We start from the raw sequence: 56,211 nt of genomic DNA, 5'->3' as shown, positions 1-56,211 counted from the left end.
TGCTGACGCCCGGCCAGACGGAAAAGGCCGCAATCTTCATCGATATCCACCGGCAGCGTGTCGTCGCCGGTCAGGAGCCGAACGTCCCTTTGGGCGCCGTGATGGACGCGATCATGGCCTTGCGCGAGGGACGGAAGGACGAAGCGGTCGAGGTGCTCGCCCTCTACATCGCGATGCGCCACGAGATACCTGTCGCGGTTCTGTCGGATGCGACGGCCGCCCTGCTGCTCTTCCTCGTCGGGCAGGCGGAGGAGGCGCGCCGGCTGATCACGCTGGTCGTCGGGCTCTACCCCCGCAACACCCTTGCGCTGGTCTATCGTCTGGCGATGGAGGCGGCCATCGACTCGCCTTCCACGACCGAGGCGCGCATGCAACTGCGCCGGACCAGTCCGGAACTGGGCGTCGAGCGGATTCTGGCCACGCATGGTTTTCTCCCTGACGCCGATCTGGCCTGGCTTTCGGCCTCGTTGCGCAAGGCGGGGCTGCCGGACAAGGCGGAGGCAGGTCTCGTCGGGGCCGGCATCGTGGCGACGGGGCCGCTTGGCGGGGCCGGTGCGTCGGGATATGTAGGCTGATGCGCAAGGCGGCTTCGTGCCAGTCGCCCTTTCCGTCATCCGGCCCCGGCCGCCCTTGAAGGGTCATCATGTCGCTCATGCTTCGTTCGACCGTCTTCTCTACGTCTTTGGGCAGCGCAGCCCGTCCTGCCATGCGCGGAGGGGCGGCCTTCGCCGCGCTCCTGGCGCTTGCGGGATGCGGCACCGCCCGGAATCCAGGCGGGCTGGCCGCGCCGCGCAACCATCTGGCCGAATTCGATCGCGGCGCGACGGGCGGGGACGACCAGTTGCAGGGCGGGGTGAACGCCTATCTCTGGCGCGGGGCGATCGACACGCTTTCCTTCATGCCGCTCGCCTCGGCGGATGCGGTCGGCGGCGTGATCCTCACCGACTGGTATCAGCCGCCCGCGACGAACGGGGAGCGCTTCAAGATCGTGGCGTATGTGCTTGACCGCCGCCTGCGCTCGGACGCGCTTCGGATCTCCGTGTTCCGGCAGGTGAAGCAGGATGGCGAATGGGTGGATACGCCGGTCGCGACGAATACGGTCTCCGACATCACGGCGCGGATTCTGAGCCGCGCGCGGCAGCTTCGCGCCGATAACGGCGATCGCGACTGAGGCCGGGACACACGCCGGAGCCACGGTGAATCCGACAAGCCTCGCCGTCGCGGGCGGGGCGTTTTTCTGCAGAAGGTTGGGCCGCGTGGCGGGCGCGGCGCATGATGGATGACATGAACGAGAACGAGACGGCTGCCGTCGATTCCAGATTGAGCTTCGATTTCGCGGAGGCCGAGCCGCGCTGGCAGCAGGCATGGGCGCGGGCGCGCTCTTTCGCGGCGGCGGACCATCCGCCCGCGGACAGGCCGAAATACTACGTGCTGGAGATGTTTCCCTACCCCTCCGGCCAGCTTCACATGGGCCATGTGCGCAATTACGCCCTGGGCGACGTGGTGGCGCGCTACAAGCGGGCGAAAGGCTTCTCGGTGCTGCATCCGATGGGCTGGGACGCTTTCGGCCTGCCCGCAGAGAACGCCGCCCGGGAGCGCGGCGTGCATCCCGGGGCCTGGACGATGGACAATATCGCCGCCATGCGCGGTACGTTGCAGCGTCTTGGCTTTTCGCTGGACTGGGACCGCGAGATCGCGACCTGCCTGCCGGACTATTACGGCAGGCAGCAGAAGCTGTTCCTCGACATGTGGCGCGCGGGGCTGGTCGAGCGCAAGGAATCGGCGGTCAACTGGGACCCGGTGGACCAGACCGTTCTGGCCAACGAGCAGGTCGTGGACGGGCGCGGCTGGCGGTCCGGAGCGCTGATCGAGAAGAAGCGCCTGTCGCAGTGGTTCCTGAAGATCACGGATTTCGCTGGGCCGCTGCTCGAAGGGCTCGAAACGCTCGATCGCTGGCCCGCGCGCGTTCGCGTGATGCAGGAACGCTGGATCGGACGGTCAGAGGGCGCGCGGCTGCGTTTCCCGCTCGAAGCGCCGCCGGACGGGTTCGATGGCGATCTCGATGCGGTGGAGGTGTTCACCACGCGGCCGGACACACTGTTCGGCATGAGCTTCGTGGCGATCGCGGCCGATCATCCGCTGGCCGCGAAAGTCGGGCGGCGCGACGCGGGCGCGCGGGCGTTCATCGAGGAATGCCAGCGTCTCGGCACGTCGGAAGAGGCGATCGAGATGGCGGAGAAGCGCGGCTACGACACCGGGCTGCGCGTCGCCAATCCGTTCCGGCCCGATCAGACCGTGCCCGTCTGGATCGCGAATTTCGTGCTGATGGAATACGGCACCGGCGCGGTGTTCGGCTGCCCGTGCGGCGACCAGCGCGATCTCGATTTCGCGCGCATATACGGCCTGCCGGTGGTGCCGGTCATCCTGCCGCCCGGCGAGGATGCGGAGAGCTTCACCATCGGCGCGACGGCGGTGACGGGCGAGGGCACGCTGATCCATTCCGGCTTCCTCGACGGGCTGAGCACGACTGAAGGCAAGCGCCGCGCCATCGAGCGTCTGGAGGCCATGGGCGTCGGGCATGGTGTGGTGAACTGGCGTCTGCGCGACTGGGGCATTTCCCGCCAGCGCTACTGGGGTTGCCCGATCCCGGTCATCCACTGCGAGACCTGCGGCGCGGTGCCCGTGCCGGACGACCAGCTTCCGGTGGTGCTGCCGGAAGACGTGACCTTCGACCGGCCGGGCAATCCGCTCGACCACCACCCGACATGGAAGCATGTCGCGTGCCCGAAATGCGGTCGCCCCGCGACGCGCGAGACCGACACCTGCGACACGTTCGTCGACAGTTCCTGGTATTTCGCGCGCTTCACCGCGCCGCATGCCGGGACGCCGACCGATGTGGCGGCGGCGGATGCGTGGCTGCCGGTGGATCAGTATATCGGTGGCATCGAGCATGCGATCCTGCATCTGCTTTATGCCCGTTTCTTCACCCGCGCGATGCATGAGACGGGGCATCTCAACGTGGACGAGCCCTTCGCCGGGCTCTTCACCCAGGGCATGATCACCCATGAAAGTTATCGCGACGCTGGCGGCTGGCTGGCGCCGGAGGATGTCGAGAAGCGCGGCGACGGCATGGTGCGGCGCGACAACGGTCAGCCGGTCACGGTCGGCCGCTCGGAAAAAATGTCCAAGTCCAAGCGTAACACGGTGTCGCCCACGGCCATCGTCGAGCGTTTCGGTGCGGATACGGCGCGCTGGTTCGTGCTGTCCGACAGCCCGCCCGAGCGGGACATGGAATGGACGGAGGCGGGCGTCGCCGCCGCCGCGCGCTTCGGCCAGAGGCTGTTCCGTCTGGTTGCGGGCGTCGCGGCGCGGGACGGGGCCGCATCCGCGCACGGGCCGGGCGGCGAGGAACTGCGCCGCGCCACGCATCGGACCATCGCCGCCGTCACCGAGGCGCTGGAAAGTTTCACGCCGAACGTCGCCGTCGCGCGCATCCACGAACTGACCTCGGCGCTGGTGGAGGCGGAGAAATCCGACGCTCCCGGCGTCGCGGCGGCGCGACGCGAGGCGGCGACGGCGCTCTGCCTGCTCTGCGCGCCGATGCAGCCGCATCTGGCCGAGGAGATGATGGCGCTGCTGGAGCCGGGCGGCCCGATGGTGGTCGAACGGCCTTGGCCGGAGGCCGAGCCCGAACTGCTGACGGTGACGCGGATCACGCTGGGCGTGCAGGTGATGGGCAAGCTGCGCGGCACGATCGAGGTCGCGCCGGACGCGCCCGCCGCGGAGGTGTTGGCGCTCGCGGAGGCCGAGCCGAACGTGGCGCGCATGCTGGAGGGCAAGCGTATCGTCAAGCGGGTGCATGTGCCCAACCGAATCGTCAATTTCGTCGTGGCGGGCTGAGACGATGCGTCGCGCGCTTCCCCTTCTGCTGCTTCTGGGAGGTTGCGGCTTCCAGCCGCTCTATGGCCAGCAGGGGAGCGGCGTGGATGCCGCGCAACAGTTGCAGGATGTCTATGTCGCCAACATCCCCGGGCGCGCCGGGCAGGAACTCCGCCTCGCCTTGCAGGAGACGTTGGGAGGGGCGAGCCAGCAGGCGCCGGAAGGGTACACGTTGAGGGTCGCTCCCGGTTTCGGGGCGCAGTCGATCGACATTCACCCGGACAATACGTCCGGACGGATGCGCGAGACGGGCTCGGCGCACTGGCAGCTTTATACCGTCGCGGACATCCCCGTCCTGCTGGCGGAAGGCGACGCCTCGACGCTCGACGGCATCAACACCCAGTACGAACAATATTTCGCCCTGACGCTGAACCACGAGACGGCGCAAGGGCGTGTCGCCAAGACCCTTGCGACGGATATCGCCCAGCAGGTCGCCGTCTGGTTCCGTTCCCACGTGAAGCCTGCCCAGGCCAACATGCAGGATCGGGCAAGCTATTTCGATCCCAACGGCATGCCGACGGCGAACGGACAGCCGACGCAGAAGGCCGGACCTGACGGCGTTCCGGCGGCGGCGACGGGGCGGGACGGGTCTCCGCTCGGTCTCAGTGCACCGTAACGTGGCATGAAGATCGATGCGCGCGGAGCGGCGAAGGCGCTGGCCGAGGCGGGAAAGTGGCGCGTCATCCTGTTGCATGGCGAGGATACCGGGCTGATCCGCGAACGCGCGGCCCGGGCGGTCACGGTCGTAGCGGAGAGCCTCGACGATCCTTTCCGCGTTGCCGCACTCGACCGCGACGCGCATGACCGGCTGGAGGAGGAGACCGGCGCGCTCTCCCTGATCGGCGGGCGGCGTGCGGTCTGGGTACGCGAAGGGGGAGACTCGCTCCTGCCGGGGGTGCAGCGCGCGCTCGCGGTCGAGTCCGACACGCTGGTGGTGATCGAGGCGCCCGGCCTCGCCTCGCGCTCCAGGCTGCGCGCCGCCCTGGAAGCGGAGAAGCGCGCGGCGGTGATCGGCTGCTATCCGGAGGAGGGCCGCGCGCTGGCCGCGAGCGTCGGCGACATGCTGGCGGCGGAAAACGTGCGGATCGACCGTGACGCGCTGGTCTGGCTGACCGGCCATCTGGGCGCGGATCGCGCGGCGGTGCGTGGCGAGATCGCCAAGCTCGCGCTCTATGCCGGGCCGGGCGGGGCGCTGACTCTGGACGATGTGCAGGATTGCATCGGCGATGCGGGCGGGGCGACGCTGGAGGACGCGACCAGCGCCGCGCTGGCCGGAGACCGCGCGGCGGCGGATCTGGCGCTCGAACGCGCGCTGGCGGACGGGATCGCGCCGGTCGGCGTGGCGCGCGGCTGCCTGAGCGCGCTGACGCGGCTGCTGCGCGTGGTGCTTGCGGTCGAGAGCGGCGTCTCTCGCGCCGAGGCGGTCAAGGCGCTGCGGCCGCCGGTCTTCTTCAAGCGGGCCGAACGGTTCGACGTGGCGCTCGATCGCTGGAACGGCCCCGCCCTGCGGCGCGCTCTGGCCGAGACGCAGGCGCTCGAACTGGCCTGCAAACAGACGGGCAGCCCGGATCTCGTCCTGTGCCGCCGCCATGTCGCCATGCTGAGCGCCGGACCGCGCGCGCTGCCCGTCCGCTGAAGGCGTGCGACAAACGGGGCGCTCAGGCTGACGACCGCCGGGCGGCGACGAGGCCCAGCAGCAGCGCGTTCAGGATCAGGCCGGGAAAGGCCGGATTGACTCCGTACAACCCGATGGACGCCTCGCGCAGGACGAGCGACAGGGCGAGACCGCAGACTGCGCCCAGCAGGACGCCGCCTGAGGGCAGGCGACGATTCGCGAGGATGGCGGCCAGACCGGGCAGGAGTTGCACGAGTCCGAGATAGAACAGCGTGTTGAGATTGGCGATGAGCACGCTGTGCCACGCCGCCCCGGCGACCGAGAGCACCAGATAGCTCGCGGCGACGACGACCCCGACCGGACGTTGCCGCCGCGGCGGAAGGCCGGGGAGCAGGTCGCGCGTGACGATGGCGGAGAGCGCGAGGCAGACCGCCCCCAGCCAGACCAGCGCCGTGAGCGCCACGCCCGCCAGGACGACGCCCTGCGCCCAGTCGGGCAGGACGGTCGCCGCCACCGCCAGGAATACGCCGTCCGCCGGTTCGCGCGCGACGTCATGGGTGAGGGCGTAGCAGGCGACGGCGAAGAGCAGGGGAAAGAGCAGCATATAGAGCGGCAGCCAGAGCTGCGCCCGGCGGATCGTCTGCGGATCGCGCGCGGAAAAGACCGAGACGACGGTTTGCGGCGCGATGCAGAATCCGGCCGACTGGATGAGGATCGTGCTGAGCGCGAAGAGCGTCTCCCTGACCGGAGACACGTCCGCCTCGCCCTGAAAGGCGCGGGCCACCGGCATGAGCGCGTGATGCGGCCAGGCCAGCAGCGCCGCCGCCGCGACGCCGAGCACCGCCGTCAGCATCAGCACGTCCTTGAGCACCGACACGAAGGCCGCGCCCCGCAGCCCGGCCAGCGCCACGAACAGCAGCGCCAGCGCCGCGGCGAGGAGATTGAGTCCCGCCTTGCCCCCGTCCGGCAGAAGCCGCGTCAGCACGGCGTCCAGCCCCACGATCTGCATTGTTCCGAGCGGCAGCATCAGCAGGACGAGCAGTACGGCCACGCAGCGGCCCAGAGTCGCGCTCCCGAAATGCGTGCGGAACAGCGCGGGGAGGGTGATCGCCCCGCTGCGCTGCCCGGCGCGCCAGATGAGCGGATAGAGCAGGAAGCCGACCGGGGCCGCGAGCAGGATATACCCGACGAACCAGACGGCCAGCCCCGGCCCTTTCGCCACCACGCCACCGGGGAAACCGAGGACGGAGCCGATCGAATAGGTTTCGCCGACCGAGAGGAGGAAGAAGAGGATCGCGCCGAATTGTCCGCGCGCCGCGAAGAAGCTGCGCGGGTCCCGTGACGGGTGGCCGGTTCGGGCGCCGATCGCGAGGGCGAGCGCCAGCAGCAGCACCGGAACGAACCCGGCGATCATGGCGAACGGCTCATGAGGCGCGACTCATGGGGTGCGACTGGCGAGGAACAGGCAGAGCGCGGTCAGGGGCAGGCAGCCGAACAGCCAGAGCACGGCGGCGGGCAGCCCGAACCATTGCGCGCGGGTGAGCAGGAGCACCGTCACCGGGCCCAGGATTCCCGCCGCGGGAAGGCCGAGCGCGAGCAGCCCGCGCGCGAGCGGTCTCGGACCGTTCCGGCTCAAAGGGTCGTCCAGGCTTTCGCCCTCATCCCGGGCGGTGTCGTCGCGGAATAGACGCCGCGCGCGATGGCCCGCGCCAGCACATCCGCCGCCAGCGCCCCGATCCGCGCTACGGTAAGGTCGCGCGCCAGCAGCGTGCCCGAAGAGGGAATCGCCTTGCGGCCCGTCGAGAGGGCGAAGACGATGTCGCCGTCGAAGGGCGAGTGGACCGGCCGGATCGCGCGCGGCAGGCCGTCCTGCGCCATGATGGCCACGCGCTTGAGCTCGTCGGGGTCGAGAGTCATGTCGGTGGCGACGCAGGCGATGGTGGTGTTCGCACGCGGCTCCGGGTTGAGCTTGGCCAGCCCCCAGTCCTCGCCCTGAGCATGGGTGTCCGGCGGCCCGAGGCCGCCGAATTCCTTGCCGATCTCGAAAGCCCCCGCCCAGAACCGCTTGCCGCCGGGCGCGATGACGGAACCGAGGCTGTTGCAGGCGACGATCGCGCCGACTGTCATGCCGTCATGGGTCACGTAGGAGGCCGAGCCCAGCCCGCCCTTGAGACGCCCGGCCGTCGCGCCATAGCCGGCGCCATGGGTGCCGAGCGGGAAATCGAGGCCGGCTTCCAGAACGGCGGCGCGTCCGAGCGCGCGATAGGGCGGCGTCTCGCCCCAGTTCTTGTCGCCGCCGCTGGCGAGGTCGAAGAGAATGGCGGCGGGCACAACCGGGGAGGGCGGCACGCCGGGCTGGTGAACGAGCGCGAACCCCCGACCTTGCGCGCCGAGCCACGTTGCGACGCCGTCCGCGCTCGCCAGACCGTAGACCGAGCCGCCGGACAGGACGACGGCGTCCACGGAACGGACGAGATTCTGCCCCGCCAGCGCGTCCGTCTCCCGCGTGCCGGGGCCGCCGCCGCGCACATCCACCGCCGCCGCCGCGCGCGCCTCCGGCAGGATGACCGTGACGCCGGTGCAGGCGCGGGGATCGTCCGCCCAGCCGACGCGCAGCCCCGCGACATCCGTGATCAGGTTGCGCGGTCCGGGCTGGCCGTAAGGCCCCGCCGCGAGGGCGGGTGTCGCGATCAGCGCCGCGCCGCCGGTCAGAAAATCACGCCGTCTCATGATGCTTGCGCCCTTTGCATGGTTCCGCCGCGCCTCTCAATATTTCGCGGCGAACCGGAGGCCCCATGTCGCGGGCATGCCGGCCAGGGCGATATTGTCTCCGCTGAGGAAGAAATTGCGTGTGACGTCATACTGCCTGTCGAAAATATTGTTGCCGAAGGCGTTGAACGACCACCAGCCCTTGCGCGGGGCGATGGAGGCGGTCAGCCCCCAGAGCGTATAGCCTGCCACGTTGTACATCGGCCCGAAAAGCGAATAATAGATCGTGCGCAGGCTGTAATTGATCCCCAGCGAGGCGTCGTAGCGGCCCATCCGCCAGCGATAGGTCGCGGAGCCGTTGAAGGTCAGTTTCGGAGCGGGCAGGGCGACGCCCCTGCGGTTCTGATAGACTGCCTGATAGCTGTTGCCGACCTTTTCCGCGCTGTAGACGGCGTTGAACCGGTCGAACTGCCCGATCGCCCAGCTTCCGGATTGTCTCAGGGTCAGGCCGTCGAGCGGCGACCAGTCGATCTCGAACTCGCCGCCCGCGAGATGGGAGCGCGGCGCGTTGACGATCGCGCCGATCAGCCCCGTCTGCGCGTTGACGACGGCGGATTGCACCTGCTGGTCATGATAGTCGTAGTAAAAGGCCGCGACGTTCAGCCGCAGATGCGCCTCCGGAATGTCGAGTTTGTTGCCGATTTCATAGGCCAGCAGCTTTTCCGGCTGATACGGCGCGGAGGCGGCATGCGCGTTGCTGGTGTTATAGGTCGTGAACCCGCCGGAATTGATGCCGCGCGAAACGGAGGCGTAGAGCATGTCGTCGCGCGTCGGCGTGTACTGCAACTGCACTTTCCATGACGGGAGCGTATAGACCAGCGATCGCTTGGCGATCGCGTTCGACGGATTGAGCACGTTGCCGTCGGGAGCGAAAGAATAGGCGCGGAAATTATGCAGGTCGCGCGCCTCGTGTTCGACGCGCAGGCCACCGGTCAGGGAGAGATTGGAGCGAATCCTGTAGGTCGCCTGGCCGAAGCCGCTGAGCGTGTTCACCTTCTCGCTGTAGAACACGCCCTGCATGACGTGATACGAGTCGAGAAAGCCGGAGAAATACTGATCGGCCAGATATTCGTTGGCGTAATAGATGCCCGCGATCCAGTTCAGCCGATGATCGCCCCTGGAGACGAGGCGCAGCTCGTTCTGAAACACGTTGGCGCGGCTCCTGAAGGCGACATCCGCCACGTTCAGGGACGTGCCGTCGAAATTATCGTATTCGTGGCGGTCCGCCACGTTATAGCTGGCGAGATTGGTCAGGGTGGCGAAGGGCAGGCTCTGGTCGAGGCGGATATTCGCGCCGCCGGTGTCGATATGATGATAGGGCTTCTGGTCGGGCGTCACACCGATCAGCTTCGCGAAGGCGGTCGAAGTGCCCCAATGGGTGATGTCGCGGTCATGGTCCTGCGGCAGGACGGGGCCGCCGGGGTTGGTCGCCGCGATCGTGGTGAGCGGGGAGAAGAGATGCAGCCCCGCCGCGTCCGAGCGGTCGATGCTGCCGTGAAGGTCGATCTGCGCCTTGAGCGTGTCGGAGAGGCGCAGATCGGTGAGCCAGCGCAGGGCGGTGCGGTTCACATTGCCCAGATGCGCGCCCTGGTCGTCATATTGCCATGCGCCGCCCTGCTGGCTTTCCCCGGCCAGCCGCATCTTCACGCCGCGCGCGACGGGGCCGGAGAGATATCCGTCATATTTCGTCGCGCTGAAGGCGCCGAACTGCACGTCCGCCCCGGCGTGAAAGCTGTCCGTCGGCTGGTTCACGACGAAATTGATCGTGCCCGCCGTCGTGTTGCGCCTGTAGAGCGTGCCCTGCGGCCCGCGCAGCACCTCGACGCGGCTGACGTCGAAGATCAGCCCGTTCGTCGCCCATGTCACCGGGTTGGAGACTTCGTTGATATAAATGCCGACGGGCGAAACGTTCGAGGAGCCGTAATCATGATGGCCGACGCCGCGAAGCTCGAAATCCGGCTGGCCGCTGCCGAATTGCGGCGTCATTTGCAGCGAGGGCGTGAGATATTGCAGGTCGAACACATCATTCACGTTGCGGGCGGCCAATTCCCGTGCCGAAATGATGCTCAGCGACGTGCCGATCTTCTGCGGGTCCGCCTGACGCCGCTCCGCGGTCACGGTGATCTCCTCGAGGCGGCTGGCCGGCTGGGCGGGCACCTGCCGGTCTTTCGGCGTGAGCGGCTTCCTGTGCCCATGCGGCGAGGGTGCGGCGATCGCAATATCCGTCCAGGCCGCGGTGGCGAGCAGCGTCGTCGCGCAGAAGGCAAAACGCTGGGCGCGCTGGGAGGGGCATCTGGTCATCCCGGGTTTTTACCATAGGATGACTCAGGAAGGAAGTCCCGTCAGAAACGTTGTGAGATGCCCGTGAGAATAGTGCGCCGCAACCCATATTGTGGCGCGCCGACGCCTATTCCGGTGCCGGAACGCAACTCGTACCGCTTGTCGAAGAGGTTGGTGACGTCCAGGCGGAACTGGGTGCGTTTGAGGAACGGGACGTGGAACAGATCCCTGAAGCTCTGCACCAGCGCGAGGTTGAAGGTCTCGTATTGCGGAATGGACGCGCCGTTGGGGATGTCCGAATCCTGACGCAGGCCGGAGCCGTACACCATGGTGGCCGAAAGCATCAGCGGGTGGCCCGTCTTGTGCCAGAAGCGATAGCTCGCGCCCGCCGAGGCGGTCCAGCGCTGGTCATGGTCGAGATGAATCCAGTGCTGCTGGATATAGGCGAGGTCGGCGGGGCCGAAATTCCATTGGGCGGAGTCGATGTCCTTGCCGATGGCGCGCGACCAGGCGAAGTTGCCGTAGACGCTGAACGGCCCGCGCTCGTAATCGGTCGCGACCTCGTAGCCGTTCACCTGGCCGCGCCGGTAATTGAAGGCGGACAGGATGATGGGCGAGCCGAACTGCCCTTCGTCGATCAGATTCTTGGCGAGCTTCACATAGGCGTCGAACGAGGCGTGCCAGCCGGGAAGGATTTCCTGGGCGAAACCGGCGTCGAAATAATGGTCGCGCTCGGCCTTGACCGTCGTGTCCTGCAACGTTCCGGGAGCCGCCGAGGTGTTGGCGAATTTGTTGAGCTGCGTGCCGCCGACGAGTTCGAAGGGCGGCGGCGTGAAATAGCGCGAATAACCGGCGTGGAACGTTCCGCCGCGCCACGGGCGCCAGACGATATTGACGCGCGGGCTGACCTGCTTGGAATGGGTATATTCGTCCACCCCGTCGAAGCGCAGCCCGTAATTGACGGTCAGATTGCGCAGGGGCCGCCATTCGTCCTGCGCATAGAGCCCGTAGAGCCAGCCCGTGCGGCCGTTGCCGTCATGGATGTTGATCGTATTGCCGGAGTAGACGGGATTGCCTTCCGCATCCACGCCGGTCTGCGGATAGACGGTGGAGTCCGTCTTGGAGATGTTGCGTTCGACATAGATCTGATAGCCGAACCGCACCGTATGGGTCGGTGCCGCGCGCCAGGTGACGTCGGTCTGCGACCCTGAGGAAAAGACGGAGCGCTGGGCGCGTTGGGCGTTGCCGTTATAGATGAGGTCGCCCAGGGGGTCGGGCGAGTAGCCGAGCGAGGAATAGCGGGCGACCGCCGAGGTCTGGAGACTGATCGTGCGGCCGATGTCCTTCTGGAGCGAGAGGATGCCGAAATCGGTGATTTCCTTCTGCCGCTCGTTGAGGCTGGCGCTGTTCAGGCTGCCGTAGTTGCTTTGTTCGAGCGCGCTGCCGAGATAGTTCGGATTGGCGAACTGGCGTTGCTGTCCCGGATTGTTGGGCAACTGGTATTCGGCATTGGACACCCCGGTCGTCAGGCTGATCCGGGTGGTTTCGTTCGCCGTGTAGCGCAGATGGCCGAGATAGTGGTACTGGTTCGTCAGATCGTGCAGGGCGTTGAATTTCGGCGTCGGATTCTCGATGCCCACGCGGTTGTGCACGAAATCGCCGGTGGCGAAGTAGTCCCACTTGCCCGCATGGCCGCCATATTGAAGCGACGGAAAGAAATAGTCTCGCGCACCGCCATAGATCGAGGCGTTGCCGCCCGGGTCGGCGCTGCCGTTCTTCGTCGTGATGTCGATGACGCCCGCCTGAAGGAAGCCGTATTCGCTGGGCAGCGCGCCGGTGGTGAGCGACATGGAGTGCGCGAAGCGCGTCATGAGCGTCTGGCCGAACACGGCCATCCCCTCGGGGAGTTCGACGCCATCGAGGCGGAACTGGACCTCGTTATGGTCGCCGCGGATATGAATCTGCCCGTAACTGTCCTGCGCCACGCCCGGCGCTTGCAGGAGAACGTAGTTGAGCGGCGCGTTGTCGCCGCCGGGAATCGTTTCGATGTCCTTGCGGGACCAGCGATAGATCGTGGCGCCGGTCGAGGGCTGGAGAGCGGCGCGCTGCTGGTCGAGCTTCGCGTTGACGACGATATGTTCCTCGCCTGCCCTGACGCCTTCAGCGACCGTCTGGCGGGAGGAGCCGTTATCGAAGCTGGAGCGGCTGGCGACGAGAGGCGACGTGGCCTGCCGCGTGGGCGCCGGCGTCAGGGTGCGCGACGCCGGGGCCGCCGGAGTCTGGGCGCGTGTCGCCGGGGCTTCCTGTGCCTGGGCGAGCTCGGGCGTGACGAGGGCTGTGGCGGAAAGGAGGGCGAGAAGACGGGATGCAGCAGTCATGGGAAGAATGTATTTAGTATGATATAACATATCAACCATTTTCAAATCGTCTTCGAAAAAAAACCGGATGACCTCTGCATCGTTCTCAGGGCGACGCGGGTTCTTGCCGAAAGGAAATGCTTCGAAATGTCGTTGCGTGGGATTCATCATCGTATCGGGCGTTTGGGTATCGGGCGTCTGGCGGCTGTTTTCGCCCTGGCGGGGGGCGGCGCGCTGGCCCTGTCCGGCTGCGAGGGAACGGCGGCGGCCGGGCCCACTCCCGCCGGTATGCCGATCGCCGGATATGGCTATACCTGCAAGGCCGGGTTCTATACCTGCAAACTGCCGACTCGCGTGCCGCTGGGCGGTCCGTGCTCCTGCCCGGGAATCGGCGCGGCGTCCTATGGAAATGTCTTCCAGCCGTGATCTCTGTTTGTTCTTTCGTGGGCGGCCCTTTATACCGGAGTCCATGAGCCGGGCCAGACTCGGCCGGGATCGGGGAGGTTCGGGATGGACGGGTCGCTCGCCGGGATGATGCCGTGGATCGTCGCGTGTGTGGCGGTGCTCGTCGCGCTCGTGGGGTGGCTGCGCCCGCGCGCGGCGCAGGATGACGGCACGCGTGAGGCGCTGGTGCGGCTTGGCGCGGTGCAGGACCGGCTGATCGAGGATCGGCGGGCGGAGGCCGGGCGGGCGCAGCAGGCGCTGACGGATGTCGAGCGTGCGCTCTCGGGGCGGCTCGACCAGTTCCGGCTGGAGCTCACCGACCGTCTGGCCATGCTGTCGACCGGCCTCGGTCGCGATCAGGCCGAGGCGCGGGTGGCGCAGGCCGAGGCGCTGAAAGAGATGGCGCGCGTCAATGGCGAGCATCTCGAACGCATCCGCAAGACGGTGGACGAGCAGTTGCATCAGGCGGTCGAGAAGCAGATGCAATCCTCGTTCCAGCGTGTGGTCGAGCAGTTCACCCAGATGCAGAAGGCCATCGGCGAGGTCACGGCGGTCACGGCGCAGATCGGCGATCTCAAGCGGCTCTTTTCCAACGTCAAGACGCGCGGCGGGTGGGGAGAGGCGCAGTTGCGCGCCATTCTGGACGATGTCCTGCCGCCCGGCTCCTACGAGCACAACGCGCGGGTGGGGGAGGACGGGCAGGTGGTGGAGTTCGCCGTGCGGATGCCGGTGCGCGGCTCGGCGCCACCGGTGCTGGCGATCGACAGCAAGTTTCCGACCGAGGCGTACGAGCGTCTGCTGGAGGCGGTGGACCGCGCGGATGCCGAGGGCGAGCGCGCGGCGCGGCGCGGGCTGGACTCCGCCTTGCGGCTGGAGGCGCGCAAGATCGCCGAGAAATACATCCGCCCGCCGGTGACGGTGGAGTTCGCCGTCCTCTATCTGCCGACGGACGGACTCTATGCCGAGGTGGCGCGCGTGCCGGGGCTGATCGACGAGATCGGGCGCGTGCATCGGGTCATCGTCATGGGGCCGGCCCTGATTCCCGCCCTGCTGCGGACGGTGCATCTGGGCTACGTCACCCTGGCGCTGGAGGACCGGACGGAAACGATCTCCCGGCTGCTGGGCCTGACGCGGCAGGAGATGTTGAAGATGGACGCCGTGCTGGACCGGCTGGCGCGCAATGCAGGGGCGATGGGCAATACGATCGAGGAGGCGCGGCGGCGCACGCGTGTGCTCGGGCGCAAGTTGCGGGCCGTGGATGCGGTGCAGGAAGCCGAGGAAGACCTTCCGGAACTCGTCGAGACGACGGTGGAAGACTGAAGGAGGCACGACATGGCGTCCAGAACAGGTGCAAGCGCGTTGGGTGAAAGCGAATTTAGTGTCGTTTTGCGCCATGCTTCGTCATTCAGAGCAACATGATGAGCAAGGAGATCGCAGGGGAAGAGCGGCCCGATATCCAGGGGGATGTGCGGGGTGACGCGGCGGGCGCGCCGCGCTTGCTCTTCGTCGAGGATGACGACACGCTGGCCGCGGAGGTGGTCGAGGAACTGACCGCGCGGGGCTTCTCCGTCCGTCACGAGGGGACGGGGCAGGCGGCGCTGGAAGCGGCCATGCACGAGAATTTCGACGTCATGGTGCTGGACCGCATGTTGCCCGTGCTCGACGGTCTGGGCGTGATCGAGCGGCTGCGCGCGCAGAACATCAATGTGCCGGTTCTCGTTCTTTCCGCGCTCTCGGCGGTGGATGACAGGGTGAGCGGGCTGAAGGCGGGGGGCGACGACTATCTCACCAAGCCCTTCGCCATGGACGAGCTCGCCGCCCGGCTGGAAGCGCTGCTGCGCCGCCCGAACGACACGCGCGCGACCATGCTGCGCGTCGGGCCGCTGGAGATGGACCTGATCGACCGGATGGTGCGGCGGGACGGGCGCGAGATCGAATTGCTGCCGCGCGAATTCCGGCTGCTCGAATATCTGATGCGGCGGCCCGACCAGGTGTTGACGCGCACCATGCTGCTGGAAGATGTCTGGAATTATCGTTTCATCCCCCAGACCAATCTGGTGGATGTCCATATCGGCAAGTTGCGGCGCAAGATCGATCTGCCGGAGGAGGCTCCCTTGATCCACAGCATTCGCGGGGCGGGTTTTATGTTGCGTGTCCCGGACTGACCTTTTCCGCACGGCGACCTTTCGGCTCAGTCTGGCGGTGGCGGTGGCCATCATTGCCGGAATGGTGCTGCAATTCGCGCTGATCTTTGTGCAGCTCACCCATTTCGAGCGGCATCGCGCGGCGGAGGTGCTCACGCGCGCGGCGGGCGCGCTCAAGGCGGAGACGCCCGCCGAACTCGAATTCGACGTGCGGGAGCGCTCCAAGGCCGATCTGCGCGGCGTGCTGAGCGGCGCGGCGCTGTTCGATGCGCGTCGGGACTATATCGCCGGCGACATCAAGGAATGGCCTCAGGGCCTGGTTCCGGACGGCACGGTGCATCAGCTCCTGTTCCAGTCCGCCGGGGCGGATGCCTATGAGATGCGTTTTCTCGCCGTCCGCGTGCCGGGAGGCCGTTATCTCGTGCTGGCGCGTTCCCTGCATCTCCTGGGGGAATTGCGGTCGCTGACCCGCCGGGCCATGCTGATTTCCATCGTGCCGGTGGTCGTCTTCGCCCTCACCACTGGTGTGGTGCTCAGTCATCGCGCGCTGGCGCGGATCAAGAGGATGCACGAGGCGATCGACCGCATCATGGAAGGCGATCTGCACGAGCGGTTGCCGTGCCGGGGACGAAGCGACGATCTGGAGCGGCTCGCCGCCTCGGTGAACCGGATGCTGGACCGGCTGGAACATCTGCTGGACGAGATTCGCGACGTCGGCAACGATATCGCGCATGATCTCCGCACCCCGCTCTCCCGTGTGCGGGCGCGGCTGGAGCGCGCGGCGGCCCAGTCCCTCGACGCCGGACATCTGCGCGAGGTCATGGCGCAGGCGATGCAGGATCTGGACCAGTGCTTCGTCGTCATCACGGCGTTGCTGCGGATCGGCGAGATCGAGAACGGACGGCGGCGGGCCGGATTCGGACGGGTGGACATCGTGGCGCTGGTGGCCGATATCGTCGATCTCTACGAACCCATCGCCGAGGCGCGGGGACTCGAACTGGTCTCCGATTGTCCGTCCGGCGGCCTCGCGGTGACGGGAGATCGGGATCTGCTGATTGAGGTTCTGGCCAACCTCGTGGATAATGCGTTGAAATTCACGGGGGCCGGGGGGCGCGTCACGATCGCCGCAGGCTATGGCCCCCCGGAGAGGGATGGCGAGGAGCGTGATGTCCTGCTGAGCGTCGCCGATACCGGGATCGGAATCCCGCCCGCGGAAAGGGCGGCTGTGATGGGGCGGTTCTATCGCTCCGACAAGAGCCGTCACGTTCCGGGCAACGGGCTGGGCCTGAGTCTCGTCGGAGCCATTCTGCGTCTGCACGAGGCGCGGCTCTCCATAACGGCAATGTATGATCGGCAGGTCATGCCGGGGACGGTGTTCGAGATCGCCTTTTCGTCCTTGAAGGAGGGCGCGCCGGAACTCTCCGAAACGCCCGTCGCCGCCTCCCGGCCGGTGGCGCCCCCGATCATGGATCCGGTAACGGAATCGCTCGAAAACTGAAATTCCGTTGCTCTTTTTTTAAGGCAACGGAGATGGACAGCGGATGTCTCATCGCGCTTTGATCTGCGCGAGATGGAGAAAGGGATCGTAATGACTAATCGGACATGGAGCGGCGGGCGCGGGGGGCCGGCATGAATCAGGTCGTCGTCATTGCCCTCCGTCGCCCTTACACCTTCGTCGTTCTCTCCATCCTGATCCTGATCTTCGGTATCCGGGCAGCGATCACGACGCCGACCGACGTGTTTCCGAATATCAAGATTCCCGTCGTCGCGGTCGTCTGGACATATAGCGGGTTGATGCCGCTGGATATGTCCGGGCGCGTGGTCTATTATTACGAGCGTGCGCTGACCGCAACGGTCAACAATATCGAGCATATCGAATCCGGTTCGTATTACGGGCGCGGGATTGTGAAGGTGTTCTTCCAGCCGGGGACGAATACGTCGGTCGCCCAGACGCAGATCACCTCGGTCTCGCAGACGATCATCAAGCAGCTTCCCATCGGCGCGACGCCGCCGCTGATTCTGACCTATAACGCGTCCTCCGTGCCGGTGATGACGCTTCAGGTGCAGAACGCGTCGCTCAGCGGGTCTCGCCTCTACAATGTCGCGTCGAACTTCATCCGTCCGCAGCTCGTCTCCGTGGCGGGGGCCGCATTGCCGAACCCGTATGGCGGCCAGTCGAACTATGTCACGGTCGATATCGATCCCGCCAAGCTCATGGCGCACAACCTCTCCGCCGTCGACGTGGCGGACGCGCTCAACAAGCAGAATATCGTGCTGCCGGCGGGCGATCAGCGAATCGGTCCCTATGACTATATGGTCCGGACCAACGCCCAGCCGCGCGAGGTCGAGACATTCAACAACCTGCCGCTCAAGCAGGTCGGCAACGCGGTCGTCTATCTGAGGGACGTCGCTCACGTGCATTACGGCGGCGCGCCGCAGGCCAACGCCGTCCTCGTCGGCGGCCGGCAGGCGATCATGATGGTGGTCATGAAGACGGGCGACGCCTCCACTCTCTCCGTGGTCGCGGGGATCAAGGCGCTGCTTCCCCAGATCCAGCCGACTTTGCCCAGCGGCACGACCGTCAAGATCCTGACCGACGCCTCGGGTTTCGTGAAGGATTCCGTGCGCGACGTCGTGCGGGAAATGGTGATCGCGGCCTTGCTCACCAGCCTGGCGGTGCTGCTCTTCCTCGGTTCCTGGCGCTCCACCCTGATCGTGGCGACCTCGATCCCTCTGGCGATCCTGTGTTCCGTGGCGGGATTGCAGATCGCCGGGCAGTCGATCAACGTGATGACGCTCGGCGGCCTGGCGCTCGCCGTCGGCATCCTCGTCGACGACGCGACCGTCATGATCGAGAACATCGACACCCATCTGGAGATGGGCAAGGAACTCGAACTCGCCATCATCGACGCGGCCAACCAGATCGTCATCCCGACCTTCGTCTCGACGACGTGCATCTGCATCGTCTGGATGCCGCTCTTCGAGCTGACCGGCGTCGCGGGCTGGCTGTTCATGCCGATGGCGGAGGCGATCATCTTCGCCATGGTCGCCTCGTTCATCCTGTCGCGGACCCTCGTGCCGACCATGGCGAACTTCATGCTCGCGGCGCAGGTGGCGGAGCATCGCAATCCGGAGGCGCATCATCGCGCGCCCGGGCCGTTCAAGCGCTTCCAGCAAGGGTTCGAGCGGCGTTTCACGGCGTTCCGCACCAGCTATTACGAGCTTCTGGTCAGACTGGTGGCCATTCGCGGACGGTTCGTGCTCGGATTTCTTGTCTGCGCGGTGCTGTCGCTGGGGCTTTACCTGGTGGTGGGGCAGGAGTTCTTTCCCGAGATACGGTCCGGTTCCCTGCAATTGCACATGCGCGCGCCGATCGGCACGCGGCTGGGAGAATCCGGCAAGATTTCCACTCTGATGGAGAAGAGGATTCGCGGGTATCTGGGCGACAATGTCGAGACCGTGCTGAACAATTGCGGCCTGCCCTTCTCGCAGATGAATCAGGCCTTCATCCCCAGCCCGACGGTGGGGACGGAGGATTGCGACATCACCGTCTCGCTGAAGAATGACGCGAGTCCGACGGCGGAGTATCGCCGCGCCTTGCGGCGGATTCTGACCGACGCCTTCCCCGGCACGCAGGTCACGTTCCAGCCCGCCGATCTCACGGCGAAGATTCTGAATTTCGGCCTGCCTTCGCCGATCGACGTGCAGGTGATCGGGCGGGATCTTTACGGGAACTACGCCTTCGCCACCAGGCTGGCCCAGAAGCTGCGCCATATCCCCGGACTCACGGATGTCAGCGTGCAGGAGCCGATGACGATGCCCACCATCAGCATCACGACGCATCGCTCCTTCGCGCTGGGAACCGGCATCACGGAGCAGAACGTGGCGCGGAACGCCCTGACGGTTCTCTCGGGAAGTTCGCAGGTCGGTATCGTGTATTATCTCAGCAAGCAGGGCACGTCGCAGTTGATCGACGTGCAGACGCCCGCTTATAACCTCCAGACCCTCAACGATCTGAAGACGATCCCGATCGACCGGGGGGACGGCAATCCGCAGAATATGCAGCCCCAGCTTCTGGCGGCGCTGTCGAATATCACATTCACCGGCACGCCGGCGGAAGTGGCTCATTACAACATCCTGCCGGTTTTCGATATCTACGGCTCGAACGAGAATCTTGATCTGGGGCAGGTGTCGCGGGATGTGCGGAAGGTGATGGATTCGATGCGGAAGGAGTTGCCGCACGGCTCGCGGCTGACCCTGCGTGGGCAGGCGACGACGATGACGAGCGCCTATACGCAGCTCATCATCGGCCTCGTCATGTCGATCGTGCTCGTCTATCTCATCATCGTCGTGAACTTCCAGTCATGGCTCGATCCGTTCGTCATCATCACCGCGCTGCCGGGAGCGCTGGCGGGGATCGCATGGGCGCTGTTCCTGACCCATACGCCGCTCTCCGTCCCGGCGCTGACGGGGGCGATCATGTGCATGGGCACGGCGACGGCCAACGCCATCCTGGTCGTCTCCTTCGCGCGCGAACGGATGGACGTGCATGCCGACGCCCTGAAAGCCGCGGTCGAGGCGGGTTATGAGCGGATTCGCCCTGTCCTGATGACGGCGCTCGCCATGATCATCGGCATGGTGCCCATGTCGATCAGCAATTCGGAGAACGCGCCGCTGGGCAAGGCGGTGATCGGGGGGCTTCTCGTCGCGACCGTCGCCACGCTGCTCTTCGTGCCGTGCGTGTTCGCCATCGTTCATCACAGGAAATCAGGTTCAGGCCATCCGCCGCGCGGCTCGGCCCTTGAGGAAGGAGCGCGGGCATGAGCCAGGGCAATGCGGGGCAGAGTCTCTCTCTGCCGGATCGACCCTCCAGCAGTCGCGGGCGGCTGTTGGTGCTGCTCCTGATCGCGATCGCGGTGATCCTGGCGATCTGGGGTATCGTCGAGCGGGTGGCGCATCGGCATCATCTGGCCATGGATGCCGAGGATTGGGCGCGGCCGCGCGTGACGCTGATCTCGCCGCAAGCCGGTCCCGCGAAGCGGGAGTTCGACCTGCCCGCCAATCTCGCGGCCTGGTACCAGGCGCCGATCTACGCGCAGGTCTCCGGTTACGTGAAGATGTGGTACACGGATTACGGTGCCCATGTGAAGAAGGGCGATCTGCTCGCCGAGATCAATACGCCGAGTCTCGACGCCCTGTACCAGGCGTCGAAGGCGAATTACAACGTCGTGCTGGCGCGATACAAGCTCGCCGTCATCACCGCCAATCGCTGGGCCGCGCTGAGGGGGACTCAGGCGGTCTCGCGTCAGGACGTGGACGTCCAGGCCGCCAACGCCGCCGCGCAGAAGGCGCAGCTCGAACAGGCCGAGCATGAGGTGGACCGCTACGAGGCTCTGGAGAACTTCAAGAAGATCGTGGCCCCCTTTGACGGCGTCGTGACCTCGCGCATGGTGAATGTCGGCGATTACGTGAGCGCGGGCGGCGGCGATCTGAGTGCGCGCGGCAGCGTCTCGGAGCTTTTCACCGTTGCCGACATGCATGCGCTGCGTGTCTTCGTCTCCGTTCCGCAGGACTATGCGGCGGTGATTTCCAACAAGCTGGCGGCGAAGCTGACCGTGCCGCAATATCCGGACCGCGAATACACGGCGCATTATCTGACGACGGCGCAGGCGTTCAATGCCGCGACGCGTACGGTGACGACGGAGTTGACGGTGGCGAATCCGGATGCGTCGCTTTGGCCGGATTCCTACGCGACTGCGCATTTCACCGCTCCCGGCGATCCGAACGTGTTGATCGTGCCGCTCAACTCGCTGATCTTCCGCGCGCAGGGCACGCAGCTCGCGAAGGTCGTGGACAACCGGGTGCATCTGATCGACGTCACGGTCGGCATCAATTACGGCCTGACGATCCAGATTCTCAAGGGGCTGAAGGCGGAAGACCAGATCGTCGCCAACCCGCCGGCCGATCTGCTGGAGGGCGACGAGGTCAAGGTGGTCTCGGTCACGCGCGGCTACAACGATGCGCTGATGGCGCCGAAGAAGAATCGGCCGGCATCGCATGACGCCACGCCCGAAGACAGCTCTCCCGCTCCCGAGATGGGGGCCAAGCAGTGACGTGTGGCGTGCGGCGTCGCGTGGTGAGGCAGGCGAGGAAATGGCGGGTCGGTCTGGCGCTGGGAGCGATGGGGTGCCTTGCCGCGTGCGACCTCGCGCCGGCCTATCAGGAACCGAAATATCTCTATCCCGATGGCTGGAAAGGTCATGGCGTTCTGGTGGACGGCCACCCGGCGGACGCCGCGCCGCGCCGCGACTGGTGGACGTCGTTCCGCGATCCGGAGCTGAACGCGCTCGAAGGGCGGATGCTGGCGCGCAATCCTACTCTTCAGGCGGCGGCGGAAATCTTCACCCAGTCGCGTGACATCGCGCGCGAGACGGAGGCGCAGCTTTATCCGCAACTTTCCGCCATGGGCGCGATGAGCAACAATCAGGCGTCCAAAACGCGACTGTGGCGACCGTCCGGCTCTACCTCGCCCCTTTATGAATCGAGCGTGTATTACAGCGGCGCGGCGACCTGGGAGCCGGACTTCTGGGATCACATCCGCAACACCTCGCATATGCAGAAAAATCTCGCCCAGGCGGAGGCGGCGTCCTATGCGCTGACCCGGCTCGAACTGGAGGCGGAACTCGCGTCGGACTATATCGGCCTGCGCGGGCTGGATGCGCAGTTGGCCGTTTATGACGATTCCGTGCGGTATTTCCGGGCGGCCGTGCAGATCACCCAGCTTCGGCAGTTCGGAGCGATCGGGGCGGGGATGGACGTCTCCCGCGCGCAAGACGAGTTGTTCGCGACCATGGCCGCGCGCAGCAACACGCAGGCGCAGCGCGAAGTGATGGAACATGCGATCGCCACGCTGGTGAACGCCACGCCGGTCAGCCTCGACCTTCCCCGGAGCCACAGCCAGACGCTCGGCTTTGCCGACATTGTGTTCGGGGCGGGCATTCCGTCGGGCCTGTTGCAGCGGCGGCCGGACGTGGCGGAGGCGGAGCGGCGCATGGCGGCGTCGAGCCGGGCGATCGGCGTCGCCCGCGCGGCGTTCTATCCGAATGTGACGTTCTCGGCTACGGGCGGGTTCATGAACAATGGCTTCGACCTCGCCAATCTGGCCAACTCCATGTGGAGCTATGCCGTGCAGGCGGTCGAGCCGGCTTTCACCGGCGGGTTGCGGCGCGCGGCGCTGCAACGGGCGTGGTCCCAGTATCGCGAGGCGGCGGACAGCTATCGCGCGACGGTGCTGGGCGCCTTCCAGGATGTGGAGGACGGGCTGAGCCAGACCCGTCGCTTCCGCGAACAGCAGGAGCAGCAGGCCCAGGCGGTGGCTGCGGCGCTGCGCACGCAGAAGATGGTGATGGCGCTCTATACGGGCGGGCTGACGAATTATCTCGATGTGGTGGTCGCCCAGCAGGCGGCGCTGACGGCCAGGATCGGCGAGGTTCAGGCCGAAACCATCCAGCTTCAGGCCACGGTGCGGCTCGCGCGCGCGCTCGGCGGGGGGTGGAACCGGAACGAGCTGCCGCCCGTCAGCAAGATCGACCCGATTCATCCCCTGCAATATCAGGGATTGCATTGGCCCACTCCGGCGGGGGGCGTCACGAATTTCGGCGCGCCCGCCGATGCGAATCTCGGGGATGTCGGCGCGACTCGGGGGCCGGCGACGAAGTAGGGGTGTGATTCGCATCCCGGGTCTTGCCTGGACATCACTTTTTTCAAGGTCGGGATGTTCGAGGGGCGATGGGCCGTCGACGGTTTCGAGCCGGAACACTTGACAGCTCCCCCTTCGGGGCGGTAAGGGGCCGCCTCTCAATTCGGAACGCGGGAGAGAAGGCGCGGCGTGTCTGTCGCGCCTTTTCGCTGGAACCGCGGTTCGGGCAACCATGAGGAGACCCGGATATGGCCAAGAAAGTCGTTGGCTACATCAAGTTGCAGATTCCGGCGGGCAAGGCGAATCCGTCGCCGCCGGTCGGCCCGGCGCTCGGCCAGCGCGGCCTGAACATCATGCAGTTCTGCAAGGAGTTCAACGCCAAGACGCAGACGCTCGAGCCGGGGATGCCGATTCCGGTCGTCATCACCGCCTATGCGGACCGCACGTTCAGCTTCATCACCAAGACTCCGCCGAACACCTATTTCCTCCTGAAGGCCGCCAAGATTTCCAAGGGCAGCCAGACGGTCGGCAAGTCGGCGGCGGTCGGCAAGGTGACGCTGGCCCAGCTCCGCGAGATCGCCGAGGAGAAGGCCAAGGACATGAACGCCAACGATCTGGACGCGGCGGTGCGCATGCTCGCCGGTTCCGCCAAGTCGATGGGCATCGCGGTGGTGGAGGGCTGAGTCGATGGCCAAGAACAAGCGCATGATCGCGGCCCGGGCTGCGGTCGATCACGCCAAATCCTACAGCCTCGCCGAGGCGGTGGCGCTGGTGAAGACCAACGCCAAGGCGAAGTTCGACGAGACGGTCGAGCTGTCGCTGAATCTCGGCATCGACCCGCGTCATGCCGACCAGATGGTGCGCGGCCTGATCTCCCTGCCGAACGGCACGGGCAAGACCCTGCGCGTCGGCGTGTTCGCCCGCGGCCCGAAGGCCGAGGAAGCGAAGGCGGCGGGCGCCGAGGTCGTCGGTGCCGAGGATCTGGCCGAGCAGATCCAGAACGGCACGATCGAGTTCGACCGCTGCATCGCCACGCCGGACATGATGGGTCTGGTCGGACGCCTCGGCAAGATTCTCGGCCCGCGCGGCCTGATGCCGAATCCCCGGCTGGGCACGGTGACGATGGACGTCAAGGGCGCCGTCCTGGCCGCCAAGTCCGGCCAGGTCGAATACCGCGCCGAGAAGGCGGGCATCATCCATGCCGGAATCGGCAAGGCTTCCTTCGATGCGGCCAAGCTGGAAGAGAACATCAAGGCGCTGGTCGATGCCGTGCAGAAGGCGCGTCCCACGGGCGCCAAGGGCACCTATCTGAAGAAGGCCGCGTTGTCGTCCACGATGGGGCCGGGTGTCCGTCTCGACGTGGCCACGCTGGGCGCGTGAGTTCGAGGCGGCTCCGGGATCGTCCGGAACCGCCGGTGAGATGACGCCCTATTCCGGGGCTATCCTCGGGATAGGGCGGCGCAGGGGCGGGTTTTCCCGTTCCCGAACCTGTCCGAGACCGCTCGTGACGCCTTGCGGGGCGTCCTAAAGGGCCGAAAGGCCGCGCGCGTGAGACGGGGCGCCAGGGTTTCGGCGGGCTTCTTCGCCCGTCGTCGCGCTGGGTTCCGACACGAGGACAGGCGAGCGGTGTCCGCCTCCGCAACGGGGGCGGCGCCATGGGTAATCCAATTGCGGGGATGTTTTCATCCCTGCGGTTGACGAGGAGTATGGGATTTGGACCGTACGGAAAAGCGGGCCTTCGTCGAGTTCCTCGCCAATGTGTTCGGCAGCACGTCGATGGTGGTCGTCACCCATAACAAGGGTCTGACGGTCGCCGAAGTGACGGAGTTGCGTCGACGCGTTCGTGCGGCGGGAGCAACGTACAAGGTCGCGAAGAACCGGCTGGCCCTCCGCGCTCTGGATGGAACCCAATTCGACGGCATCGTGCCGCTGCTGAAGGGGCCGACCGCGCTTGCGTGGGCGGATGACCCGGTGGCCGTGGCGAAGACGATCGTCGAGTTCGCCAAGACGAATGACAAGCTGGTGGTGCTGGGCGGCGCCCTGGGCAAGCAGACGCTGAATGCGGATGGTGTCCGGGCGCTCGCCGAGCTGCCGTCGCTGGATGAACTGCGTGCGAGGTTGGTGGGCATGATCAGCACGCCCGCCACGCGCATCGCGGGCGTCATCCAGGCGCCGGCCGGCCAGCTTGCGCGCGTCTTCGGCGCCTATGCCAAGAGTGGCGAAGCCGCCTGAATCGCATTGGGGCCGGGCGGCGTGAGGCCGCCGGCCTTGTTTGTCAGAAACCAGTGTACATATAGGGACCATCAAAATGGCCGATCTGAACAAGATTGTTGACGAGCTTTCGGCTCTGACCGTTCTCGAGGCAGCCGAGCTGTCGAAGCTCCTCGAAGAGAAGTGGGGCGTGTCTGCCGCGGCTCCGGTCGCGGTGGCGGCGGCTCCTGCCGGCGGCGGCGCGGCGGCGGCTCCGGCTGAGGAGCAGACCGAGTTCACCGTCATCCTCGCGGATGCCGGCGACAAGAAGATCAACGTCATCAAGGAAGTCCGCGCCATCACGGGCCTGGGCCTGAAGGAAGCCAAGGACCTCGTCGAGGGTGCGCCGAAGACCGTCAAGGACGGCGTCAGCAAGGACGAGGCCGCCAAGATCAAGAAGCAGCTTGAAGAAGCCGGCGCGAAGGTCGAGGTCAAGTAAGGATCTCACGGGGCGGAACGGGCATCCCGCTTCGCCTCGCAGGATCAAGGCGGATCGGGGCGGGAATCGGAGTCGATTCCCGCCCGATTTGCCGTTGCGGGAGATTGGTCTATGATGGCCGATCGCTGAAACCGCAAAGAACATAACGTCGGGTTGGGCCGGTCGTTCCGGTCGGCCGGTGGCGTCCCTTGCGGGCGCTTTTCCGGCCGACCTGAAGGTCTGGTGCGAAGGGGCAGGGAAGAGATGAACGCGATCACCAAATCGTTCACGGGGCGGAAGCGTATTCGCAAGAGCTTCGGGCGCATCCCCGAAGTGGCGCCGATGCCGAACCTGATCGATGTGCAGCGTGCGAGTTACGAAACCTTTCTGCAGATGAACGTGCCGGCGGACAGCCGCCAGCAGACGGGGCTTCAGGAAGTCTTCAAATCCGTTTTCCCGATCAACGATTTCGCGGGGCGCGGCCGTCTCGAATTCGTCTCCTACGAACTCGAGGAGCCGAAATATGACGTCGAGGAATGCATCCAGCGCGGCCTGACCTTCGCCGCCCCGCTCAAGGTCATCCTGCGTCTGATCGTCTGGGACGTGGACGAGGATACCGGCTCGCGCTCGATCCGCGACATCAAGGAGCAGCCGGTCTATATGGGCGACATGCCGCTCATGACCGATAACGGCACCTTCATCATCAACGGCACCGAGCGCGTCATCGTCTCCCAGATGCATCGCTCGCCCGGCGTGTTCTTCGACCACGACAAGGGCAAGACCCATTCCTCGGGCAAGTATCTCTTCGCCGCCCGCGTCATTCCCTATCGCGGTTCCTGGCTGGATTTCGAGTTCGACGCCAAGGATCTGATCTACGTCCGTATCGATCGCAAGCGCAAGCTGCCGGTGACGACGCTGCTGTACGCGCTGGAGGGCGAGAACTCCATCGCGGCGCGCGCCGCCAAGGCAGCCGCCGGGGGCGATGTCGAATCCCTTCCCATCCGCGGCATGGATCAGGACGAGATCCTGGCCTATTTCTATGGCACCGTTCCCTTCACGCAGACGTCGAAGGGCTGGGCGCGCCCGTTCGATCCCGATGCGTTCCGCGGCCAGAAACTGCTGGAGCCGCTCTTCGACGCCGAGACGGGCGAGGTGGTCGCCGAGGCCGATGCGAAGCTGACGGCGCGCGCCTGCCGCAAGATCGCGGAGAAGACGAAGGACGTGCTGGTGGGCCGCGCCGATCTGCTCGGCCGTTTCATCGCGAACGATCTCGTCAATCCCGCGACCGGCGAGATTTATGCCGAGGCCGGCGAGGAACTGACCGAGGCGCGCCTCGTGGCGCTGGAAGAGTCCGGGATCACGGAACTGCCGATGCTGGCGGTCGATCCGGCGCATGGCCCGTGGATACGCAACACCCTCGCGGTGGACAAGAACGTGTCGCGCGACGACGCGCTCGTGGACATCTACCGCATCATGCGCCCCGGCGAGCCGCCGACCCCGGAGACGGCCGAGGCGATGTTCCAGGGCCTGTTCTTCGATCACGACCGCTACGATCTCTCCGCCGTCGGGCGCGTGAAGATGAACATGCGTCTCGAAGTCGACGTGCCGGACACGATGCGCGTGCTGCGCAAGGAAGACATCCTGCGCACCGTGAAGATCATGTGCGAGCTGAAGGACGGGCGCGGGCAGATCGACGACATCGACAATCTCGGCAATCGCCGCGTGCGCTCGGTCGGCGAGTTGATGGAGAACCAGTATCGCGTCGGCCTGCTCCGCATGGAGCGCGCCATCCGCGAGCGCATGGGCTCGGTGGATATCGACACGGTCATGCCGCATGACCTCATCAACGCGAAGCCGGCTGCGGCGGCGGTGCGCGAGTTCTTCGGCTCGTCGCAGCTCTCGCAGTTCATGGACCAGACCAACCCGCTCTCGGAAGTGACGCACAAGCGCCGTCTCTCCGCGCTCGGTCCGGGCGGTCTGACGCGCGAGCGCGCGGGCTTCGAGGTCCGCGACGTGCATCCGACGCATTACGGCCGCATCTGCCCGATCGAGACGCCGGAAGGGCCGAATATCGGCCTCATCAATTCGCTCTCGACCTATGCCAAGGTGAACAAATACGGCTTCATCGAGACGCCGTATCGCCTGGTGCAGGACGGCGTGTTGCAGGACGGCTGGAAATATCTTTCCGCCATGGAGGAGGAGAAGCTGGTCGTCGCGCAGGCCGACGCGAAGCAGGACAAGGCGACGGGACGCCTGACGGACGAGCTGGTGTCGGTCCGCAGGTCCGGCGATTTCCGCCTCGTGCCGCCCGAGCAGGTCACGGCCTGCGACGTCTCGCCCAAGCAGCTCGTCTCCGTGGCCGCCGCGCTGATCCCGTTCCTTGAGAACGACGACGCGAACCGCGCGCTCATGGGCTCGAACATGCAGCGTCAGGCCGTGCCGCTGGTGCGCTCCGACGCGCCGCTGGTCGGCACGGGGATGGAAGCCGCCGTGGCGCATGATTCTGGCGCCACCATCGTCGCGCGCCGGGACGGCGTGATCGACCAGATCGACGGTGCCCGCATCGTCGTGCGGGCGACGGATTCCTCCGGTTCCACCCAGGGCGTGGACATCTACCGTCTGCGCAAATACATGCGCTCGAACCAGAGCACCTGCATCAACCAGCGTCCGCTGGTGCGCGTGGGCGACATGGTGCATGCGGGCGACATCATCGCCGACGGTCCGTCCACCGAACTGGGCGAGCTGGCGCTGGGCCGCAACGTGCTCGTGGCGTTCATGCCGTGGAACGGGTACAATTTCGAGGACTCGATCCTCATCTCCGAGCGCATCGCGCGCGATGACGTCTTCACCTCGATCCATATCGAAGAATTCGAGGTCATGGCCCGCGACACCAAGCTGGGCCAGGAGGAGATCACGCGCGACATTCCGAATGTCGGCGAGGAAGCCCTGCGCAATCTCGACGAGGCGGGTATCGTCTATGTCGGCGCGGAGGTGAATCCGGGTGATATTCTGGTCGGCAAGGTGACGCCGAAGGGCGAGAGCCCGATGACGCCGGAAGAGAAGCTGCTGCGCGCGATCTTTGGCGAAAAGGCCTCCGACGTGCGGGACACCTCGCTGAAGCTGCCTCCCGGCACGACGGGGACGATCGTCGACGTGCGCATCTTCTCCCGTCGCGGCGTGGACAAGGACGAGCGCGCGATGGCGATCGAGCGCGCCGAGATCGAGCGTCTGACGAAGGATCGCGACGACGAGCGCGCCATTCAGGAGCGCGGCTTCCTGAACCGCCTGCGGGAACGCCTGCTCAACCAGACGGCGGGCGCCGGCTTCAAGGGCATCCGTTCCGGCTTGGTGATCACGGATGAGGTGTTGTCCGAGCATCCGCGCGGCGCGTGGCGCAATATCGTCGTCGCCGACGATTCGGTGATGTCGGAGATCGAGACCATTCGCCGCGAATATGACGCGTCGGTGGCCCGCATTCAGGCGCGTTTCGAGAGCAAGGTCGAGAAGCTCCAGCGTGGCGACGAACTGCCGCCGGGCGTGATGAAGATGGTCAAGGTCTTCGTCGCGGTGAAGCGCAAGCTCCAGCCGGGCGACAAGATGGCCGGTCGTCACGGCAACAAGGGCGTCGTCTCCCGCGTCGTGCCCGTCGAGGACATGCCGTTCCTCGAGGATGGCACGCCGGTCGATCTCGTGCTGAACCCGCTGGGCGTGCCGTCGCGCATGAATGTCGGGCAAATTCTCGAAACCCATCTGGGCTGGGCCTGCGCGAAGCTGGGACAGGATATCGGGCGTCTGGCCGATCAGTATCAGCGCGACGGCGAGAAGAAGACCGAGCTGCTGGGGCGCCTCAAGGAGGTGTATGGCGACGAGGTTTACACCTTCGACATCGCGACCCTGCCGAACGAGCAACTGCTCGAATTGACGAACAACCTCCGCAAGGGCGTGCCGATCGCCACGCCGGTCTTCGACGGTGCGTCGATCCCGGATATCGAGGCGATGCTGGAAAAGGCCGGCGTGGACAAATCGGGCCAGTCGCAGCTCATCGACGGCCGCACGGGCGAGCCCTTCGAGCGGCGCACGACGGTCGGCTACATCTATATGCTGAAGCTGCACCATCTTGTGGACGACAAGATCCATGCACGCTCCATCGGCCCTTACTCGCTCGTCACCCAGCAGCCGCTGGGCGGCAAGGCGCAGTTCGGCGGCCAGCGCTTCGGCGAGATGGAGGTGTGGGCGCTCGAGGCGTATGGCGCGGCCTATACGTTGCAGGAGATGCTGACGGTGAAATCCGACGACGTGTCGGGCCGCACCAAGGTCTACGAGGCCATCGTCCGCGAGCAGGACGATTTCGAGTCGGGCATCCCCGAGAGCTTCAACGTTCTCATCAAGGAACTGAAGTCCCTCGGCCTCAATGTCGATCTGGAGCAGGGCGGCGCGTGACGCCTCCCTCCCGCTTTTTGTCCAGCCCCTTTTTCAAGGCGGGTGGGAGAGCGCAAGCCTCCCGCTCCTCTCACTGGAGTTTCGGCGCATGAACGAACTCATGAAGATCCTCGGGCAGGCCGGCCAGAGCCTGTCCTTCGACCAGATCAAGATCCAGCTGGCCTCGTCGGAGCAGATCCGCTCCTGGTCCTACGGCGAGATCAAGAAGCCTGAGACGATCAACTACCGCACGTTCAAGCCGGAGCGGGACGGGCTGTTCTGCGCCCGCATCTTCGGCCCGATCAAGGACTACGAGTGCCTGTGCGGCAAGTACAAGCGCATGAAGTTCCGCGGCATCGTCTGCGAGAAATGCGGCGTCGAGGTCACGCTGGCGAAGGTGCGTCGCGAGCGCATGGGTCATATCGAGCTTGCCTCGCCGGTCGCGCATATCTGGTTGCTGAAGTCTCTGCCCAGCCGCATCGGGCTGATGGTGGACATGACGCTGAAGGACCTGGAAAAGGTTCTGTATTTCGAGAGCTATGTGGTGCTGGAGCCCGGCACCTCGCCGCTCAAGCAGTTCTCGCTGCTGACCGAGGACCAGTATCTCGACGCCATGGACGAGTACGGGGATGACGGTCTCGAGGTCGGCATCGGCGCGGAAGCGATCAAGAAGATCCTGTCCCGCATCGATTGCGACGCCGAGAAGGTGCATCTGCGCCAGGAGCTGAAGGACGCGACCTCCGAGGCGAAGCGCAAGAAGCTCGTCAAGCGGTTGAAGCTGATCGAGGCCTTCTCCGAGAGCGGCTCCAAGCCGGAATGGATGATCCTTGACCTCGTGCCGGTGATCCCGCCCGAGCTGCGCCCGCTGGTGCCGCTCGACGGCGGCCGCTTCGCGACCTCGGATCTGAACGATCTCTACCGCCGCGTCATCAACCGCAACAACCGGCTCAAGCGTCTCATCGAATTGCGCGCGCCGGACATCATCGTGCGCAACGAGAAGCGCATGTTGCAGGAGGCGGTGGACGCGCTGTTCGATAACGGACGGCGCGGACGGGCGATCACGGGTGCCAACAAGCGCCCGCTGAAATCGCTCTCCGACATGCTGAAGGGCAAGCAGGGCCGGTTCCGGCAGAACCTGCTCGGCAAGCGCGTCGATTATTCGGGCCGCTCGGTCATCGTGGTCGGGCCGGAACTCAAGCTGCACCAGTGCGGCCTTCCGAAAAAGATGGCGCTCGAACTCTTCAAGCCGTTCATCTATTCGAAGCTGGAGAAATACGGTCACGCCACGACCATCAAGGCCGCCAAGCGGATGGTGGAGAAGGAGCGTCCGGAGGTCTGGGACATTCTCGAGGAGGTCATCCGCGAGCATCCCGTCCTGCTGAACCGCGCGCCCACGCTGCACCGTCTCGGCATCCAGGCGTTCGAGCCGGTGCTGATCGAGGGCAAGGCGATCCAGCTTCATCCGCTGGTCTGCACCGCCTTCAACGCGGATTTCGACGGCGACCAGATGGCCGTGCATGTTCCGCTGTCGCTTGAGGCGCAGTTGGAAGCGCGCGTGCTGATGATGTCCACCAACAACATCCTCAGCCCCGCGAACGGCAAGCCGATCATCGTGCCGTCGCAGGACATCGTGCTGGGGCTGTATTATCTCAGCCTCGAGGTGCCGGAATATAATGCGACGCCGGACAAGGCGGAGTATGACGCCGCCGGCCGTCCGGTGAAGGCGGGGCCGCCGGCCTTCACCTCGGTCGCCGAGATCGAGCTGGCGATGACCGCTGGGGTGCTGAAGCTGCATGACAAGATCCGTCTGCGGCGCGAGATGATCGCGGCGGACGGCTCGACGCAGCGCGAAACGGTGCTGACGACGCCCGGCCGCGCGCTGATCGCGCAGATCCTGCCGAAGAGCGCCGCGATCCCCTTCGCGCTGGTCAACAAGCAGTTGACGAAGAAGAACGTGTCGGACGTGATCGACGCGGTCTATCGTCACTGCGGCCAGAAGGAAGCAGTGATCTTCTGCGACCGTCTGATGGGTCTCGGCTTCCGCCACGCCGCGAAGGCGGGGATCTCCTTCGGCAAGGATGACATGATCATCCCCAAGGAGAAGAAGGAGCTGGTCGAGCGCACCCAGGCCGAGATCAAGGAATTCGAGCAGCAATATCAGGACGGTCTGATCACGGCGGGCGAGCGCTACAACAAGGTGGTCGACGCCTGGTCGCGCTGCACGGACGAGGTGCAGGCCGCGATGATGAAGGAGATCTCCCGGCAGGAGATCGGCAAGCCGACGAACTCGGTCTGGATGATGAGCCATTCCGGCGCCCGTGGGTCGCCGGCGCAGATGAAGCAGCTCGCCGGCATGCGCGGCCTGATGGCCAAGCCGTCGGGCGAGATCATCGAGCAGCCGATCATCGCCAACTTCAAGGAAGGCCTGTCGGTTCTCGACTACTTCACCTCGACGCATGGCGCGCGCAAGGGTCTGGCGGACACGGCGCTCAAGACGGCGAATTCAGGCTATCTGACCCGCCGTCTGGTGGACGTGGCGCAGGACTGCATCATCGTCGAGGAGGATTGCGACACCGAACGCGGTCTGACCGTGCGTGCGGTGATGGATGGCGGCGAGGTGGTGTCCTCCCTGTCCGAGCGCATTCTCGGCCGCACGCTGGCGGCGGATGTCCTGCATCCGGCCACGGGCGCGGTGCTGCATCCGCGCAACACGCTGGTCGAGGAGGCCGAGGCCGAGGCGATCGAGAAGGCGGGGGTGGAGAGCGTGCTCATCCGCTCCGTGCTCACCTGCGACAGCCGCGTGGGCGTCTGCGGGCATTGCTACGGGCGGGATCTGGCGCGCGGCACGCCGGTCAATATCGGCGAGGCGGTCGGCGTCATCGCGGCGCAGTCCATCGGCGAGCCGGGCACACAGCTGACGATGCGCACCTTCCATATCGGCGGCGCGGCGACCCGTGGCGCCGAGCAGTCGATGGTCGAGGCGTCGCGCGACGGGCAGGTCACGATCCGCAACCGCAACGTGGTGCAGAACTCGCAGGGCGTCCCCATCGTGATGTCGCGCAACTGCGAGATCCTGCTCACCGACGACAAGGGCACGGAGCGCGCGCGCTATCGCGTCCCTTACGGCGCGCGGCTGATGGTGACGGAAGGGCAGGCGGTCACGCGGGGCCTGAAGATGGCCGAGTGGGATCCGTACACCCTGCCGATCATCACCGAGCAGGCGGGCAAGGTCGAATATCTCGACCTCATCGATTCCATCACGCTCGTCGAGCGCATGGACGAGGTGACGGGCCTGACCTCGAAGGTCGTCGTGGACTACAAGCAGGGCGGCAAGGGCGTCGATCTGCGGCCGCGCCTCCAGTTGAAGGACGAGGCCGGCAACGTGGTCAAGCTCGCCAACGGCAATGAGGCGCGCTACTTCCTGGCGCCGGACTCGCTGCTCTCGATCGAGAACGGAGCGGTCGTCCATGCCGGCGACGTGCTGGCGCGCATTCCGCGCGAGGGCAGCAAGACGCGCGACATCACCGGCGGTCTGCCGCGCGTGGCGGAGCTGTTCGAGGCGCGTCGTCCGAAGGATCATGCCATCATCGCCGAGACGGACGGCCGGATCGAGATCGGCAAGGACTACAAGTCCAAGCGCTGCATCATCGTGAAGAACGACGAGACCGGCGAGGAGACGCAGTATCTGATCCCCAAGGGCAAGCATGTCTCGGTGCAGGAAGGCGACTTCGTGCAGAAGGGCGATCCGCTGGTCGACGGTCCGCGCGTGCCGCATGATATCCTGAAGGTCATGGGCGTCGAGGCGCTGTCCGATTATCTCGTGAACGAGATCCAGGACGTGTACCGTTTGCAGGGCGTGAAGATCAACGACAAGCATATCGAGGTGATCGTCCGTCAGATGCTGCAGAAGATGGAGGTGCTCGATCCGGGCGATACCACCTATCTGATCGGCGAGACGGTGGACCGCATCGAGTTCGAGACGGAGAACGCCAAGCGGCTCGCGGCGGACGAGCGTCCGGCGCTCGGCATGCCGGTGCTCCAGGGCATCACCAAGGCCTCGTTGCAGACGCAGTCCTTCATCTCGGCCGCCTCCTTCCAGGAGACGACCCGCGTGCTGACCGAGGCCGCCACGGCGGGCAAGATCGATACGCTGAACGGCCTGAAGGAGAACGTGATCGTCGGGCGTCTGATCCCGGCCGGCACGGGCTCGGTGATGAACAAGCTGCGCGCCGTGGCCGCTTCGCAGGACCGGCAGCGCGTCGCGCGGTCACGTCCGGAAGTGCCGTCGGATGTGAGCGACGCGGCGGAGTAAGGCGCGGCCCGCAGGATCGGGACGATTCGAGGAAGGGCGGGAGGCGACTCCCGCCCTTTTTCGCATCTGGCGGAACGGTTTCTGCGTCGAATCGTCGAATCGGCGAGTTCTGCTTGACTTGGGCAAAATCCCGCCGTAGGTTCCGCGCCCTCGGCTACCCCCGTCTTACAGGACGGTGCAGGCCGTTCGATAGACACCATGCGCGCATGTGGTGCCGCTCTCCCGTTCGGGACGATGCTTAGGCCATACGCGAATAAGACTGTCAGTGGCGGGCGATATCTGTCGCGCGCCGAATTCTGTTGAGGTGAGCGTCCGGGATTCCTGTCCCGGCGCTGTGGATGAGCAAGGATCGGGAAGGGCGTATGCCGACCATCAACCAGTTGATCGCCAAGGGCCGCGAGCCTGCCGCCAAGCGGAACAAGGTGCCGGCCCTGCAGGGCTGCCCGCAGAAGCGCGGCGTTTGCACGCGCGTCTATACGGTTACTCCGAAGAAGCCGAACTCGGCCCTCCGCAAGGTGGCGAAGGTGCGCCTGACCAACGGGCATGAGGTCGTGAGCTACATCCCCGGCGAGGGGCACAATCTCCAGGAGCACTCGGTGGTGCTGATCCGCGGCGGTCGTGTGAAGGACCTTCCCGGCGTGCGCTATCACATCCTGCGCGGCGTGCTCGACACGCAGGGGATCGCCAAGCGTCGTCAGCGCCGCTCGCTGTATGGCGCGAAGCGTCCGAAGTAAGAGGAATACAGGGTATGAGTCGCCGTCATCGCGCCGTGAAGCGCGAGATCCTTCCCGATCCGAAGTTCGGAGACATCGTCATCACGCGTTTCATGAACGCGCTGATGTTCGATGGCAAGAAATCCACTGCCGAAGGCATCGTCTATGGCGCGCTGGAGACGATGCGCCGTCGCGGCGGTGCGCAGGCTGACGAGGTCGCCATGTTCCATGCGGCCCTCGACAATGTGAAGCCCGCCATTGAGGTCCGGTCCCGCCGTGTCGGCGGCGCGACCTACCAGGTGCCGGTCGAGGTTCGCGTCGAGCGTCGTCAGGCCTTGGCGATCCGCTGGCTCATCGACGCCTCGCGCAAGCGCGGCGAGAGCACGATGCAGGAGCGTCTCTCGAACGAACTGCTGGACGCGATCAACAATCGCGGCACGGCCGTCAAGAAGCGCGAGGACACGCACCGCATGGCCGAGGCGAATAAAGCATTCAGCCACTATCGCTGGTGAGAAAAACCGGCTAGCGGGCTTCCCGGCGGGCGCGCCTGACGTGCCTCGGGTCTGCCGGCCGAAAGAAGTATGAGAAATCTTCCCCGCCGTCCGGCGGCGGATTCTGGAGAGAAACGATGGCAAAGGCTAAATTCGAGCGGACGAAGCCGCACTGCAATATCGGCACCATCGGTCACGTCGACCATGGCAAGACGTCGCTGACGGCCGCGATCACCAAGGTGCTGGCGAAGGCCGGCGGCGCGGAGTTCAAGGCGTATGACCAGATCGACGCGGCCCCGGAAGAGCGCGCGCGCGGCATCACGATCTCGACGGCCCATGTCGAATACGAGACCAAGAACCGCCACTACGCGCATGTCGACTGCCCCGGCCACGCCGACTACGTGAAGAACATGATCACGGGCGCGGCGCAGATGGACGGCGCGATCCTCGTCGTCTCCGCCGCTGACGGCCCGATGCCGCAGACGCGCGAGCACATCCTGCTCGCCCGTCAGGTCGGCGTGCCGGCCCTCGTCGTGTTCCTGAACAAGGTCGACATGGTCGACGATCCGGAACTGCTCGAGCTGGTCGAGATGGAAGTCCGCGAGCTTCTCTCGTCCTATCAGTTCCCCGGCGACGATATCCCCATCGTCAAGGGCTCGGCGCTCGTGACGCTGGAAGACGGCGACGGCACGATCGGCGAGGACCGCGTCCTCGAGCTGATGGAGGCGGTTGACACCTACATCCCGCAGCCGGAGCGCCCGATCGACCGTCCGTTCCTGATGCCGATCGAGGACGTGTTCTCGATCTCCGGTCGCGGCACTGTGGTGACGGGTCGTGTCGAGCGCGGCGTCGTCAAGGTTGGTGAGGAAGTCGAGATCGTCGGCCTGAAGGACACCGTCAAGACGACCGTCACCGGCGTCGAGATGTTCCGCAAGCTGCTCGATTCGGGAGAGGCCGGCGACAACATCGGCGCGCTGCTCCGCGGCACGAAGCGTGAGGACGTCGAGCGCGGCCAGGTTCTGGCCAAGCCCGGCTCGATCACGCCGCACAAGAAGTTCAAGGCCGAGGCTTATATCCTCACGAAGGAGGAGGGTGGCCGTCACACGCCGTTCTTCACCAACTACCGCCCGCAGTTCTACTTCCGCACGACCGACGTCACCGGCGTCGTCCAGTTGCCGGAAGGCACCGAGATGGTGATGCCGGGCGACAACGTTTCCATGGATGTCGAGCTGATCGCTCCGATCGCCATGGACGAAGGCCTGCGCTTCGCCATCCGCGAGGGTGGCCGCACGGTCGGCGCGGGTGTCGTGGCGTCGATCACCGCGTAAGGCACTGAATAAGTCCCGAACTGACGGGCCCCGGCTGGAGCGATCCGGCCGGGGCCGTCTTTCGGGGTCAAACAAGGATGGCAGGGTAAGACCCGAACCTTTTTGAGTTGGACGATTGGTAAGATGGACAACCAGAACATCCGCATTCGCCTGAAGGCGTATGATCACCGTGTGCTTGACAACAGCACCAAGGAGATCGTCAACACGGCGAAGCGTACGGGTGCGCGGGTTCGGGGTCCTATCCCGCTGCCGACGCATATTGAACGGTTCACCGTGAACCGCTCCCCGCATGTGGACAAGAAGAGCCGCGAACAGTTCGAGATTCGGACTCATCGCCGGCTGCTCGACATTGTCGAGCCGACACCGCAGACCGTGGACGCCCTCATGAAGCTCGACCTCGCCGCTGGCGTGGATGTCGAGATCAAACTGTAAGGTCCAGACGATGCGTACCGGATTGATCGCAAGAAAGCTGGGCATGACCCGGCTGTTCAAGGACGATGGCACCCATGTGCCCGTCACCGTGCTGCACTTCGACGATGTCGAGGTGGTGGATGCGCGCACAAAGGAGCGCGACGGCTACACGGCCGTCCAGCTCGGCATCGGCAAGGCCAAGATGAAGAATGTCACCAAGCCGATGCGTGGCCATTTCGCCGCCGCGAAGGTCGAGCCGAAGCAGCATCTCGCGGAATTCCGCGTGGCGGAAGACGCCCTGCTCGAGGCCGGCACCAAGCTGTCCGCTGCTCATTTCGTCGTCGGCCAGAAGGTCGATGTCACGGGCACCAGCAAGGGCAAGGGCTTCGCCGGCGTCATGAAGCGCTGGAACTTCCGCGGCCTTGAAGCCACGCACGGCGTGTCCATCTCCCACCGCTCGCACGGTTCGACCGGCCAGCGACAGGACCCCGGCAAGGTCTTCAAGGGCAAGAAGATGGCGGGGCATATGGGTGACGAGCGGATCACCACACTGAATCTGGAAATCGCCGCGGTGGATGCCGAGCGGAATCTGGTGATGGTGCGCGGGTCCATTCCGGGCGCGAAAAACGGCTTCGTGCTGATTCGCGATGCGATCAAGAAGGACCGTCACGCGGACGCGCCATATCCGGCGGCGACCGCGGCGGCCGCCGGTTGAGGACTGAGGGTGATGGAATACGAAATCAAGACCCTCGATAACGGCAGCGCCGGTTCGGTGACGCTACCCGAGGAGATTTTCGCGGTGGAGCCGCGCGCCGACATCATGGCGCGCGTCGTTCACTGGCAGCTGGCCAAGCGCCGCGCCGGAACCCACGCCGTCAAGGGCATGGGTCAGGTGTCGGGCACGACCAAGAAGCCTTACAAGCAGAAGGGCACGGGTTCGGCGCGCCAGGGCTCGCTCCGCGCGCCGCAGTTCCGCACCGGCGGCGTGGTTCACGGTCCGGTCGTGCGCGATCACGGCTACGACCTGCCCAAAAAGGTCCGCAGGCTCGGCCTGATCTCCGCCCTGTCCCAGAAGGCGAAGGCCGGCAAGCTGGTCGTGATCGAGACGGCGGCGGGCGTGTCCAGGACCCGCGACGCGGCGGCCAAGCTGCGCGCGCTGGGCTGGAGCTCGGCGCTGATCGTGGACGGGCAGGTCGATGTGGCGTTCGGCCGCGCGGTCCGCAACATCGCGAAGATCGACGTGCTGCCGACCATCGGCGCGAACGTCTACGACATTCTCAACCACGACGTCCTCGTGCTGACGCGCGCGGGCCTCGAAGGCCTCAAGGAGCGCCTGTCATGACGACGGAAAACGTGCTCGCGCGCCGCGTCAAGGCGGAGCGCATGTCGCGCGAGGAGATGTTCGACATCCTCCGCGCGCCGGTGATCACGGAGAAGGCGACGCTGCTCTCCGAGCGCAACCAGGTGGTCTTCAAGGTCGCGATCGACGCGGCCAAGCCCGAGATCAAGGTTGCGGTCGAGACGCTGTTCGGCGTCAAGGTCAAGGCCGTGAACACGCTGGTTCAGAAGGGCAAGAACAAGGTGGTCAAGGGCCGCCGCGGTCGCCGCTCTGACGTGAAGAAGGCGTATGTCCAGCTTGCCGAAGGTCAGTCCATCGACCTCACCGCCAAGCTGGCCTGACGCGGGATCGGAATACAATGGCACTCAAGCACTTTAATCCCACGACGCCGAGCACGCGCGGCACGGTGCTGATCGACCGGAGCGAGCTCCACAAGGGCAAGCCGGTCAAGGCGCTGACGGAAGGCAAGAACAAGACGGGCGGCCGGAACAATCACGGCCGTACGACGTCTCGTTTCCGTGGCGGCGGGCACAAGCAATCCTATCGCTACGTCGATTTCAAGCGCCGCAAGTTCGATGTCGGCGCCACGGTCGAGCGTCTGGAATATGACCCGAACCGCACGGCGTTCATCGCGCTCATCAAATATGATGACGGCGAGCTGGCCTATATTCTGGCGCCGCAGCGTCTCCAGGCCGGTGACCGCGTCATTGCGGGCGAGCGCGCCGACGTGAAGCCGGGCAACGCGATGCCGATGGGCAACATGCCGGTCGGCACGATCATCCACAACATCGAGCTGAAGCAGGGCGCGGGCGGGAAGCTGGCGCGTTCGGCGGGCACCTATGCCCAGCTCGTCGGCAAGGATGCGGGCTACGCGCAGATCAAGCTGCAATCCGGCGAGCTTCGCCTCGTGCGTGGCGAATGCATGGCGACGGTCGGCGCGGTCTCGAACCCCGACAACATGAACCAGCATTTCGGCAAGGCCGGGCGCAAGCGCTGGATGGGTCGCCGTCCGCATAACCGCGGTGTCGTCATGAACCCGGTCGATCATCCGCATGGCGGCGGCGAGGGCCGCACCTCGGGTGGCCGTCACCCGGTCACGCCGTGGGGCGTCCCGACCAAGGGCTACAAGACCCGCGTCAACAAGAAGACGGACAGCCTGATCATCCGTCGCCGCAAGAGCGGCAAGTAAGAGGGGGCAAAGAAGATGGCACGTTCCGTCTGGAAGGGCCCGTTCGTCGACGGGTATCTGTTCGGCAAGGCCGAGGCCGTGCGCGCCTCGGGGCGTAACGAGGTGATCAAGATCTGGTCGCGTCGTTCCACGATCCTGCCGCAGTTCGTCGGGCTGACGTTCGGCGTCTATAACGGTCACAAGTTCCTGCCGGTGCAGGTGACGGAGAACATGGTGGGTCACAAGTTCGGCGAATTCTCGCCGACGCGCACCTTCCATGGTCACGGCGCCGACAAGAAGTCGAAGCGAGGCTGATCATGAGCAAGCCGAAGCATATCCGCACGCTTGCGGACACCGAGGCGCAGGCGATCGCCCGCAATCTCCGCGTCAGCCCCCGCAAGCTGAACGTCGTTGCCGCGATGATCCGCAACCAGCCCGCCGATAAGGCGATCGCCGCGCTGACCTTTTCGCGTCGCCGCATTGCGCAGCAGGTTCGCAAGACCCTGGAAAGCGCCGTGGCCAATGCCGAGAACAACCATCAGCTCGATGTCGACCAGCTCGTCGTCAAGACGGCCGAAGTCGGCAAATCGATCGTCATGAAGCGTTTCCACGCCCGTGGCCGCGGCCGTTCCTCGCGCATCGAGAAGTTCTTCAGCCATCTGAAGATCGTCGTGGCCGAGCGTGCGGCGGACGAGGGCCCCGCGCCGAAGGGCCGCGCGGACGCAGAGCAGAAGGCAGCCTGATTATGGGACATAAAGTCAATCCGATCGGGCTTCGGCTCGGCGTCAACCGCACCTGGGACAGCCGCTGGTTCGCGGGCAACGATTATTCGAACCTGCTGCACGAGGACCTGAAACTGCGCGCCTATCTGCGTCGCAAGCTGGCCGGAGCGGGCGTGTCCCGCGTCGTGATCGAGCGCCCGGCGAAGAAGCCGCGCGTGACGATCTACGCGGCGCGTCCAGGCGTCGTCATCGGCAAGAAAGGCCAGGACATCGACGCGCTGCGTAAGGATCTGAGCCGTATGGCGAAGGCCGACGTGGCGCTGAACATCGTCGAGATCCGCAAGCCCGAGATCGACGCCACGCTGGTGGCGGAGAGCATCGCGCAGCAGCTCGAGCGTCGCGTTGCGTTCCGTCGCGCCATGAAGCGCGCGGTGCAGTCCGCGATGCGTCTTGGCGCGCAGGGCATCCGGATCAACTGCTCCGGCCGTCTGGGCGGCGCGGAGATCGCGCGCGTCGAGTGGTATCGCGAGGGCCGGGTGCCGCTGCACACGTTGCGCGCGGACATCGATTACGGTACAGCGACCGCCAAAACGACGTATGGCACGTGTGGCGTCAAGGTCTGGATCTTCAAGGGCGAGATTCTCGCTCATGATCCGTTGGCCCAAGACCGTCGTGCCGCCGAGCAGGCGCCGCAGCGCTGATTTGCCCCGGCGCTGATTTGAAAGATGAAGCGCCGCGAGGCGCGTGAGGATAGAGACCATGCTTTCCCCGAAGCGGACGAAGTTTCGCAAGGCTCACAAGGGCCGCATCCATGGGTTGGCCAAGGGCGGGACGACGCTGAACTTCGGCGCGTTCGGCCTGAAGGCGCTTGAGCCCGAGCGTGTCACCGCGCGTCAGATCGAGGCCTCGCGGCGCGCGATCACGCGTGCGATGAAGCGCGCGGGCCGCGTCTGGATCCGGATTTTCCCGGATCTGCCGGTTTCGACGAAACCTGCCGAAGTCCGCATGGGGTCCGGCAAGGGATCGCCCGAATACTGGGTGGCGCGCGTCAAGCCCGGCCGCATCCTCTTCGAGATCGAGGGCGTGCCCCCCGAGGTCGCGCGTGAAGCGCTGGCCCTCGGCGCGGCGAAGCTGCCGATCAAGACGAAGTTCATCACCCGTATCGGGGAGGCGTGAGATGGCCGACGTTTACAAGGTTGCCGATCTGCGCGCCAAGAGTGCGGACGAACTGAAGACGCTGCTTGAGGATCTCAAGCGCGAGCAGTTCAATCTGCGCTTTCAGGCCGCGACGGGCCAGTCCGAAGGCCAGGGGCGCGTGCGTCTCCTGCGCCGCGCCATTGCCCGGATCAAGACGGTGGCGCACCAATCCAAGAATAGTGCGGGCGCAAAAACGTCCGCCGCGAAGTCCTGAGGAGACACGGACGATGCCGAAGCGCGTCCTGACAGGGCGGGTGACGAGTGACAAGATGGACAAGACGGTGACCGTCCTTGTCGATCGTCGCGTCATGCATCCGCTCTACAAGAAGTTCATCCGCCGTTCGAAGAAATACGCGGCGCATGACGAGCTGAACGAGTGCAAGATCGGGGATACGGTGCGCATCGAAGAATGCATGCCGATCTCCAAGCGCAAGACCTGGACGGTGATCACGCGCAACGGAGCCCCGCTGGGCGCCGCCGCTGTCGCCGAACAGGCGAGCGCGTGAAGGGGGACTGAGGAATGATCCATCCCGAGACCAACCTCGACGTCGCGGATAATTCCGGCGCGCGTCAGGTGCAGTGCATCAAGGTGCTGGGCGGCTCCAAGCGGAAGACCGCCTCGGTCGGCGACGTGATCGTCGTGTCCGTCAAGGAAGCGATCCCCCGCGGCAAGGTGAAGAAGGGCGACGTGCATCAGGCCGTCATCGTCCGCACCTCCTATCCGGTGCGCCGTCCGGACGGCTCCGCGATCCGTTTCGACCGCAACGCGGCCGTGCTGATCAACAAGCAGCAGGAGCCGATCGGCACGCGCATCTTCGGCCCGGTCGTTCGTGAACTGCGTGCGCGCAAGTTCATGAAGATCATCTCTCTGGCGCCGGAGGTGCTGTAATGGCCGCGCGTATCAAGAAGGGCGATCTGGTTCTGGTTCTCTCCGGTTCCGCGCGTGGCACGCGGGGCGAGGTGCTCGCCGTGCTACCGCAGGCCGAGAAGGCCGTGGTGCGCGGCGTGGCCGTGGCCAAGCGCCACACCAAGCCGAACCGCGTGAATCAGGACGGCGGAATCGTCGCGAAGGAGATGCCCGTGCATCTCTCGAATCTGAAACTGGTCGATCCGAAGAGCGGCAAGCCGACGCGCGTCGGTTTCCGCGTGCTCGCGGATGGCCGCAAGGTCCGCGTCGCCAAGGCGACCGGCGAAGTCATCGAAGGCTGAGGGAGGCGACGATGAGCGAATCCACACGCGTTTTGCCGCGCCTGCAGCAGCGTTACAACGACGTCCTGCGCGCCCAGCTCCGCGAGCAGTTCAACTACAAGAATCCGATGCAGGTGCCCAAGCTCGAGAAGATCGTGCTGAACATGGGTGTCGGCGAGGCGGCGGGCGATCAGAAGAAACTGGACGCGGCCGTGGCCGAGATGGCGGCGATTTCCGGCCAGAAGCCGGTCAAGACGCTGGCCCGGAAGGCGATCGCCGGCTTCAAGATCCGCGAGGGTCTGCCGATCGGCTGCAAGGTCACGCTGCGCCGGGCCCGCATGTATGAATTCCTTGACCGGCTGGTCACGATCGCGATGCCGCGCATTCGCGATTTCCGTGGCCTGCCGGGCAACAAGGGCTTTGATGGCCGCGGCAATTTCGCCATGGGCATCAAGGAGCAGATCGTCTTCCCCGAAATCGACTATGACAAGATCGATGCGGTGCGCGGCATGGACATCATCTTCGTGACGAGCGCGAAGACCGATGCCGAGGCCAAGGCTCTGTTGAAGGCGTTCGACCTGCCGTTCCAGGCGTAAGCCGGCGCGACGGGCCCCGTTCGTTCGGGAGCCTTTGAAAAAGGAGGCGGGGCGGGTTTTTCGCTTTCCAAGCGGGAGCCGCCTCCCTATATAGACACGCTGTTTTGGAAAACCGTCGGGATTGGCCCGACAGGTTCCGGGAGAAAGTCACATGGCAAAAGTCTCCGCCGTGAACCGCAACGCCAAGCGCGCCTACATGGCGCAGCGCGACAAGGCGAAGCGGACCGCGTTGAAGGACATCATCAAGGATCGCAACCGTCCGGTCGAGGAGCGCTTCGAGGCGTCCCTCAAGCTGGCCGAACTGCCCCGCAACGGCTCCGCCGTGCGCGTTCGCCTGCGTTGCAAGCTGACGGGCCGGCCGCGCGCCAACTATCGGAAGTTCGAGCTGTGCCGCGTGGCGCTGCGCGACCTGGCCTCCGCGGGCCAGATTCCCGGTATGGTCAAGTCGAGCTGGTAAGGCGGTTTTCTGATGTCTCTTTCCGATCCGTTGGGTGATATGCTCACCCGCATCCGCAACGCGCAGCGCGCGCGTCATGCGGCTTGCGTCGCGCCAGCCTCGAAGCTGCGCATCAACGTCCTCGAGGCGCTGCGCCGCGAGGGCTATATCCGTGGATATTCGACCGAGGAAGTCCGCAAGGGCATCTCGCAGATCCGTATCGAGCTGAAATATGCCGAAGGCCAGCCGGTGATCAAGGAGATCCATCGCGTCTCCAAGCCGGGCCGCCGCGTCTATTCCAAGATCAAGGAACTGCCGCGGGTCTATGCCGGTCTCGGCGTGTCCATCCTCTCCACCCCGCGTGGTGTCCTGTCGGACATCGAGGCCCGCGCCGCCAATGTTGGCGGCGAAGTCCTCTGCCGCGTGTTCTGAGGAGACGCTCATGTCACGTATCGGCAAATACCCCGTCGCGATTCCCGCGGGTGTCGAGATTACCATCGTCAATGGCGCGCTGACCGCCAAAGGCAAGCGCGGCTCGCTCTCCGTGCCGCTTTCGCGCGCCGTCGAGGCGAAGGTCGAGGACGGCAAGGTCGCGATCGCGCCTGTCGGCAGCCGGACCCGCGAAAGCTGGGCGATGTGGGGCACCACGCGCGCGCTGGTGGCCAACATGGTCAAGGGCGTGTCCGACGGCTTCTCCAGGACGCTCGAAATTCAGGGCACGGGTTTCCGCGCCTCGGTCCAGGGCTCCAACCTGGTGATGAATCTCGGTTTCTCGCATGACGTCGTCTATCCGATCCCGGCGGACGTGAAGATCACCACGCCGCGTCCGACTGCGATCACGGTCGAAGGCAACGACAAGCAGCGCGTCGGTCAGGTGGCGTTGGACATCCGGAATTTCCGGAAGCCCGAACCCTATAAGGGCAAGGGTGTTCGCTATGAGACTGAAGTTCTCCGTCGCAAGGAAGGCAAGAAGAAGTAATGGCTACGCAGCAGGGTTTGCAGGAGCGCCGCCGCCAGCGGCTGCGCTACCAGCTTCGCCGCAAGAGCGGTGGCCGGCCGCGTTTGTCGGTCTTCCGCTCTGGCAAGAACATCTACGCCCAGGTGATCGACGATGCCGCCGGCCGGACGCTCGCCAGCGCCTCCACCATGGAGAAGACGTTGCGCGAGAGCGGCAAGACGGGCGCGAACATCGAGGCGGCTCAGGCGGTCGGCAAGCTGATCGCCGAGCGCGCTCTTGCCGCTGGCGTCGGAAAGGTCGTGTTCGACCGCGGCGCCTATCTGTATCACGGCCGGGTCAAGGCACTGGCGGAGGCTGCCCGCGAGGGCGGACTCTCGTTCTAAGGAGAGATCACACATGGCACGAGAGCCAAGAGAAGGCGGCCGTGGTGGTCGCGAGCGTGAGCGCGAGCAGGACGATCTGGTCGATAAGCTGGTGACGATCAACCGCGTCGCGAAGGTGGTGAAGGGCGGCCGTCGGTTCGCTTTCGCCGCTCTGGTCGTCGTCGGCGATCAGAAGGGGCGCGTGGGGTACGGCGCGGGTAAGGCCCGCGAGGTGCCGGAAGCGATCCGCAAGGCGACGGAGCGCGCCAAGCGCACGATGATCCGCGTGCCGATGAAGGAGGGCCGCACCCTTCATCACGACACGTTCGGTCATTTCGGCGCGGGCAAGGTGGTGGTTCGCGCGGCGGATGCCGGCACGGGCATCATCGCCGGCGGTCCGATGCGCGCGGTGTTCGAGTCCCTGGGCGTCAGCGATGTCGTCGCGAAGTCGCTGGGCACCCGGAACCCGCACAACATGGTCAAGGCGACTTTCGCCGCGCTCGAGCGTTGCAGCAGCCCCCGGTCTGTTGCCGCTCGCCGCGGCAAGAAGCCGTCCGAAATTTTCGGCAAGCGTGAGCATGCCGAAGAGCAGGCGGAGGTCGTCAATGGCTGACGTGAAGAAGACGGTCCGCGTGAGGCAGACCGGTTCGACGATCGGACGCGAGGCGGATCAGCAGCAGACGCTGACGGGTCTTGGCCTGCGCGGCATCGGCAGCGTGCGCGAGCTGGAGGATACCCCTTCGGTGCGCGGCATGATCCGTAAGGTGGCCCACCTCATTCGGGTGGAGGAGTGAGATGAAGCTTAACGAACTGCGCGACAATGAAGGGTCGCGCTATCGCAAGAAGCGTCTCGGGCGCGGCATCGGCTCCGGCAAGGGCAAGACGTCCGGCAAGGGCGTGAAGGGTCAGAAGGCGCGTGAGGGCGTGTCCCTCAACGGCTTCGAGGGCGGTCAGCTTCCGCTGTATCGCCGGATGCCGAAGCGCGGCTTCAAGAATATCTTCCGCAAGGTCTACGCGCCGGTGAATCTGGCCCGGATCGAGAAGGCCATCGTCGATGGCAAGCTCAATTCCGATGCGGTGGTGGATGAGGCGGCTCTGCGCGCGGCCGGTCTGGTCGGCACGGGCAAGTATGCCGGCGTGCGCCTGCTCGCGGTCGGCGAACTGACACGGAAAGTCGCGATCGAAGTGGCTGGTGCGTCCGCTGCGGCCGTCGCGGCGGTCGAGAAGGCCGGCGGTTCCGTCAAGGTGACGGCGGCAAAGGCTGAAGCTCCTGTCGAGGCGTGAGCCTGACCGTCCGAAGTAGGAAAGGCAGCGTCACCGCCTGGCGGAGACGCTGTTTTTTTGTCTGCTCCGGAAGAGTTCATCCTGACTTCGCTCGTTCCTTGCATTAAACAGGGATTCAGGGAGGCGGTCATCCGTCTCCGCGCGGGGTTCGGGGCGTTGCTCCGGGGCCGACTAACCACAAGATTAGGGTAAAGGTGGATGGCCTCGTCAGCGGAGCAGCTTGCCGCCAATCTCAATATGAGTTCCTTCGCCAAGGCGACGGAGCTGAAGAAGCGCATCTGGTTCACTCTCGGCGCGCTCATCATTTACCGCCTCGGCACGTATATTCCCGTGCCGGGCGTGGATGCGACGGTGATGGGGCAGTTGCTGGCCCAGCATCAGGGCGGCATTCTGGGCATGTTCGACATGTTCACCGGCGGCGCGCTCGGGCGTATGACGGTGTTCGCCCTGAACATCATGCCCTATATCAGCGCCTCCATCATCGTCCAGCTTCTCTCCACCGCGCTTCCCTCGCTGGAGGCGCTCAAGAAGGAAGGGGAGCAGGGGCGCAAGAAACTCAACCAGTACACGCGCTACCTCACGGTGCTGATCGCCCTCTTCCAGGCCTATGGGATCGCCATCGGGCTTGAGAACATAACCAGTCATGGCGCGCGCGCGGTGATCGATCCGGGCGGATTCTTCATCACCTCCTGCGTCATCACGCTGGTGGGCGGCACGATGTTCCTGATGTGGCTGGGCGAACAGATCACGGCGCGCGGCGTGGGGAACGGGATTTCGCTCATCATCTTCTCCGGCATCGTGGCCAACCTGCCGAACGCTTTGGCCAGCCTGTTCCAGCTCGGCTATACGGGCGCGCTTTCACCTTTCTTCGTGCTGGTGTTCCTTGTGCTGGCCGCGCTGACCATCGCCTTCATCGTCTTCATGGAGCAGGCGCAGCGCCGGGTGATGGTCCAGTATCCCAAGCGCCAGGTCGGTAACCGCATCTATGGCGGCGACTCGACCTATATGCCGCTGAAGGTGAACACGGCCGGCGTGATCCCGCCGATCTTCGCGTCGTCGGTGCTCCTGATCCCCGTGACGATCGCCGGCTTCATGAATGGCAGGAACATGCCGGGCTGGCTTTCCGTGCTCGGGCAGGAGCTGGGGCAGGGGCAACCGCTCTACATGGCCTTCTATGCGGCGATGATCCTCTTCTTCTCCTATTTCTACGCGGCGGTGACTTTCAATCCCGAGGAGACGGCGGAGAATCTGCGCAAGCAGGGGGGGTTCATCCCGGGCATCCGTCCGGGCGTGGCCACGGCCACCTATTTCGACCGGATTCTGTCGCGTTTGACGACGATTGGCGCGCTCTATCTGGTCGCGGTCTGTCTTCTGCCGCAGATCCTGATCTCGCATTACAACGTGCCGTTCTATTTCGGCGGCACGAGTCTCATCATCATCGTCTCCGTGACCATCGACACCATGACGCAGGTCCAGTCCCATCTGGTCGCGCATCGGTATCAGGGACTGATTCGCAAGCAGCGCGGGCGGGTGGGACGCCCCGGAACACCGGGACCGCGCGTGCCGGGAGGGCGTGCGGCACGGAGCCGGAGGACTTCATGAACATCATTCTTCTCGGCCCGCCAGGCGCCGGAAAGGGCACCCAGGCCAAGCGGCTGGAAGGGCGCTACGGCTTTGTGCAGATCTCCACGGGCGACATGCTGCGCGCGGAAGTCGCCGCGGACACGGAGATCGGGCGCAAGGCGAAGGCGATCATGGAGCGTGGGGACTTCGTTTCCGACGAGATCATGATCGCGATGATCGAATCGCGGGTGCAGAAGCCGGATTGCGCGCGGGGCTTCATTCTCGACGGTTTTCCGCGGACCGAATCGCAGGCCCGGGCGCTGGACGAGATGCTGGAGGCGCGCGGCCTGAAGATCGACGCGGTTCTGTTGCTGGAAGTGGACGAGCCGCTGCTGATCGAACGCATCGCCGGGCGTTTCGCCTGTGCGAAGTGCGGTGCGAGCTATCATGACACGCTCAAGCCCACCAAGGTGCCGGGTATCTGCGATGTGTGCGGCAGCCATGAATTCGTGCACCGTCCGGACGACAATCGCGAGACGGTCGCGAAACGGCTGGACGTCTATCATCAGCAGACTTTGCCGATTCTCCCCTATTATGAGCGCGCGGGCCGTTTGAAGCGGATCGACGGCATGGCCTCGATCGAGGCGATAAGCGCCGTGATCGATCATTATCTCGAGGCGCATGGCGCAAAGCCGCTCTCTGAGGCGTGACATCACGAAGAAGTGATCAATTTTGTTTGACTCGGAGGGGGTCGCCGTTATATTGCGCGCCCTCGACACAGCGCCGCCGGGTTCCGGCCAATCTCCGCAGGGGCGGGGATGGACGGGCCGCAGCGGCGCTCCATCTTTGATCCGGCAGCAGGCCGGGACGAATTGAATAGCATGAATCGCCGGGCATCTTGCGCGGCGGGCAGGGAGTGAGTGGCGTGGCGCGTATTGCCGGCGTGAATATTCCGACCAACAAGCGGGTGGTTATTGCCCTGCGCTATATCTACGGCATCGGGCCGTCGCGTGCGCAGGCGATCGTCAAGCAGCTCGAGATTCCCGACGCGAAGCGCGTCAACGAGCTGAGCGACGACGAGATCGTGAAGATCCGTGAACTGATCGACGGGGAGTACCGCGTCGAAGGCGATCTTCGTCGCGAAACGGCGATGAACATCAAGCGCCTGATGGATCTCGGCTGCTATCGTGGTCTGCGTCACCGTCGCGGCCTGCCGGTGCGCGGCCAGCGCACTCACACCAACGCCCGCACCCGCAAGGGCAAGGCCGTGGCGATCGCCGGCAAGAAGAAGGTCACGCGCTGATCTTCAGCTCCGACACGCCCCGATACATTTAGGACGACCTCACCATGGCCAAGGCCGCAGCTCCGCGCGTTCGCAAGAAAGAGCGCAAGAACATCATCTCCGGTGTCGCGCACGTGCTTTCCACGTTCAACAACACCATGATCACCATCTCCGACGCCCAGGGCAATTCGATCGCGTGGTCCTCGGCCGGCGCTCAAGGCTTCAAGGGCTCGCGCAAATCCACCCCGTACGCGGCGCAGGTCGCGGCCGAGGATGCGGGCCGCAAGGCGCGCGAGCACGGCATGGAGACGCTGGAGATCGAGGTGTCCGGTCCGGGTTCGGGGCGCGAGAGCGCGCTGCGCGCGTTGCAGGCGGTGGGGTTCTCCATCACCTCGATTCGCGACATGACGCCGGTGCCGCATAACGGTTGCCGTCCGCGCAAGCGTCGCCGCGTCTGACGGCGTTTCGGCGGGACGCCGGAGAGGCGCCTCGCCGCGGATATCGCGGGTGCCGCTTGCGGCATCTCTTGGCTTCGTCTGGCCGCGCGGGTTTCGCGCGGTCGTCGTTTCGGCGGAACGGCTCTCTGCCTCCTGCGGAACGCGTTGTTTGAAAGGCCACGACATTGGTCCTCCAGAAGAACTGGCAGTCGCTCATCAAGCCGGAAAAGCTGGAAGTCGAGCCCGGCTCGGAACCGTCGCGCACGGCCACCGTCGTTGCGGAGCCGCTGGAGCGCGGTTTCGGCATGACGCTCGGCAACGCGATCCGTCGCGTGCTGCTCTCCTCCCTCCAGGGCGCCGCCGTCACGGCGATCCAGATCGACGGCGTGCTGCATGAATTCTCGTCCGTTCCCGGCGTCCGCGAGGACGTGACGGACATCGTGCTGAACATCAAGCAGCTTTCCCTGCGCATGCATGGCGAGGGGCCGAAGCGCATGATCCTTACGGCCACCGGGCCGGGCGAGGTCAAGGCCGGGCAGATCCAGGCCGGTCATGACATCGAGATCATGAACCCCGATCTGGTGATCTGCACGCTGGACGACGGCGTGAAGCTCGGCATGGAGCTGACGGTCAACACGGGGAAGGGCTACGTTCCGGCGGCCGCGAACCGCCCCGAGGACGCGCCGATCGGTCTGATCCCCGTCGATGCGATCTACTCGCCGGTGCGGCGCGTGTCCTACAAGGTCGAGCCGACCCGTGTCGGACAGGTCACGGATTACGACAAGCTCCTGCTGACGGTGGACACGAACGGCGCGGTCACGCCAGAGGATGCGCTGGCGCTGGCGGCGCGCATCCTGCAGGACCAGCTTCAGCTCTTCATCAATTTCGACGAGCCGCGCCCGGTCCGTCAGGAAGAGCCGCGCGACGACCTGCCGTTCAACCGCAACCTGCTGCGCAAGGTGGACGAACTGGAACTTTCCGTCCGCAGCGCGAACTGCCTGAAGAACGACAACATCGTCTATATCGGCGATCTCGTTCAGAAGTCGGAACAGGAGATGCTGCGGACGCCGAATTTCGGCCGCAAGTCGCTCAACGAAATCAAGGAAGTGCTGTCTTCCATGGGGCTGTCGCTCGGCATGAGTGTGCCGACATGGCCCCCCGAGAACATCGAGGAACTGGCCAAGCGTCTCGACGAGACGTTCTGAGCCACGCCTCACAGAGCAAGCAGAAGGAAGAACGACCATGCGTCATGGTGTTGCCGGGCGTAAGCTTGGAGTTACCTCGTCCCACCGCGCCGCCATGTTCCGCAACATGGCCGTGGCCCTCATCAAGCACGAGCAGATCACGACGACCCTGCCCAAGGCGAAGGAGCTTCGCCCGGTGGTGGAGAAGCTGATCACGCTTGGCAAGCGCGGTACGCTGCATGCCCGTCGGCAGGCTTTCGCGCAGCTTCGTGACGACGCGATCGTCGCGAAGCTCTTCTCGACGGTTGCCGAGCGCTACAAGGCGCGTTCAGGCGGCTATACCCGCGTGTTGAAGGCGGGCATGCGCTATGGCGACAATGCGGACATGGCGGTGATCGAGATGGTCGAGCGCGATGTCGAGGCCAAGGGCCAGGATAGCGGCCCGGTTCAGAACCTGACCGGCGAGGAGCCGCTGGCGGCCTGAACGCAGCCCTCAGCACATGAAGAAACCGGCCTTCAGGCCGGTTTTTTTATCCCGCCGTCGAGACATTATGCCAACTCATTCCATCTTGACAGCGCGGTGTCTCGCCGCTTCCTTGAGGCGGAACAGCATTTGCGACAAGGTGAGAAGACATGGCATCTGATTTGCGGAACGGGCTGGACCCGTCGGTCGCGCGGCTTCAGGAGGGGGCGGAAGGGATTTTCGATGCCCCTACCGCCGCGCGGCTGCGCGGGTTTTCCCGAAGCCTCACGCGGGAAGCCGGGCGCACATTGGGCGATCTGACCGCCGATCAGCCGCTGCTTTTCATCGCTATGACCCTGATCGCCGGCATTTTTCTTGGCCGACGCCTGCGAGGGTAAACCGGCTTTCGCTTGCCCACAAATCCGGCCATTGACAGTCCGTCCATTGCCTATACCGGTCAGACCCGGCGCACGAGGGTGTCGCGTGGACCGTTCCGGGTCATCAGCGTGACCGTGTGAGACGTGCCCGGCGGCAGCGTGGCGATCTGTTCCAGGCGTTCGGCGTTTTCTCCCAGCGGAAATGCCAAGTCGCCGATTCGCGCGTGATGACCGTGCTCGATGACGAGCGGCCCCGGCGTGGCGTCCTCTCCGCTTGAGAGGGTGGAAAGCCGCGTGTCCGAGGCGATGACGAGCGCATGCAGCAACGCTTCCGAAACCGGCAGGAAGCGCTCCCATTCCCGCACCTCAGTCGCGTCGTCATGGAGATGGTCGAACAGCGTGCTGGTCAGATAGGTCACGGGCCGGGTGTCGCGCAGCGCCAGGGCGATCAATCCGGTGTGATCGGTCGGGACGGCGCGCAGGGCGGGCAGCGGCATCGGCAGGGAGACGATCTTGCGGAGATCCACGTCGAATGGCGGCGCGGTCACATCCTCGGCGTAGAAGAAAAGCCCCGGATAGGTCTGGCCCGCAATGGGGCGTGTCGTCATGCGGTCGTGCAGAACATCGTGATCGAGCATGCCGCCGAAATGGTCGAGGAGCCAGTAGCGCTGACCGGATGCTGTCGGTGTCACGGAGAACTCTCCTGCTGAAGTGCCGCCAGAACGGGACCGATGGTCTTGCGCATCACGCTGGGCAGAGCCTGCGCGCCGATCATCGACAGAGCGCAGGAAAACCCTTCCTGCCGTGCGTCGAACTGTGCGACGCGGCCGAACATGACGGTCAGTTGCAGGCTGAAATGAGTGAAGACGTGGTTGATCATGGCGAGTTCGCGGAAACGTCCCGGAAAGGGACAATATGCGGCGGCGTCCTCCGCCGTCCAGCGCGTGTCGCGCCACGGCGTGCCGGGCAGTTCGGTCATGCCGCCGAGCAGGCCGGACTCGGGCCGTCGCCGCAGCCAGATCGCGTCCTGCCCGTCGAGGACGGCGAAACAGGTGCCGAAGCGCTGCGGCCGGGCCGCCTTCGGCGCGCGGCGGGGGAGAGATGCCGGATCGCCCGTCTTCGCTCCCGCGCAGTCCTCGCGCCAGGGGCAGAGACCGCAGGCCGGATTGCGCGACGTGCAGATCGTGGCGCCGAGATCGAACAGGGCCTGCGCGAAATCGCCCGGACGCGCCCTGGCCTCCGGCTCCTCGTTCAGCCGCTCGGCCAGTTGCGCCAGTATCCTGCGCGCGCCGGGAAGCGGGTCCTGCACGTTGAACACGCGGGCGGTGACGCGCTCGACATTGCCGTCGACCGGAATGACGGGTTGGTCGAAGGCGATCGCGGCGATGGCGCGGGCGGTGTAGGGACCGATCCCCGGGAGACGCGTCAGATCGGCGACCGTCTGGGGAAAACGGCCCATATCAGCGATCTGCCGCGCGCAGGCATGGAGATTGCGGGCGCGGGAATAATAGCCGAGCCCGGCCCAGAGGGCGAGGACGTCGTCCCGGGGCGCCTGCGCCAGCGTCGCGACGGTGGGATAGCGCGTGATGAAACGGGTAAAATACGGACGCACGGCGGCGACCGTCGTCTGTTGGAGCATGATTTCGCTCAGCCAGACGTGATAGGGTGAGGCCGCGTGACCCGGAGCGGCGCGCCACGGCATGGCGCGGCGGTGACGGTCATACCAGGCGAGCAGGGCGGCAGAGGAAGGCACGGCTTCGATATGACGAATGACGCGAGTCGGGGCAAGGGCATGACGGGCCAGGGCGTGACGGGCAGGGGCGGGCGTTCGCTCGGGGCCGTGTTGACGAAGGTGACGGCGCCCGTGTTGCGACGCCATGCCTCTCCCGCCGCGCGGTTGATGCTGGATTGGGAGGAAATCGTGGGGCCGGCTCTGGCGCGCCTGTCCGCGCCGCGCCGGCTGGCGGCCGGAACGGTGACGATTGCCTGCGCGGGCCCGGTCGGCATGGAGTTGCAGCATCGCGCGCCGCAACTGATCGAGCGCATCAATGCCTATTTCGGTCCCGTGCGGCGGGAATTCCCCGACAAGACACGGGTGCCCGCCTTGCCCGTCCTTCATCTGAAAATCGTGCAAGATCCTGCACTTGCTGCTGACCTGCCCGTAACAGCGCGCCGCGCCGCGTCGCCCGTGCCGGTTCCCGGGTTCGGGGAGGGGCCTTTGCGGGACGTTCTGGAGCGTATGGGCGGCCAGATTCGCGCGCGCCGGTCGGAGCGAGACAGGCGGAATGTGACATTTTGACGCATTCCCGCGCGGAAACGGCCTCTTTCGCGGGGCATTAACCGACACGATCTATGGTGAAGGCACCGTCGCAGCGGGGCAGGGAGTGGAGATGATGTCGCGAAAGGCGTTTCTTGTGGCGGCTTTGCTGCTGACGACGGCAATCGGAAGCCGGGTTCCGGTCTCGGCCCATCCCGGTGGTGGCTTCGGCGGTGGTGGTTTTCATGGCGGGCCCGGCGGCTTTGGCGGGGGCGGTTTCCATGGCGGTGGGTTCCATGGCGGTCCCGGCGGAGTCGGCCCCGCCGGTTTCCACGGCGGTCCGGGGTGGGGCGCCGGGGGATGGGGCCATCCCGGCGGTTGGGGTTATCCCGGGGGCGGCGGCTGGGGCCATCCCGGCGGTTGGGGTCATCCCTGGGGTGGAGGCTGGGGCCATCCCGGCGGTTGGGGCCGTCCCTGGGGCGGCTGGGGCCGTCCCTGGGGTGGCGGGTGGCGCGGCGCCGGCTGGGGCTGGGGTGGTCCGGGCTGGATCGGCTATGGGTGGGGTATGCCGGGTTGGGGCGGCGGTTGGGGCTGGGGCGGCTGGGGCTTCGGTTTCGGTCTGTTGAGCGGCGCGATCGCCGCCACGGCCGCCTCCTCCTATTATTGCGCGCCCGGCTATTATGGCTGGATGCCGGTCGCCTGTTCATACGGCGTCCAGGCCTATCCTTATGGCTACGCCCCATATGGCTATAACTATGGCTATGGCGGGTACGTCGTGCCCTATCCGGGCGGATATTGAGGGGCTCAGGCGTCAGTCCCGCGCGACGCTCAGGGGATTGTCGCCGTCACCTCTCCCAGCGTGCTGAACGCCACCCGCGCGACCGTTCGGGGCTCGACGAAGGGCGCGCCGGTGAGGGAGCCGGTCGTGATGATATCCCCCTTGCGCAGGGGATGGCCGCGCCCTGCGGCATGCGCGGCGAGCCAGAGGAGAAGACGCAGCGTGTCGCCGGCTGCATTTCGCGTGGGAGTCTCGACATGCAGCCTGCCGTTCAGCTCGACGCGTACCGTCTCCGCTTCGGCGTCGAAATCTTGCCAGTTGGTGAATGCCGGACCGACGATGAGCGCGCCATGACTGCCCTGATCGGCAAGATGGGCGAGCGGCGCCTGCGAGGCGGGACGGCAGAAGCGGGTATCCACGATTTCGATGACCGGATGAAGCGCCGTGACGGCCGCACGGAGTTCGTCCATTGAGCAGGCGGCGGGCAGATCGCGCCCGAGCTGCCAGGCGATCTCGCCTTCGATGCCGTGAAACCGGCAGAGGCCGGGCGGCAGCGCGGTGTCGCCTGTGAAGATCGTCGCGGCGTGCAGGGGCGCGGCGGAGGGCGTCGCGCCAGGGCCGGACGCACCGACTTTCCAGCCGTGCACAGGGCCGAGCGCGGCGGCGACCAGATCCTGCACCGCATAGGCGCCGGCCTCGTCAGGCGGCGCGAATCCGGGGGCCGGGCAAGGGATGCAGGTGGCCTCGCGGCGGGCGCGCAGCAGGCGAGCGGCGAGGGGAGCGGGATCGAACATCGGACCGTTTTCCGAGAGGTGAGAAGGCCTCTCTTACCGCAAACCGGAATCGCTCGACAGCCCGTGCGGAACGCTCACGGAAAGAGGGTGAAGCGTCCCGGGTTTCCCGGAGGCTAATTGGTTTGAGTCACGCAGCCATATTGATGATCTGAAGGGCTGCATAGTAGTTGGCCTCGGCCTCGGCGGGTGGGATATAGCCGATGGGACCGAAGAGGCGGTGGTTGTTGAACCAATCGA

59 protein-coding genes (1 of these 59 only partly in view) are annotated in these 56,211 nt (G+C 65.6%); 51 read left to right on the top strand and 8 right to left on the bottom strand.

Annotation, left to right across the window (positions count from 1 at the left end; all coding sequences use genetic code 11):
* The 5 genes from EDC31_RS09870 to holA form a co-directional block, all read left to right on the top strand.
* A protein-coding gene (locus EDC31_RS09870) for a hypothetical protein (RefSeq protein ID WP_132127020.1) crosses the window boundary here: on the top strand, positions 1–575 show its final stretch. It extends 1,546 nt beyond the left edge of the window; only the last 575 of its 2,121 coding nucleotides appear in the window; its start codon lies off the left edge, out of view; it ends in the stop codon at positions 573–575.
* Positions 576–652: 77 nt separating this feature from the next.
* Complete coding sequence (locus EDC31_RS09865; protein ID WP_132127023.1) at positions 653–1,171, top strand: DUF3576 domain-containing protein; 519 nt, start codon at positions 653–655, stop codon at positions 1,169–1,171.
* A 113-nt stretch (positions 1,172–1,284) separates the two neighbouring features.
* Positions 1,285–3,900: a leucine--tRNA ligase gene (gene leuS / locus EDC31_RS09860; RefSeq protein ID WP_042060480.1), complete on the top strand. Its 2,616-nt coding sequence runs from the start codon at positions 1,285–1,287 to the stop codon at positions 3,898–3,900.
* Between the two features lie 4 nt (positions 3,901–3,904).
* Positions 3,905–4,555 (top strand): lipoprotein, encoded by a 651-nt coding sequence (locus EDC31_RS09855; RefSeq protein ID WP_042060462.1) that lies wholly within the window; start codon positions 3,905–3,907, stop codon positions 4,553–4,555.
* Positions 4,556–4,561: 6 nt separating this feature from the next.
* The gene (gene holA / locus EDC31_RS09850; RefSeq protein ID WP_042060461.1) at positions 4,562–5,575 is read left to right on the top strand and encodes a DNA polymerase III subunit delta; all 1,014 of its coding nucleotides are present in this window, start codon (positions 4,562–4,564) and stop codon (positions 5,573–5,575) included.
* A 22-nt stretch (positions 5,576–5,597) separates the two neighbouring features.
* Here holA and EDC31_RS09845 read toward each other — a convergent pair whose 3' ends face one another.
* From EDC31_RS09845 to EDC31_RS09825, 5 genes are read right to left on the bottom strand one after another with little or no spacing between them, the layout of a single operon-like run.
* Positions 5,598–6,968, bottom strand: a complete 1,371-nt coding sequence (locus EDC31_RS09845) for a sodium:solute symporter family transporter (RefSeq protein WP_042060460.1) — start codon at positions 6,966–6,968, stop codon at positions 5,598–5,600.
* Positions 6,969–6,992: 24 nt separating this feature from the next.
* Positions 6,993–7,190, bottom strand: a complete 198-nt coding sequence (locus EDC31_RS09840; RefSeq protein ID WP_042060458.1) for a hypothetical protein — start codon at positions 7,188–7,190, stop codon at positions 6,993–6,995.
* Positions 7,187–8,284 carry a P1 family peptidase gene (locus EDC31_RS09835; protein ID WP_042060456.1) on the bottom strand — a complete coding sequence of 366 codons (1,098 nt, stop codon included), beginning with the start codon at positions 8,282–8,284 and terminating at the stop codon, positions 7,187–7,189. The genes EDC31_RS09840 and EDC31_RS09835 overlap by 4 nt, the downstream gene beginning before the upstream one ends.
* 36 nt (positions 8,285–8,320) lie before the next feature.
* Positions 8,321–10,624, bottom strand: a complete 2,304-nt coding sequence (locus EDC31_RS09830; protein WP_081797755.1) for a TonB-dependent receptor — start codon at positions 10,622–10,624, stop codon at positions 8,321–8,323.
* Positions 10,625–10,665: 41 nt separating this feature from the next.
* Positions 10,666–12,981, bottom strand: coding sequence for a TonB-dependent receptor (locus EDC31_RS09825; protein WP_081797753.1), 2,316 nt, complete (start codon positions 12,979–12,981; stop codon positions 10,666–10,668).
* Between the two features lie 126 nt (positions 12,982–13,107).
* On the opposite strand from EDC31_RS09825, the gene EDC31_RS09820 reads away from it, so the two are divergent.
* From EDC31_RS09820 to EDC31_RS09605, 44 genes are all read left to right on the top strand, one after another.
* Positions 13,108–13,386: a hypothetical protein gene (locus EDC31_RS09820; protein ID WP_042060452.1), complete on the top strand. Its 279-nt coding sequence runs from the start codon at positions 13,108–13,110 to the stop codon at positions 13,384–13,386.
* Positions 13,387–13,470: 84 nt separating this feature from the next.
* Positions 13,471–14,724, top strand: a complete 1,254-nt coding sequence (locus tag EDC31_RS09815) for a DNA recombination protein RmuC (RefSeq protein WP_042060450.1) — start codon at positions 13,471–13,473, stop codon at positions 14,722–14,724.
* A 98-nt stretch (positions 14,725–14,822) separates the two neighbouring features.
* Positions 14,823–15,569: a response regulator transcription factor gene (locus EDC31_RS09810; RefSeq protein ID WP_081797751.1), complete on the top strand. Its 747-nt coding sequence runs from the start codon at positions 14,823–14,825 to the stop codon at positions 15,567–15,569.
* Positions 15,556–17,046, top strand: a complete 1,491-nt coding sequence (locus tag EDC31_RS09805; RefSeq protein WP_081797749.1) for a sensor histidine kinase — start codon at positions 15,556–15,558, stop codon at positions 17,044–17,046. The genes EDC31_RS09810 and EDC31_RS09805 overlap by 14 nt, the downstream gene beginning before the upstream one ends.
* 131 nt (positions 17,047–17,177) lie before the next feature.
* Positions 17,178–20,372, top strand: a complete 3,195-nt coding sequence (locus tag EDC31_RS09800) for an efflux RND transporter permease subunit (protein ID WP_132127018.1) — start codon at positions 17,178–17,180, stop codon at positions 20,370–20,372.
* Positions 20,369–21,661: an efflux RND transporter periplasmic adaptor subunit gene (locus EDC31_RS09795; RefSeq protein ID WP_042059479.1), complete on the top strand. Its 1,293-nt coding sequence runs from the start codon at positions 20,369–20,371 to the stop codon at positions 21,659–21,661. The genes EDC31_RS09800 and EDC31_RS09795 overlap by 4 nt, the downstream gene beginning before the upstream one ends.
* 68 nt (positions 21,662–21,729) lie before the next feature.
* Positions 21,730–23,268, top strand: coding sequence for an efflux transporter outer membrane subunit (locus EDC31_RS09790; protein ID WP_042059477.1), 1,539 nt, complete (start codon positions 21,730–21,732; stop codon positions 23,266–23,268).
* 227 nt (positions 23,269–23,495) lie between these two features.
* Entirely contained in the window at positions 23,496–23,930 is a 435-nt protein-coding gene (rplK, locus tag EDC31_RS09785; protein ID WP_042059475.1) for a 50S ribosomal protein L11, read from the top strand.
* 4 nt (positions 23,931–23,934) lie between these two features.
* Entirely contained in the window at positions 23,935–24,627 is a 693-nt protein-coding gene (gene rplA / locus EDC31_RS09780; protein WP_042059473.1) for a 50S ribosomal protein L1, read from the top strand.
* Positions 24,628–24,960: 333 nt separating this feature from the next.
* Positions 24,961–25,479: a 50S ribosomal protein L10 gene (gene rplJ, locus EDC31_RS09775; RefSeq protein ID WP_042059471.1), complete on the top strand. Its 519-nt coding sequence runs from the start codon at positions 24,961–24,963 to the stop codon at positions 25,477–25,479.
* Positions 25,480–25,555: 76 nt separating this feature from the next.
* Positions 25,556–25,936: a 50S ribosomal protein L7/L12 gene (rplL, locus tag EDC31_RS09770; protein WP_042059469.1), complete on the top strand. Its 381-nt coding sequence runs from the start codon at positions 25,556–25,558 to the stop codon at positions 25,934–25,936.
* Between the two features lie 243 nt (positions 25,937–26,179).
* The gene (gene rpoB / locus EDC31_RS09765) at positions 26,180–30,355 is read left to right on the top strand and encodes a DNA-directed RNA polymerase subunit beta (protein ID WP_042059468.1); all 4,176 of its coding nucleotides are present in this window, start codon (positions 26,180–26,182) and stop codon (positions 30,353–30,355) included.
* Positions 30,356–30,443: 88 nt separating this feature from the next.
* The gene (rpoC, locus tag EDC31_RS09760; protein ID WP_042059492.1) at positions 30,444–34,646 is read left to right on the top strand and encodes a DNA-directed RNA polymerase subunit beta'; all 4,203 of its coding nucleotides are present in this window, start codon (positions 30,444–30,446) and stop codon (positions 34,644–34,646) included.
* Between the two features lie 362 nt (positions 34,647–35,008).
* Positions 35,009–35,380: a 30S ribosomal protein S12 gene (rpsL, locus tag EDC31_RS09755; protein WP_042059465.1), complete on the top strand. Its 372-nt coding sequence runs from the start codon at positions 35,009–35,011 to the stop codon at positions 35,378–35,380.
* Between the two features lie 14 nt (positions 35,381–35,394).
* Complete coding sequence (rpsG, locus tag EDC31_RS09750) at positions 35,395–35,871, top strand: 30S ribosomal protein S7 (RefSeq protein WP_042059463.1); 477 nt, start codon at positions 35,395–35,397, stop codon at positions 35,869–35,871.
* 116 nt (positions 35,872–35,987) lie between these two features.
* Positions 35,988–37,178: an elongation factor Tu gene (gene tuf / locus EDC31_RS09745; RefSeq protein WP_042059460.1), complete on the top strand. Its 1,191-nt coding sequence runs from the start codon at positions 35,988–35,990 to the stop codon at positions 37,176–37,178.
* Positions 37,179–37,301: 123 nt separating this feature from the next.
* The gene (gene rpsJ, locus EDC31_RS09740) at positions 37,302–37,610 is read left to right on the top strand and encodes a 30S ribosomal protein S10 (protein ID WP_007282720.1); all 309 of its coding nucleotides are present in this window, start codon (positions 37,302–37,304) and stop codon (positions 37,608–37,610) included.
* A 10-nt stretch (positions 37,611–37,620) separates the two neighbouring features.
* On the top strand, positions 37,621–38,304 hold the full coding sequence (gene rplC, locus EDC31_RS09735) for a 50S ribosomal protein L3 (RefSeq protein ID WP_042059441.1): 684 nt from the start codon (positions 37,621–37,623) through the stop codon (positions 38,302–38,304).
* 12 nt (positions 38,305–38,316) lie between these two features.
* Entirely contained in the window at positions 38,317–38,931 is a 615-nt protein-coding gene (rplD, locus tag EDC31_RS09730) for a 50S ribosomal protein L4 (protein WP_042059440.1), read from the top strand.
* Between the two features lie 41 nt (positions 38,932–38,972).
* The gene (locus EDC31_RS09725; protein ID WP_186820012.1) at positions 38,973–39,269 is read left to right on the top strand and encodes a 50S ribosomal protein L23; all 297 of its coding nucleotides are present in this window, start codon (positions 38,973–38,975) and stop codon (positions 39,267–39,269) included.
* Positions 39,270–39,286: 17 nt separating this feature from the next.
* Positions 39,287–40,117, top strand: a complete 831-nt coding sequence (gene rplB / locus EDC31_RS09720) for a 50S ribosomal protein L2 (RefSeq protein ID WP_042059437.1) — start codon at positions 39,287–39,289, stop codon at positions 40,115–40,117.
* A 15-nt stretch (positions 40,118–40,132) separates the two neighbouring features.
* A complete protein-coding gene (gene rpsS, locus EDC31_RS09715) occupies positions 40,133–40,411 on the top strand; it encodes a 30S ribosomal protein S19 (RefSeq protein WP_042059434.1) in 279 nt (92 codons plus the stop codon).
* 2 nt (positions 40,412–40,413) lie between these two features.
* Positions 40,414–40,839 (top strand): 50S ribosomal protein L22, encoded by a 426-nt coding sequence (rplV, locus tag EDC31_RS09710; protein WP_042059431.1) that lies wholly within the window; start codon positions 40,414–40,416, stop codon positions 40,837–40,839.
* A 2-nt stretch (positions 40,840–40,841) separates the two neighbouring features.
* A complete protein-coding gene (gene rpsC / locus EDC31_RS09705) occupies positions 40,842–41,519 on the top strand; it encodes a 30S ribosomal protein S3 (protein WP_042059429.1) in 678 nt (225 codons plus the stop codon).
* Between the two features lie 58 nt (positions 41,520–41,577).
* A complete protein-coding gene (rplP, locus tag EDC31_RS09700; RefSeq protein ID WP_042059426.1) occupies positions 41,578–41,994 on the top strand; it encodes a 50S ribosomal protein L16 in 417 nt (138 codons plus the stop codon).
* Position 41,995: 1 nt separating this feature from the next.
* Positions 41,996–42,229, top strand: coding sequence for a 50S ribosomal protein L29 (gene rpmC, locus EDC31_RS09695; protein WP_042059424.1), 234 nt, complete (start codon positions 41,996–41,998; stop codon positions 42,227–42,229).
* Positions 42,230–42,242: 13 nt separating this feature from the next.
* Positions 42,243–42,521, top strand: coding sequence for a 30S ribosomal protein S17 (rpsQ, locus tag EDC31_RS09690; protein WP_042059422.1), 279 nt, complete (start codon positions 42,243–42,245; stop codon positions 42,519–42,521).
* A gap of 14 nt (positions 42,522–42,535) precedes the next feature.
* Positions 42,536–42,904: a 50S ribosomal protein L14 gene (rplN, locus tag EDC31_RS09685; protein ID WP_042059420.1), complete on the top strand. Its 369-nt coding sequence runs from the start codon at positions 42,536–42,538 to the stop codon at positions 42,902–42,904.
* On the top strand, positions 42,904–43,224 hold the full coding sequence (rplX, locus tag EDC31_RS09680; RefSeq protein ID WP_042059418.1) for a 50S ribosomal protein L24: 321 nt from the start codon (positions 42,904–42,906) through the stop codon (positions 43,222–43,224). The genes rplN and rplX overlap by 1 nt, the downstream gene beginning before the upstream one ends.
* Positions 43,225–43,235: 11 nt before the next feature.
* The gene (rplE, locus tag EDC31_RS09675) at positions 43,236–43,799 is read left to right on the top strand and encodes a 50S ribosomal protein L5 (RefSeq protein ID WP_042059416.1); all 564 of its coding nucleotides are present in this window, start codon (positions 43,236–43,238) and stop codon (positions 43,797–43,799) included.
* A 151-nt stretch (positions 43,800–43,950) separates the two neighbouring features.
* On the top strand, positions 43,951–44,256 hold the full coding sequence (rpsN, locus tag EDC31_RS09670; RefSeq protein WP_042059415.1) for a 30S ribosomal protein S14: 306 nt from the start codon (positions 43,951–43,953) through the stop codon (positions 44,254–44,256).
* A 12-nt stretch (positions 44,257–44,268) separates the two neighbouring features.
* Positions 44,269–44,667, top strand: coding sequence for a 30S ribosomal protein S8 (rpsH, locus tag EDC31_RS09665; protein ID WP_042059413.1), 399 nt, complete (start codon positions 44,269–44,271; stop codon positions 44,665–44,667).
* A 10-nt stretch (positions 44,668–44,677) separates the two neighbouring features.
* A complete protein-coding gene (gene rplF, locus EDC31_RS09660) occupies positions 44,678–45,214 on the top strand; it encodes a 50S ribosomal protein L6 (protein ID WP_042059411.1) in 537 nt (178 codons plus the stop codon).
* On the top strand, positions 45,214–45,576 hold the full coding sequence (gene rplR / locus EDC31_RS09655) for a 50S ribosomal protein L18 (RefSeq protein WP_042059409.1): 363 nt from the start codon (positions 45,214–45,216) through the stop codon (positions 45,574–45,576). The genes rplF and rplR overlap by 1 nt, the downstream gene beginning before the upstream one ends.
* A gap of 13 nt (positions 45,577–45,589) precedes the next feature.
* Positions 45,590–46,168 (top strand): 30S ribosomal protein S5, encoded by a 579-nt coding sequence (rpsE, locus tag EDC31_RS09650; RefSeq protein WP_042059407.1) that lies wholly within the window; start codon positions 45,590–45,592, stop codon positions 46,166–46,168.
* Positions 46,161–46,349, top strand: coding sequence for a 50S ribosomal protein L30 (gene rpmD / locus EDC31_RS09645; protein WP_042059406.1), 189 nt, complete (start codon positions 46,161–46,163; stop codon positions 46,347–46,349). Before rpsE ends, rpmD begins: the two co-directional genes overlap by 8 nt.
* Before the next feature lies 1 nt (position 46,350).
* Complete coding sequence (rplO, locus tag EDC31_RS09640) at positions 46,351–46,839, top strand: 50S ribosomal protein L15 (RefSeq protein ID WP_042059405.1); 489 nt, start codon at positions 46,351–46,353, stop codon at positions 46,837–46,839.
* A 198-nt stretch (positions 46,840–47,037) separates the two neighbouring features.
* Positions 47,038–48,441, top strand: a complete 1,404-nt coding sequence (gene secY, locus EDC31_RS09635; protein ID WP_042059403.1) for a preprotein translocase subunit SecY — start codon at positions 47,038–47,040, stop codon at positions 48,439–48,441.
* A complete protein-coding gene (locus EDC31_RS09630) occupies positions 48,438–49,112 on the top strand; it encodes an adenylate kinase (protein WP_042059401.1) in 675 nt (224 codons plus the stop codon). Before secY ends, EDC31_RS09630 begins: the two co-directional genes overlap by 4 nt.
* A 215-nt stretch (positions 49,113–49,327) precedes the next feature.
* Complete coding sequence (rpsM, locus tag EDC31_RS09625; RefSeq protein ID WP_042059489.1) at positions 49,328–49,705, top strand: 30S ribosomal protein S13; 378 nt, start codon at positions 49,328–49,330, stop codon at positions 49,703–49,705.
* Positions 49,706–49,749: 44 nt separating this feature from the next.
* Complete coding sequence (rpsK, locus tag EDC31_RS09620; protein ID WP_042059398.1) at positions 49,750–50,142, top strand: 30S ribosomal protein S11; 393 nt, start codon at positions 49,750–49,752, stop codon at positions 50,140–50,142.
* 164 nt (positions 50,143–50,306) lie between these two features.
* The gene (locus EDC31_RS09615; RefSeq protein WP_042059396.1) at positions 50,307–51,326 is read left to right on the top strand and encodes a DNA-directed RNA polymerase subunit alpha; all 1,020 of its coding nucleotides are present in this window, start codon (positions 50,307–50,309) and stop codon (positions 51,324–51,326) included.
* 37 nt (positions 51,327–51,363) lie between these two features.
* Complete coding sequence (gene rplQ, locus EDC31_RS09610) at positions 51,364–51,789, top strand: 50S ribosomal protein L17 (RefSeq protein WP_042059393.1); 426 nt, start codon at positions 51,364–51,366, stop codon at positions 51,787–51,789.
* 149 nt (positions 51,790–51,938) lie between these two features.
* Positions 51,939–52,166, top strand: coding sequence for a hypothetical protein (locus tag EDC31_RS09605; protein WP_042059391.1), 228 nt, complete (start codon positions 51,939–51,941; stop codon positions 52,164–52,166).
* A gap of 59 nt (positions 52,167–52,225) precedes the next feature.
* Here the strand turns inward: EDC31_RS09605 and EDC31_RS09600 are convergent, their stop codons facing one another.
* Both EDC31_RS09600 and EDC31_RS09595 read right to left on the bottom strand, forming a co-directional pair.
* On the bottom strand, positions 52,226–52,837 hold the full coding sequence (locus EDC31_RS09600) for a hypothetical protein (protein WP_042059388.1): 612 nt from the start codon (positions 52,835–52,837) through the stop codon (positions 52,226–52,228).
* A complete protein-coding gene (locus tag EDC31_RS09595; RefSeq protein WP_042059385.1) occupies positions 52,834–53,847 on the bottom strand; it encodes an A/G-specific adenine glycosylase in 1,014 nt (337 codons plus the stop codon). Before EDC31_RS09595 ends, EDC31_RS09600 begins: the two co-directional genes overlap by 4 nt.
* Before the next feature lie 60 nt (positions 53,848–53,907).
* Here EDC31_RS09595 and EDC31_RS09590 point away from each other — a divergent pair, with 60 nt between their 5' ends.
* Together EDC31_RS09590 and EDC31_RS18380 are read left to right on the top strand one after the other, a co-directional pair.
* Entirely contained in the window at positions 53,908–54,444 is a 537-nt protein-coding gene (locus EDC31_RS09590) for a DUF721 domain-containing protein (RefSeq protein ID WP_052511954.1), read from the top strand.
* A 91-nt stretch (positions 54,445–54,535) separates the two neighbouring features.
* The gene (locus EDC31_RS18380; RefSeq protein WP_252349726.1) at positions 54,536–55,201 is read left to right on the top strand and encodes a hypothetical protein; all 666 of its coding nucleotides are present in this window, start codon (positions 54,536–54,538) and stop codon (positions 55,199–55,201) included.
* A gap of 29 nt (positions 55,202–55,230) precedes the next feature.
* Here the strand turns inward: EDC31_RS18380 and EDC31_RS09580 are convergent, their stop codons facing one another.
* Complete coding sequence (locus tag EDC31_RS09580; protein WP_042059383.1) at positions 55,231–55,974, bottom strand: fumarylacetoacetate hydrolase family protein; 744 nt, start codon at positions 55,972–55,974, stop codon at positions 55,231–55,233.
* Between the last annotated feature and the right edge of the window lie 237 nt (positions 55,975–56,211).

The organism is Acidomonas methanolica (assembly GCF_004346035.1).
GTDB classification, from domain to species: domain Bacteria; phylum Pseudomonadota; class Alphaproteobacteria; order Acetobacterales; family Acetobacteraceae; genus Acidomonas; species Acidomonas methanolica.
Note: the sequence above shows the minus strand (reverse complement) of the source record. Positions and strands in the feature narration are given on the sequence as shown.

Bases quoted from the DNA above. Each gene is read 5' to 3' on its own strand.
- rpoB (WP_042059468.1), top strand. From the start codon at position 26,180: ATGAACGCGATCACCAAATCGTTCACGGGGCGGAAGCGTATTCGCAAG.
- rplR (WP_042059409.1), top strand. From the start codon at position 45,214: ATGGCTACGCAGCAGGGTTTGCAGGAGCGCCGCCGCCAGCGGCTGCGC.
- EDC31_RS09725 (WP_186820012.1), top strand. From the start codon at position 38,973: ATGTCGCGCGAGGAGATGTTCGACATCCTCCGCGCGCCGGTGATCACG.
- rplE (WP_042059416.1), top strand. From the start codon at position 43,236: ATGAGCGAATCCACACGCGTTTTGCCGCGCCTGCAGCAGCGTTACAAC.
- rplA (WP_042059473.1), top strand. From the start codon at position 23,935: ATGGCCAAGAACAAGCGCATGATCGCGGCCCGGGCTGCGGTCGATCAC.
- rplK (WP_042059475.1), top strand. From the start codon at position 23,496: ATGGCCAAGAAAGTCGTTGGCTACATCAAGTTGCAGATTCCGGCGGGC.
- leuS (WP_042060480.1), top strand. From the start codon at position 1,285: ATGAACGAGAACGAGACGGCTGCCGTCGATTCCAGATTGAGCTTCGAT.
- EDC31_RS09845 (WP_042060460.1), bottom strand. From the start codon at position 6,968: ATGATCGCCGGGTTCGTTCCGGTGCTGCTGCTGGCGCTCGCCCTCGCG.
- rpsL (WP_042059465.1), top strand. From the start codon at position 35,009: ATGCCGACCATCAACCAGTTGATCGCCAAGGGCCGCGAGCCTGCCGCC.
- rplD (WP_042059440.1), top strand. From the start codon at position 38,317: ATGGAATACGAAATCAAGACCCTCGATAACGGCAGCGCCGGTTCGGTG.
- rpmC (WP_042059424.1), top strand. From the start codon at position 41,996: ATGGCCGACGTTTACAAGGTTGCCGATCTGCGCGCCAAGAGTGCGGAC.
- rpsG (WP_042059463.1), top strand. From the start codon at position 35,395: ATGAGTCGCCGTCATCGCGCCGTGAAGCGCGAGATCCTTCCCGATCCG.
- EDC31_RS09605 (WP_042059391.1), top strand. From the start codon at position 51,939: ATGGCATCTGATTTGCGGAACGGGCTGGACCCGTCGGTCGCGCGGCTT.
- rpsH (WP_042059413.1), top strand. From the start codon at position 44,269: ATGTCTCTTTCCGATCCGTTGGGTGATATGCTCACCCGCATCCGCAAC.
- rplQ (WP_042059393.1), top strand. From the start codon at position 51,364: ATGCGTCATGGTGTTGCCGGGCGTAAGCTTGGAGTTACCTCGTCCCAC.
- holA (WP_042060461.1), top strand. From the start codon at position 4,562: ATGAAGATCGATGCGCGCGGAGCGGCGAAGGCGCTGGCCGAGGCGGGA.
- rplV (WP_042059431.1), top strand. From the start codon at position 40,414: ATGAGCAAGCCGAAGCATATCCGCACGCTTGCGGACACCGAGGCGCAG.
- EDC31_RS09790 (WP_042059477.1), top strand. From the start codon at position 21,730: ATGGGGTGCCTTGCCGCGTGCGACCTCGCGCCGGCCTATCAGGAACCG.
- rplC (WP_042059441.1), top strand. From the start codon at position 37,621: ATGCGTACCGGATTGATCGCAAGAAAGCTGGGCATGACCCGGCTGTTC.
- rplO (WP_042059405.1), top strand. From the start codon at position 46,351: ATGAAGCTTAACGAACTGCGCGACAATGAAGGGTCGCGCTATCGCAAG.
- EDC31_RS09795 (WP_042059479.1), top strand. From the start codon at position 20,369: ATGAGCCAGGGCAATGCGGGGCAGAGTCTCTCTCTGCCGGATCGACCC.
- rpsS (WP_042059434.1), top strand. From the start codon at position 40,133: ATGGCACGTTCCGTCTGGAAGGGCCCGTTCGTCGACGGGTATCTGTTC.
- EDC31_RS09820 (WP_042060452.1), top strand. From the start codon at position 13,108: ATGTCGTTGCGTGGGATTCATCATCGTATCGGGCGTTTGGGTATCGGG.
- rplP (WP_042059426.1), top strand. From the start codon at position 41,578: ATGCTTTCCCCGAAGCGGACGAAGTTTCGCAAGGCTCACAAGGGCCGC.
- secY (WP_042059403.1), top strand. From the start codon at position 47,038: ATGGCCTCGTCAGCGGAGCAGCTTGCCGCCAATCTCAATATGAGTTCC.
- rplL (WP_042059469.1), top strand. From the start codon at position 25,556: ATGGCCGATCTGAACAAGATTGTTGACGAGCTTTCGGCTCTGACCGTT.
- rpoC (WP_042059492.1), top strand. From the start codon at position 30,444: ATGAACGAACTCATGAAGATCCTCGGGCAGGCCGGCCAGAGCCTGTCC.
- rplX (WP_042059418.1), top strand. From the start codon at position 42,904: ATGGCCGCGCGTATCAAGAAGGGCGATCTGGTTCTGGTTCTCTCCGGT.
- EDC31_RS09800 (WP_132127018.1), top strand. From the start codon at position 17,178: ATGAATCAGGTCGTCGTCATTGCCCTCCGTCGCCCTTACACCTTCGTC.
- rpsN (WP_042059415.1), top strand. From the start codon at position 43,951: ATGGCAAAAGTCTCCGCCGTGAACCGCAACGCCAAGCGCGCCTACATG.
- EDC31_RS09630 (WP_042059401.1), top strand. From the start codon at position 48,438: ATGAACATCATTCTTCTCGGCCCGCCAGGCGCCGGAAAGGGCACCCAG.
- tuf (WP_042059460.1), top strand. From the start codon at position 35,988: ATGGCAAAGGCTAAATTCGAGCGGACGAAGCCGCACTGCAATATCGGC.
- rplN (WP_042059420.1), top strand. From the start codon at position 42,536: ATGATCCATCCCGAGACCAACCTCGACGTCGCGGATAATTCCGGCGCG.
- rplB (WP_042059437.1), top strand. From the start codon at position 39,287: ATGGCACTCAAGCACTTTAATCCCACGACGCCGAGCACGCGCGGCACG.
- EDC31_RS09865 (WP_132127023.1), top strand. From the start codon at position 653: ATGCTTCGTTCGACCGTCTTCTCTACGTCTTTGGGCAGCGCAGCCCGT.
- EDC31_RS18380 (WP_252349726.1), top strand. From the start codon at position 54,536: ATGATGTCGCGAAAGGCGTTTCTTGTGGCGGCTTTGCTGCTGACGACG.
- rpsQ (WP_042059422.1), top strand. From the start codon at position 42,243: ATGCCGAAGCGCGTCCTGACAGGGCGGGTGACGAGTGACAAGATGGAC.
- rpsJ (WP_007282720.1), top strand. From the start codon at position 37,302: ATGGACAACCAGAACATCCGCATTCGCCTGAAGGCGTATGATCACCGT.
- EDC31_RS09855 (WP_042060462.1), top strand. From the start codon at position 3,905: ATGCGTCGCGCGCTTCCCCTTCTGCTGCTTCTGGGAGGTTGCGGCTTC.
- rpmD (WP_042059406.1), top strand. From the start codon at position 46,161: ATGGCTGACGTGAAGAAGACGGTCCGCGTGAGGCAGACCGGTTCGACG.
- EDC31_RS09830 (WP_081797755.1), bottom strand. From the start codon at position 10,624: ATGACCAGATGCCCCTCCCAGCGCGCCCAGCGTTTTGCCTTCTGCGCG.
- EDC31_RS09595 (WP_042059385.1), bottom strand. From the start codon at position 53,847: ATGCCGTGGCGCGCCGCTCCGGGTCACGCGGCCTCACCCTATCACGTC.
- rpsC (WP_042059429.1), top strand. From the start codon at position 40,842: ATGGGACATAAAGTCAATCCGATCGGGCTTCGGCTCGGCGTCAACCGC.
- rpsK (WP_042059398.1), top strand. From the start codon at position 49,750: ATGGCCAAGGCCGCAGCTCCGCGCGTTCGCAAGAAAGAGCGCAAGAAC.
- EDC31_RS09825 (WP_081797753.1), bottom strand. From the start codon at position 12,981: ATGACTGCTGCATCCCGTCTTCTCGCCCTCCTTTCCGCCACAGCCCTC.
- EDC31_RS09580 (WP_042059383.1), bottom strand. From the start codon at position 55,974: ATGTTCGATCCCGCTCCCCTCGCCGCTCGCCTGCTGCGCGCCCGCCGC.
- rpsE (WP_042059407.1), top strand. From the start codon at position 45,590: ATGGCACGAGAGCCAAGAGAAGGCGGCCGTGGTGGTCGCGAGCGTGAG.
- EDC31_RS09835 (WP_042060456.1), bottom strand. From the start codon at position 8,284: ATGAGACGGCGTGATTTTCTGACCGGCGGCGCGGCGCTGATCGCGACA.
- EDC31_RS09590 (WP_052511954.1), top strand. From the start codon at position 53,908: ATGACGAATGACGCGAGTCGGGGCAAGGGCATGACGGGCCAGGGCGTG.
- rplF (WP_042059411.1), top strand. From the start codon at position 44,678: ATGTCACGTATCGGCAAATACCCCGTCGCGATTCCCGCGGGTGTCGAG.
- EDC31_RS09810 (WP_081797751.1), top strand. From the start codon at position 14,823: ATGAGCAAGGAGATCGCAGGGGAAGAGCGGCCCGATATCCAGGGGGAT.
- EDC31_RS09815 (WP_042060450.1), top strand. From the start codon at position 13,471: ATGGACGGGTCGCTCGCCGGGATGATGCCGTGGATCGTCGCGTGTGTG.